We start from the raw sequence: 47775 nt of genomic DNA, 5'->3' as shown, positions 1-47775 counted from the left end.
ACTTCTGAGGACTTTGTCTTCAATCTGAGAGGTTGAAAGACATTCAACCTCTTTATATTAATTATAACTGTTGAAGATAGATTACTAACACGCAAGTGTTGATTATTGTCTAATCAAGTAATCAAAGGCTCCAATAGCAGCTGTAGCACCAGAACCCATGGAGATAATGATTTGCTTGTAGGCGCTATCTGTACAGTCACCTGCAGCAAAAATACCAGGGATATTTGTTGAACCAAATTTATCAACGATAATTTCTTGGCGCTCATTGAGTTCAATACCACTATCTTTGAGCCAAGCAGTACTTGGTACAAGACCAATTTGAACAAAGACACCTTCAAGATCAAGATGTTTTTCTGCGTTTGTATCACGCTCAACGTAATTCAAACCAGTTACATGATCTTGACCAACAATTTCTTTGGTTGCAACGTTCTTAAGAATGGTTAGATTATCAGTTTTAGCAGCTCGTTCTTGTAAGACTTGATCCGCCTTTAATTCAGGTAAGAACTCTAAGACCGTAACATGTTTAGTAATGCCGGCTAAATCTAAAGCCGCTTCCAAACCTGAGTTACCACCACCGATAACTGCAACATTCTTCCCTTCAAATAGTGGACCATCGCAGTGTGGGCAGTAAGTAACACCTTTATTGCGGAATTCTTCCTCGCCAGGAACGTTGATATTACGCCATTTGGCTCCGAGAGCTAGGATAGCAGTTTTGGATTTTAAAACGGCACCATTAGCCAGTGTCACTTCAATAAGTTCTTTCTTTTCGATGCCAGTAGCTAATTGACTTTTGATGATATCAACATCATAAGATTTCGTATGCTCTTCAACTTGAGCCATTAACTTAGGACCTTCTGTATATAGCGTACCAATCATGTTCTCAATGCCGACTGTCTCGATAACTTGTCCACCAAAGGTTTCTGCTAAAAGACCAGTTTTTAAACCTTTACGGGCAGCATAGATGGCCGCACTGTTTCCAGCAGGACCACCACCAATAACCAAAACATCATAGACACCTTTATCAGCGAAAGCATCAGCATCAAGTGGTCCGTCCAATTTTTCAACAAGCTGTTCAATGGTTGCACGACCAGATGTAAATTCTTCTTGGTCTTTGTAAACCGTAGGAACAGACATGATACCTTTGGCTTTGACCTCATCCTGATACATACCACCTTCAATCATGGTGTGAGTGATATTTGGGTTCAAAACAGCCATTATATTAAAGGCTTGAACAACGTCTGGACAATTGTGACAAGTTAATGAAACATAAGTCTCTAAGTCGATGGGTTTATCAATCTTCTTGATACGTTCGATAGTGTCCTCATCAACTTTTGGTGGACGACCAGAAACTTGCAAGAGAGCTAAAATGAAAGATGTGAATTCGTGGCCCATTGGTAAGCCTGAGAAAATAACACGACTTTTTTGCCCTTTTTGTGCAATACCAAAACTAGGTTGACGTTTTAAATGTGTTGATTCAAGACTAATGCGGTCAGACATAGCGGCAATCTCGTCAAGAAATTCCTTCACTTTTCGAGAATTATCATCATCCCCTAAATCTGTTTGTAATACAATATCAGATTCTAGTAAATTTAAATATTGTGCTAATTGCGTCTTGATTTCTTTATCTAAGACCATGGATACCCCCTGGTTGTTAAATTTTACCTACAAGATCTAAGCTAGGAGTAAGTGTTTCAGCTCCTTCTTTCCATTTGGCTGGACAAACTTCACCTGGATGTTGACGAATATATTGAGCAGCACGAACTTTATCAATAAGAGTGCTTGCATCACGTCCAATACCATCAGCGTTAATTTCCATCATTTGGATAACGCCATCTGGATCAATGATAAATGTACCACGTTGTGCGAGGCCATCTTCTCCAAGAACATCAAAGCCTTGTGAGATGTGGTGTGAAGGATCTCCAATCATAGGATAAGTAATAGTTCCAACAACATCTGAGTCATCATGCCAAGCTTTGTGAACAAAGTGAGTATCAGTAGAGACAGAGTAAACCTCTACACCAAGAGATTTAAGAGCTTCATATTGTTCTTGAAGGTCACCGAGTTCAGTTGGGCAGACAAATGAGAAATCTGCAGGGTAGAAGCAGAAAACAGCCCATTTTCCTTTAACATCTTCATCTGTAACAGTAATGAATTCCCCGTTGTGGTAAGCTTGTGCTGAAAATTCAATAATTTCTTTTCCGACTAATGACAAAATAATGTCCTCCTCTATTTTTGATAGCCTAATTATAAACAAAATACTTATCAACCTCAAAGAAAACGATTGCAATTTTAATACGGGTGAATTTTTTCTAATGGTCAGACTGATTTTAGAGCTTGTCAAATGTCACTTTTTTTGATAAACTACTATAGTTGCGTAAAGTGACAAATACTCATTCTAAGCCGATTGTGGTCTTGTTGCCGCAGGGTGGGACTGCAAGTCTAAAGCTTAGAAGAGGAAAAAACAATTTTTAAGGAGAAATACTCATGGCAGTAATTTCAATGAAACAACTTCTTGAGGCTGGTGTTCACTTCGGTCACCAAACTCGTCGCTGGAATCCTAAGATGGCTAAGTACATCTTCACAGAACGTAACGGAATCCACGTTATCGACTTGCAACAAACTGTAAAAATGGCTGATACAGCTTACGAATTCGTTCGTGAAGCAGCAGCTAACGATGCAGTAATCTTGTTCGTTGGTACTAAAAAACAAGCAGCTGAAGCAGTAGCTGAAGAAGCAACTCGTGCTGGTCAATACTACATCAACCACCGTTGGTTGGGTGGTACTCTTACAAACTGGGATACTATCCAAAAACGTATCGCTCGTTTGAAAGAAATCAAACAAATGGAAGCTGATGGAACTTTCGAAGTTCTTCCTAAGAAAGAAGTTGCACTTCTTAACAAACAACGTGCACGTCTTGAAAAATTCTTGGGTGGTATCGAAGATATGCCTCGCATTCCAGATGTAATCTACATCGTTGACCCACACAAAGAACAAATCGCTGTTAAAGAAGCTAAAAAACTTGGTATCCCAGTTGTAGCGATGGTTGATACAAACGCTGATCCAGATGAGATCGATGTAATCATCCCAGCTAACGATGACGCTATCCGTGCCGTTAAATTGATCACTTCAAAAATGGCTGATGCTATCATCGAAGGTAACCAAGGTGAAGATGCTTCTGCAGATTTCCAAGAAGCAGCTGCAGCTGATTCAATCGAAGAAATCGTTGAAGTTGTCGAAGGTGACAACAACTAATCTTTAAGATTGGTTTGGGCTCGATGCCCACTAAAGATACGACAAACACCTAAGGGGCGGGGCTCAGCCCTGCCCCTTAGTTTGATAAAATAAATTTGGAGAAAAACAAAATGGCAGAAATTACAGCTAAACTTGTTAAAGAATTGCGTGAAAAATCTGGTGCTGGTGTCATGGACGCTAAAAAAGCATTGGTTGAAGTTGAAGGTGATATCGAAAAAGCGATCGAATTGCTTCGCGAAAAAGGTATGGCTAAAGCAGCTAAGAAAGCTGACCGTGTTGCAGCTGAAGGTTTGACTGGTGTTTACGTTAACGGTAACGTTGCAGCAGTTGTTGAAGTTAATGCTGAAACTGACTTCGTTGCGAAGAACGCTCAATTCGTTGAGTTGGTAAACGAAACAGCTAAAGTAATTGCTGAAGGTAAACCAGCTAACAACGAAGAAGCACTTGCATTGACTATGCCTTCAGGTGAAACTCTTGAAGCTGCATACGTAACTGCTACAGCTACTATCGGTGAAAAGATTTCATTCCGTCGTTTTGCAGTTGTTGAGAAAACTGATGCGCAACACTTCGGAGCTTACCAACACAACGGTGGACGTATCGGTGTTGTTTCAGTTATCGAAGGTGGAGATGACGCTCTTGCAAAACAAATCTCAATGCACATTGCAGCGATGAAACCAACTGTTCTTTCATACACTGAATTGGACGAACAATTTGTTAAAGATGAATTGGCACAACTTAACCACGCTATCGATCAAGATAACGAAAGCCGCGCTATGGTTAACAAACCAGCTCTTCCACACCTTAAATATGGTTCTAAAGCTCAATTGACTGATGCTGTTCTTGCTCAAGCTGAAGAAGATATCAAAGCTGAGTTGGCTGCTGAAGGTAAACCAGAAAAAATCTGGGATAAAATCATCCCAGGTAAAATGGACCGCTTCTTGCTTGACAACACTAAAGTTGACCAAGCATACACACTTCTTGCTCAAGTTTACATCATGGACGACAGCAAAACAGTTGAAGCTTACCTTGAATCAGTAAACGCTTCAGTAGTAGAATTCGTTCGCTTTGAAGTTGGTGAAGGTATCGAAAAAGCATCTAACGACTTTGAATCAGAAGTTGCAGCTACAATGGCAGCAGCTCTTAACAACTAATTCTAGTTGCTAGATAAAAAGAAAAGAAGTTACGTGAATGAATCGTAGCTTCTTTTTTGTTGCTATTAAAAAAACGTCTGAGCATGCCCCAGACGTTGAAAAACTAATTAATGAGCGAAGGTATTTACACCAAGTAGAAGAGAGAGTGTTCCCATGATGATACCTGCAAGGATAACCCCAAGCATAACAGCAATAACACTACGTTTAAAGTCCCAATCTAGGATAGATGCTGCTAAGGTACCAGTCCAAGCTCCTGTTCCTGGAAGCGGAATTCCCACAAAAAGTAGAAGGGCCCAGAAGATTCCCTTATCTCCGGCAGCTTTTTCAAGTTTTTGGCCACCACTGTGACCTTTTTTAAGACACCAGGTAAAGAAGCCACCAATTAGAGGTTTGTCTGCCCCCCATTCGAGAACACGGCGGGCGAAGAAAAAGATAATTGGAACTGGAATCATGTTCCCAATGACACAAAGAATTAGGGCTTGCCACCAAGGAATACCTGAGGCGATAGCGACAGGTACGGCTCCACGGAGCTCAACTAAAGGAATCATAGAGATTAAGAGTGCAATGATGTATTTCATGAGTAACCTTTCATAGGGAAATAAAATAAGAGATAAGACTCAAAGTGAGATGAGCTTTATCAAGAGTGATAAGACTAGTACTACTGCGAAAGTGCTAAAAAGTACTTGTTGGATTAGGTGGGTTTCAGCCTGTTAAAGTGGATAGAAAATTTGAATCAAACACCTTAAGTTACCTAATATTCCAGTCTTATTTATTGTATCTTATATGGTCTCTAATGACAACTTTAAAAAGCTTTTTGAAGGTATAGTTTCCCATGAGCTGACATTTTTGGTATAATAATAGTCAGTTATAGTCAAATTAGACTGGAGGAATTAAGATGGCAAGAAATACATCAGATAGTATAGAAGAATATATTAAAGAATTGCTGGGCCAGTCTGGAATTGCTGAGATTCAACGCTCGAACTTAGCAGATACTTTTCAAGTTGTACCGAGTCAGATTAACTATGTTATTAAGACTCGTTTTACAGAAAGTCGTGGTTATATTGTTGAGAGTAAACGTGGAGGTGGCGGTTATATTCGTATCGTCAAGGTCAGATTCTCCGACAAGCACCACATGATTAATGATTTGCTTCAGAACTTGGCAGATCAGCTCAGCGAGCAGGTATTTACAGACTTGATTCAGTTGCTTTTTGATGAAAAAATCATTACTGAACGTGAGGGAAATTTGATTTTAGCAACTGCTAGTGATGATGTTTTAGGCGAAGATGCGGCTACTATTCGTTCGCGTATTCTACGCTCGCTATTACTTAGATTGGATAGAAAAGGAAATTAGATGACGACATATTCAAGAAAAATGCAGGCCATTTTCCATCGTGCTCAGCTTGAGGCAGAGCGTTTTGGAAGTCCTTTCTTGGAGACTTGGCATGTGCTTCTCGCTATGGTTGAGGTTCCAGGATCTGTAGCCTACCTAACATTTACTGATTTTGAGGACCGTATTCGTGCGGAAGAGATTGAGACCGCTGCTGTACTAGCGATGGAGAAAAGTCCAAAAGACTTGTCTGAATCAGATATTATCGATTTACGTGCACAGTCACATGCTTTAGAGGTTATGTTGCAAGAGGCAGAGGGAATTGCTAGTGTGACTGGTGCTGTAGAGGTAGGGTCTGAACATGTATTGATGGCCTTCCTTCTTCATAAGGATTTGATGGTTTGTCGTCTCCTTGAAGTTGCTGGTTTTCAATATAAGGATGACAGCGATAAGCCTCGTATTATCGATTTACGACGTTCTTTGGAGCGTTACGCAGGTCTTAGTAAGCAAGATTTGAAGGCCATTCATGACCTTCGTAAGCCTAAAAAATCAAAGGCATCAGGAAATTTTGCTAATATGATGCAGCCTCCTCAATCTTCTACTGGGGAACTGTCAGATTATACCAAAGACTTAACGGCAGTAGCCGAATTAGATGCTCTTGATCCTGTTATTGGACGTGAGAAAGAAATTTCACGCATGATTCAGGTTTTGAGTCGTAAAACGAAGAATAACCCAGTTCTTGTGGGTGAAGCAGGTGTTGGTAAGACGGCACTTGCGCTTGGCTTAGCACAGCGTATTGCTTCAGGCGAAGTACCTTTTGAGTTGGCTGATATGCGTATCTTAGAGCTTGATATGATGAGTGTGGTTGCAGGAACACGTTTCCGTGGCGATTTCGAAGAACGTATGAATCAGATCATTGATGAGATTGAAGCTGATGGAAAAATCATTCTTTTTATTGACGAATTGCATACGATTATTGGTTCTGGTTCAGGTATTGATAGCACCTTAGATGCGGCGAATATTTTGAAACCCGCTCTAGCACGTGGAACTCTTCATATGGTTGGAGCAACTACTCAAGCTGAGTACCAGAAGCATATTGAGAAAGATGCAGCTCTTTCTCGCCGTTTTGCTAAGATTACAATTGAGGAGCCAAGTGTACCTGAGGCGATTGATATTCTAAAAGGCCTACGTTCGTCTTATGAAGACTATCATCGTGTAACGATTACTGATGAGGCGGTTGAGACAGCAGTCAAGGCAGCCCACCGTTATTTGACGAGTAAAAACTTGCCTGACTCTGCCATTGATCTTTTAGATGAAGCGAGTGCAACTGTTCAAGGTCGTATCAAAAAAGAAGCCAAACGTGAGATAACGCCTTTGGATGAAGCGCTTCTATCTGGTGATATGAAGGCTGCTGTTAAACAATATAAAGCTAGCCAAAAAGCAAAATCACCAGAACCTGCCTTGGTAGATGCAGATCAGATTATGCAAACCCTTAGTCGTCTATCAGGTATTCCTGTTGAGAAGATGACTCAGGCAGATAGCAAGCGTTACTTGAATCTGGAAGCAGAGCTTCATAAACGTGTTATTGGTCAAGACGAAGCAGTTTCAGCGATTAGTCGTGCTATTCGTCGTAACCAGTCAGGTATTCGTACTGGCAAACGTCCGATTGGTTCCTTCATGTTCCTTGGACCTACTGGTGTTGGTAAGACAGAATTGGCCAAGGCTTTGGCGGAAGTTCTCTTTGATGATGAGTCAGCTTTGCTTCGCTTTGACATGTCAGAATACATGGAAAAATTTGCGGCTAGCCGACTTAACGGTGCTCCTCCAGGTTACGTTGGATATGATGAGGGCGGTGAATTAACAGAGAAAGTTCGCAATAAGCCTTACTCAGTTCTTCTCTTTGACGAGGTGGAAAAGGCTCACCCAGATATTTTCAACATCCTCTTACAGGTTTTGGATGATGGTGTCTTGACAGATAGTCGAGGTCGTAAAGTCGACTTCTCAAATACCATTATCATTATGACTTCGAACTTGGGAGCGACTGCTCTTCGTGATGATAAGACTATTGGATTTGGTGCTCAAGATATTTCTCATAATCACCAAGCAATGCAGTCACGTATCATGGAAGAACTTAAGAAGGCCTACCGTCCAGAGTTTATCAACCGTATTGATGAGAAGGTTGTCTTCCATAGTCTAGAGGAAGAGCAACTTCGTGAGATTGTCAAGATTATGATGAAACCGTTGGTATCAGCTTTGGCTGAAAAAGGGATTGACTTGAAATTCCAACCAGCTGCTCTCAAGCATTTAGCTAAAGATGGCTATGATGTTGAGATGGGTGCTCGTCCATTACGTCGCACGATTCAAACTCAAGTGGAGGACAAGTTATCTGAGCTCTTACTAGGTGGTCAAGTAGTTAGTGGACAAACTCTTAAAATCGGCTGCTCGAAAGATAAATTAACCTTTACAGTAGTGTAAAAATCAAACAAATAGACAGATTACAGGTGTAGTCTGTCTTTTTTTGTGTCAATAGGAGTCAAGATAGAGTCAATCTTTCTGTAAAGATGGGGTAAAAGAAAAAGCCGAGCAAAGCTCGACTGTAATAATTAGAGTTTTTCGTTGACAAAGTTGACAAAGTGATTCCACCAGACCTTGAGGAAGAAGCTTTTCTTAACTTCTTTACCAGCAACCAGTTCCATGCTAGGCATACCTTGGTTAGGCAAGTAACCTTCTCCTACAAGTGACTTATCTTCAAAGGTAGCAGTTCCAACCTTGTCACTTGAGTTGACAGGGGCTTGGACTTGATTTGTAGTAACTTTAATATGTTTACTATTGTTAGCATCTATTTTTTGGATGATATTAAAGTCAGACTTAGCAACAGCAGTGACTTGCTTAGATTTCCCATCAAGGACAGGGGCTTGGCTTTTACCGATGGCTTGTCCTTTTTTGGCAATGGTCTTGCTTTCCCAATGATAGACTACGTAATTAAGTAGGTCATTGGTTGCAGTGAAACGGGCGTAGTCATCAGTATCGGTATTATCAGCATTCAAAATGACTGTGATAATGCTCATGCCACTTTCATTTGAGTGGGCCACGAAGGAAGCACCGGCTAAATCAGTGGTCCCTGTTTTTAGGCCATCCACTCCTTTACGGTAACTAGGTTGTCCCTTGAGCATATAGTTGAAGGTTTTGAGTTTGTTGACACCATCAAAATCAGCTTCAGTTTTTTTAGTGATATCGAGAATTTCAGGATATTCTTTCACTACGTGTTGTGCAATGATAGCAACATCTTTAGCACTCATGGTATTTTCTTCGTCTGATTTAGAGCCTGGATAGATATTGTCACCTAAGTAAGAATTATTGAGACCAGAGGCATTGACAATCTTGGCATCAGTGATACCCCAATCTTTAAGTTGGGCTTTCATCATGTCGACAAACTTACTTTCGGTTCCTCCGATTTCCTCGGCTAGAGCAATAGATGCACTGTTGGCACTGGAAATAAGAGTTGCGTCAAGAAGTTGTTTGACAGTGTATTTGCGGGCGTCTAGTGGAATATTAGATACTCCGGTACTGACAGTTAGTTCAAAGGGGTAGTCAGAAATGTCAACTTTGCTGTTCCACTTGAGGTCTCCCTGATCTACCGCTTTATAAACCATATAGGCTGTTAGAAGCTTGGTAATAGAGCCAATCCCCGTAGAGGTGGTTGCATCTTTTTCGTATAAAATTTTGCCAGTATTAGCTTCGACAGCGATGGCATGTTTGGCTGCGGCATTATATCCTTTTTTCTTATCTGCTGCAAAAGCAGGGGCTACGCTTCCCAGACAGAGTAAGAAGGTCATCATAAGCGTAATCAGTTTTTTCATGGTTTGTTCCTTCATGTGTTTTGGATATTTATTATACCACATTTTGAGAGGAACTTAAGGTGTTGAGAAGGAGCTTTTACTTACAAGAATAATTTTTAAAGCAAGATAAAACTACCTTTTGATATCTAAAAGGTAGTTTTGTGTTTACTTGTTTCCTGTAAAGAAATTAACGATATGGTTCCACCAAACTTTTAAGAAGAAACTTTTCTTGATAGATTGGTTAGCTGTTACAGAAATTTGAGGTGGATCAGAGATGTAACCTGTTCCAACGAGATCCTTATCATCAAAGGTCGCTGTTCCAATAGTGTCATCTTTTTTGATAGGGGCTGTTATAGTTTTTGCTTTGATTTTAACAGCATCATTTTTGCTGTTTATTTTTTGAACGACTGTAAGGTCTGACTCGAGTTTAGCAGAGATGGTTTGACTGTCTCCATCGGCTACCTTAATATCATTTTTCTTGACGATTTGTCCCTTGGTGTTGAGGGTTTTGATTTTCCAGTTTTGAGTCACATAATCTAGCAACTCATTTGTGGCCGTGAATCTGGCTGCTTCATCTTCTCCGCCATTGTCCGCATTCATAACAACGGTAATTAAACTCATGCCATTTTCATTGGCGTGGGCTACAAAGGATGCCCCTGCAAGTTCAGTTGTTCCAGTCTTGAGTCCATCAACGCCTTCACGGTAGTTGTCTTGCCCCTCCAACATGTAGTTGTGCGTCGTTAATTTGTTGTTACCTTCGAAATCAGTTTCGGTTTGCTTGGTGATTTCAAGTACCTGAGGATAGTCTTTGATGAGGTGGTCTGCAATAATGGCAACATCTAGAGCGCTCATAGTATTTTCGTCATCTGCTTTAGAGCCAGGATAGCGGTTATCCCCAAGGTATTTATTGTTTAGGCCAGAAGCGTTAAATAATTTAGCATCTGTAATGCCCCATTCTTTAAGTTGGGCTGTCATAGTGTCAACAAAGGCACTCTCTGATCCTGAGATTTTTTCAGCTAGAGCAATAGCAGCACTGTTAGCGCTGGAAATGAGGGTGGCATCCAGGAGCTGTTTAACAGTGTATTTTCGGGAATCTAGTGGGACATTTGAAACTTCTGAATCAACGGTTAAGTTGAAAGGATAGTCTGAAATATCTACTTCAGTGTCCCAGGTAATTTTTCCTTGGTCAACTGCTTTATAGACCATGTAGGCTGTTAGGATTTTAGTCATTGAAGCCACACCATCAGGAGTAGTGGCGTCCTTTTCATAGAGGACTTTCCCAGTAGTTGCTTCGATAGCAATCGCATGTTTAGCAGAAACATTGAAGTTATCTGTCTGTTCTTGTGCTAGAGCAGGTGTTACTAGGCCTAGTAAGATTAAGGCAATCATAATGATGTGTTGTAATTTTTTCATAGTCATTCCTTTGTCTCTCATAAGTGTTTATTATATCACAAAACGACTTAAATATCTGAGAGAAAGGGAGACTTGGGCGCTAACTTATGCCGGAGCTCTGCCATTTTTGACTATATTATGGTAAAATGAAAGTTATATCAAATGAATGACATAAAGTTGACCGGTTCGTTTTTTTAAGGGCTGGTCATGGATAAAAAGAGGGATCAAACATGGCTAAACAAACTTTTGAGATGACCTTTGCAGGACGCCCGCTTGTCGTTGAAGTTGGGCAGGTAGCCAAGCAGGCTAATGGTGCTGTCGTCGTGCGTTATGGAGATACAACTGTATTATCAACAGCTGTTATGTCTAAAAAGATGGCAACTGCAGATTTCTTTCCTTTACAGGTTAATTATGAGGAAAAAATGTATGCAGCTGGTAAGTTCCCGGGTGGCTTTAATAAGCGTGAGGGTCGTCCTTCAACAGATGCCACTTTGACTGCTCGCCTCATCGACCGTCCTATTCGTCCTATGTTTGCGGAGGGCTTTCGTAACGAAGTTCAAGTCATTAACACCGTCCTCTCTTATGATGAGAATGCTAGTGCTCCGATGGCGGCTATGTTTGGGAGTTCTTTAGCTCTTTCTATCTCTGATATTCCTTTCAATGGTCCGATTGCTGGGGTTCAAGTGGCCTATGCTGCAGAAGATTTCATCATCAACCCAAGTGCAGCGGATAAGGAAGTTTCACTTTTAGATTTGACAGTGGCAGGTACCAAGGAAGCTATCAATATGGTAGAGTCAGGTGCCCAGGAATTGTCTGAGGATATTATGTTGCAAGCACTCTTGAAGGGACATGAGGCTATTCAAGAGTTGGTTGATTTCCAAAATTATATCGTTGCAGCTGTTGGCAAGGAAAAGGCTGAGGTTGAACTTCTACAAGTTGATGCTGATTTGAAAGTCGAAATCGAAACAGCTTATTATGATCAATTAGCTAAGGCTGTTCAGGTGGAAGAAAAACTGGCGCGTGAAGCAGCAACCCAGGCTGTAAAAGAAGAGGTCCTCGCTTCTTATCAAGAACGCTTTGCGGAAGATGAGGATAAGGAAACTATTCTGCGTGATGTAGCAGAAATCCTTGAGCAGATGGAACATGCTGAAGTGCGTCGTTTGATTACAGAAGACAAGGTTCGTCCAGATGGTCGTCGTGTGGATGAAATCCGTCCTTTGGACGCAGAGATTGACTTTCTTCCTAAGGTTCATGGTTCAGGTCTCTTTACACGTGGTCAAACTCAAGCCTTGTCAGTTTTGACTTTGGCACCTATGAGTGATACACAACTTGTTGATGGTTTGGATCCAGAGTATAAGAAACGTTTCCTTCACCACTATAATTTCCCTCAGTATTCAGTGGGTGAAACAGGGCGTTATGGTGCGCCAGGCCGACGTGAGATTGGTCACGGAGCCTTGGGTGAACGTGCCCTTGCTCAGGTTCTCCCAAGTGTTGAAGAGTTCCCTTATGCTATCCGTTTGGTAGCAGAAGTCTTGGAGTCAAATGGTTCTTCATCACAAGCTTCTATTTGTGCAGGAACCTTGGCTCTTATGGCTGGTGGTGTACCTATTAAGGCACCTGTTGCAGGGATAGCCATGGGACTTATCTCAGATGGTACTAACTACACTGTCCTAACTGATATTCAAGGTTTGGAAGATCATTTTGGAGATATGGACTTTAAGGTGGCTGGTACACGTCAAGGAATTACAGCTCTTCAGATGGATATTAAGATTTCGGGTATTACACCGGCCATTCTCGAAGAGGCTTTGGCTCAAGCAAAGGTAGCTCGTTTTGAAATTCTTGATGTTATTGAGTCAGCAATCGCTGAGCCACGTCCAGAATTGGCACCAACAGCACCTAAGATTGACAGTATTCAGATTCCTGTTGACAAGATCAAGGTTGTCATCGGTAAAGGTGGCGAAACTATTGACAAGATTATCGCTGAGACTGGTGTCACTATTGATATTGATGAAGAAGGTCTTGTTCAGATTTTCTCTAGTGATCAGGATGCTATTAACCGTGCTAAAACTATCATCTCCGATCTTGTACGTGAAGCTAAGGTTGGAGAGGTTTACACTGTACCCGTTGTGCGTATTGAAAAGTTCGGTGCCTTCGTCCACCTTTTCAATAAGACAGATGCTCTCATCCACATCTCAGAACTAGCTTGGGAACGTACTGAGCATGTCGAAGATGTGGTTAAAGTTGGGGGTACGGTAACTGTTAAAATTATCAAAATCGATGAAAAAGGACGTATTGATGCCTCAATCAAGGCCTTGCTTCCTAAGCCTGAAAAACTTGATGATGGGGAAAATGGAGGAGAGCATCGTCACCGCCGTCGTTCTCATCATAAACCACGCCACCATGATGAAAGTGGTGAAGCACCGAAAAATCCTGATAAATCAGAAACGAAAGAACAGACAGAAGAATGACAGAAAATCAAGAATTGCAAGCTTTTGATGAAACTCTAAAAGAATTTTTAAAGGAACCAGACCACTTTTTAACCAGTCTGGCTTTGGTTAATTACCTACAACGTACTCCCGTCTTGGCTGCTCAAGACCTCTACGCAGTTGAAGTGGAAGGAAAGAAGGTTGTTCCTGTCTTCACCAATGAACAGGACCTACAATCTTTCAAAGCTACTCAGGAGAGTGCTCGAGAACAAATTTGGATAGAACGTTCGAGCTTAGATGTTTTAACACAACTTGTTCAGGCAGAGCTTTTTGGTCTTGCTTTCAATTTAAAAGAGGATGGTGACTTCTCAAATACCACTCTTTTTGCAAGCAGTGAACTCATCCAGTTTATCAACTATTTCACTCAGACCCTTAATAATCTTTTGGGTGAGGAAAATCAAAAGGCAGCTCCTAAAGATAAGATTTATCTTGTTCCAGCCTTCGTTCACAAACGCGAGGAAGATGGCCAGGATGACCGTCTCTTTGCGACCATGTCGAATGCAGAGGGACAGAGTTATGTGCCTGTGTTTACGAACTTAACGAGCTTTGCAAAATGGTACGGTAACGAGACTTTTGGCCTACCTTTCCGTAAGGCTAAAGGGACGATTTTGCAATGGCCACTGTCAGAAATTTACCAGCCTTCAACAGGTGAAAATGAGTTGGATAAGGTTCAAGGTGTTGTCATCAATCCGTTTGATGAGCAGCCTGAGTTAGTCGACTGGTCTTATTTTAAAGGGGATGGCGAGTAGACCTAGTGTTAGTAGCTTTCCACTTTAAAGAATAATAGGCCACAGCAAACAATAATAACAATAATGATGTAAGGAGTGACCTAAATGGGTTGGTGGAAAGAAAGTATTGATATAGTAAAGAAAAATGACCCGGCAGCTCGGACGAGTTTGGAGGTTCTTTTAACCTACCCTGGCTTAAAAGCCTTGGCTGCTCATCGTATCTCACATTTTCTCTGGCGCCACCATTGTCGACTCTTAGCGCGTATGCATAGTCAGTTTTGGCGCTTTTGGACTCAGATTGAGATTCACCCAGGGGCTCAGATCGCTGAAGGAGTCTTTATTGACCATGGCTCTGGCCTTGTTATTGGTGAAACAGCTGTTGTGGAGAAGGGCGCTATGCTTTACCACGGTGTCACTTTAGGTGGTACTGGTAAAGATGTGGGAAAACGTCACCCAACCGTTCGTGAGGGTGCCTTGGTTTCAGCCCATGCTCAGGTCATAGGCCCTATTGAGATTGGAAAGAATGCTAAGGTCGGTGCGGCAGCTGTGGTTGTTGCGGATGTCCCAGAAGATGTTACAGTCGTTGGTGTTCCTGCTAAGGTTGTGCGTGTTCATGGTCAAAAGGATGAAGAAGTTATCCACGATATTGAAGAAGGTCGTGAATACTATAGCGAAAAGCTAGAAGACCTTCTAAAAGCAGCTAGCTTTCATTCATCACGTCTATAAGGAAAGGAAACGATGAAACTCTTTAGTTCAAAGGTGACTCGATTGACGGTTGTGGGTCCTCTTGCTCTTGTTTACATTGCTTTACATAGAGCAGACTATAGTATGGCCGCCTTATGGTTTTGCATTGCTCTGTTATGGGCCGGTCTTGTTTTTAAGCAACGACACAAGTGAGATTTGAGTAATGAAAAAATTCTTCAAGGACAATCCTTTTTTGGTCTTCTATATAGTTGGGAGTTTTCTTTCAGCTATGTCTCTCTTAGCTCAAGGTCAGCTAGATGCGGCTATTTGGATTATCATTCTCGTTATACTCTTGTGTTTGTACCTAAACCATATCAAAGATAAAAAATAGTTTCCAGTTAATTGAAAGGAATCTCTAGTGATTAAAATTTATGATACGATGACGCGTTCGCTCCGTGATTTTGTACCTTTGACAGAAAATGTTGTCAATATGTATGTCTGCGGACCAACAGTTTACAATTACATTCATATCGGAAATGCCCGTTCAGCAGTAGCTTTTGATACTATTCGTCGTTATTTTGAGTATTGTGGCTACACAGTCAACTATATTTCCAACTTTACGGATGTAGATGATAAGATCATCAAGGCAGCCAATGAAGCTGGTATTTCAACTAAGGAATTGTCGGACAAGTTTATCGCGGCCTTTATGGAAGATACCGGACAACTTGGCATCAAACCAGCGACACAAAATCCACGTGTTATTAACTACATGGATGAAATCATTGCATTCGTGTCAACCTTGGTTGACAAAGGATTTGCCTATGTCTCTGAAGGTGATGTTTACTTCCGAGTAGCTAAGTCAAACAACTATGCTAAATTGGCTAACAAGACCTTGGAAGATCTTGAAATTGGTGCAAGCGGACGTACGGATGCTGAAACAGAACGTAAGGAAAATCCTCTAGATTTTGCCCTTTGGAAAGCTGCTAAAGAGGGAGAAGTTTCTTGGGATAGCCCATGGGGACCTGGTCGTCCTGGTTGGCACATCGAATGTTCTGTTATGGCGACTGAAATCCTTGGAGATACTATCGATATTCATGGTGGAGGGGCAGACCTTGAGTTTCCACACCATACCAATGAAATTGCCCAATCCGAAGCCAAAACTGGCAAGACCTTTGCTAACTACTGGATGCATAATGGTTTTGTCAATGTGGATAATGAAAAAATGTCAAAATCCTTGGGTAACTTCGTGACCGTTCATGATATGCTTCAAACGGTTGATGGTCAAGTGCTTCGCTTCTTCCTAGCAACACAACAGTATCGTAAACCAATTAACTTTACAGAAAAAGCTATCCATGATGCTGAAGTCAATCTTAAGTATTTGAAAAATACCCACAGTCTTCCGTTGACAGAACAGGTGAATCAAGCTGAGTTGCAAACTTATCTTGACGCCTTCCAAGAAGCTATGGATGATGATTTTAATACGGCAAACGGAGTGACTGTTCTGTTTGACATGGCTAAATGGATTAATTCAGGCAATTATGATCAAACCGTTAAGGATGCTTTTGAAAAAATGCTCCAAGTCTTCGGTATTGTTTTCGAAGAAGAAGTCCTTGATGAAGATATCGAAAAACTCATTGAAGAGCGTCAAGCGGCGCGTGCCAACAAGGACTTTGCGACAGCAGACCGCATTCGTGATGAGTTAGCTGCTCAAGGTATCAAACTTCTTGATACCAAGGAGGGCGTGAGGTGGACACGTGACTAAACATCTTGATGTCAACCTTATTAATGGTATTGCTCTCGCTTTTGAGGGAGATGCTGTTTATTCCTTGTACATTCGCCGTCACCTGATTTTTCAAGGTCAGACCAAGCCAAACCAACTGCACCGTCTAGCTACACGCTATGTTTCAGCTAAGGCCCAGGCTAGTCTCATTGAAAAAATGCTGGAGCAAGAGCTTTTGACTGAAAAAGAGCTAGACATCTATAAACGAGGTCGTAATGCGAATAGCCATACCAAGGCTAAAAATACAGATGTTATTACTTATAAAATGTCAACAGGCTTCGAAGCAGTCATGGGCTATCTTCATATGACAGAGGATATCGCTCGCTTAGAGGAACTGATTGCTTGGTGTATTGACGAAGTTGAAAAAGAAATCTAAAAATTCTGCCGAGAGCAGGATTTTTTGTTTAAAGGCTATAAAAATTGTAACAGTTAGCCAGAGTTTCAAAATTTAGATTATTTGATAATCAAAGTAATTCGGCGTCTTGACAATAAAAAATAAGATGAAACTAATATTTAGCACCTTGAAAATGAGAAAGTTAAGGGATGTCTGACACGTGTAAAACCCCGATATAATAGCGTTTTTTAATAAAACTAATTTGACAGAAAGTAAAAAAAAAGTCTATAATATTAGTAAATGAGGCCATCTAAAAAATGAGGAGGTGAATGGAAATAGCTAAGAAAAAAGTTTTCTATACAACTTTTGCTGCTTTGATTTTATCTAGCTTTACGCTTCAAACAGGTAAAGCAGATGAAGTTCAGGTAAAACCTGATGAAGCTAAAATAGATTATGTTAATAGTGAGGCACCGGCTCCAGTTGCTCCTCAGGCTGATTTTTCTTCAGTAGGAGCTAAGGCAGAGTCAGCGAGTCAAGTAAGTTCAGTAGTGACCTCAACGTCACTGATGGTTGTCTCCTCAAGTGAGACAGATGAGGGGCTTCTTGAGGTACATTCTCAAGTTGATATCGTGGAGACTAGTGTTTCTACGACGACACCTCATTCAGAAGAGGCTCGTGCCCAGGCTTTTGGTGAGGATCGATCAGTAGCGGCATCTGAACGAGGAGATGCAAACCCAACATCTGATTCTGAACAAGCAAAACCAAATATTGTGCTTACTTATGATAAGTCTCATGAGGCTACAGCGACTGCAGAGTCTCAAGCTGTGACTTCAATGTATAAGAGTGAAAGCACACTATACACATCTGAACTTGCTGGAAATACACATGCAGTTATAGAAAAATCAGAGTATTCTTCACTGGATTCTCATACGACATCTGTAAGTGCGACTCCTACTAGCCAAGCTATTGCAACTTCTGAAGTCGCTTCTGAGTCTGCAAGCACTGCAAGCTCTCTTGCATCTACGGCTCCAGAAACGAGTCAGTTAAATAATAATTCAGAAGATAGCTTAACTGTCCTTACGGTTGGCTGGAAAGATTCATCATCAACTTCTGAGGTCTTTGAAACTTCTGTAGTGGTTTCTATGTTGCAAAGTGAGAGTTTGACCTATTCGTCAGAGGTAACCTTTACGGATGGACTTACTTCAGAAATCTTAGCAACTCCAATCACTTCTGAAGTTTATACCGTTGTTCCAAAACGAGACAGTACTGGAGCGCTTCTTGAAGATCAACCTGCTGTTACAGGGAATACAGATATTCTTTATTTAGCACGTGGTGAAATCTTTAACGTCAACTTTGATGTTAACAAGATGGAAGGTAAGAAGATTAAGGGCCTTAATCTAGTCCTTGATGGCAAACAAATTCATCACAGTTACTTTGTTGAAGGAACTCTGGATGAGGTCAATGCTGGTTTGAGTGCCTACCATTTGGCAGAGCAAACAACTGGTATTCATAAAATGACCTTTGAGTTGATTGATACGAATAACAATATTCATTACCTGACACAAACCTTCAGTGTCTTCAATGAAGGTGAGCGTCCAGTGACACCTGATAGTTACCGTAGGAATCAGTATTCATCAACAACGACTGTACCGGTTACTTATAATACCAGTGCAAATAGCTACACTGAAACAGCCAATCATATACAAGCTACGGCTGTTAATGAGTTGGCTGAGACAACTAGAGCGCTAACACAGCAATTGGCAGAACAAATTGCTGAGGTTTTGAGTGGTTGGTCTTCAGCGATTTCTGGAAATAGTTCAACAAGCACAGGTTCAATTGATATCTTCCAAGCAGCAGGTAAAACCATTACTCAAGCTGCGAGAAAGATTGCAGAATCAATCTCAGATCCAGATACAATTGGTAAGCAAGCTTTGGCTGCTGCAACTGTTGTTCTCGTTCTTCTAGTGCTTTACCTAGCAGCAATTACATTTATTTAACATGCTTTGCCCTCGTAAGAGGGCTTTTTTTATGATAGAATTAGCTTATGAAAACAACTAAAGAATCAAGTCTAGACATTGTTTATGGTGTGCATGCCGTAACAGAGAGTCTGGAAGCAAATACTGGTAATAAACTCTATATTCAAGATGATCTTCGAGGGAAAAATGTTGATGCTATTAAGGCTTTGGCAGCTGAAAAGAAGGTTTCCATCTCTTGGACACCTAAGAAAACCCTGTCTGATATGACAGGTGGAGCTGTGCATCAAGGTTTTGTTCTTCGTGTGTCAGAGTTCGCTTATTCTGAACTCTCAGTTATTATGGATAAGGCTGAACAAGAGGAGAATCCTCTAGTCCTCATTTTAGATGGACTCAACGATCCTCATAACTTTGGTTCTATCCTACGTACAGCTGATGCTACTCAGGTGACAGGAGTTATTATTCCTAAGCATCGTGCTGTGGGGGTAACACCTGTCGTTGCCAAGACATCAACAGGGGCAGTGGAACATATTCCCATTGCTCGAGTGACCAATCTTAGCCAAACTCTTGATAAACTTAAAGAAGCAGGCTTCTGGGTATTTGGGACAGATATGGATGGCACACCATCTCATAAATGGAACACAGCTGGGAAGGTTGCCCTTATCATTGGTAATGAAGGCAAGGGAATCTCTGCTAACATCAAGAAGCAAGTGGATGAGATGATTACTATTCCTATGAGTGGTCATGTGCAGAGCCTTAATGCTAGTGTGGCAGCTGCAGTTCTCATGTATGAAGTTTATCGAAACCGATTGTAACTATGAAAAAAAGAATACTTCTAGTTGATGGTTATAATATGATTGCCTTTTGGCAAGAAACCCGTCAACTTTTTAAGACCAATCAGCTTGATCAAGCTCGTGAAACATTGCTTCGTAAGCTTAATCATTATGCTAACTTTGAACATATTGATATTATCTGTGTATTTGATGCTCAGTTTGTTCCAGGGAGCCGTCAGCGTTATGATCAGTATCGTATCAGTGTTATTTTTACTGAGGAAGATGAGACAGCAGATAGCTATATTGAGCGCGCAGCGGCTGAGATGAATACTGTTCAAAATCTAGTTGAAGTGGCAACTAGTGACTTAAATGAACAGTGGGCTATCTTTTCGCAAGGGGCTTTACGTGTTTCGGCGCGTGAGTTGGAAGAGCGTGTCAATACCGTTAAGTCTGACCTAGACAAGATGTCGGCACATATTGACTTAAAGACACCAAAACTACGTCCTTGGGACGATGCACAATTAGGGAAATTACAGGACCTTTTAAATGAAATAGAATAGAGGGATATATGACATTTAATATTTTGACAGATTCCACAGCAGATCTAGATGAAAAATGGGCTCAGGAGAATAAGGTAGAGCTCGTTGGTTTGACCATCACGCTTGATGATATTGCCTATGAGACCGTTGGCCCTAACCGTTTAACGAGTGACCGTCTCTTAGAACGTATGCAAGAAGGCAGTCAGCCAACCACAAGCCAGGTGAATGTTGGTCAATTTGAAGAGGTTTTTCGTCGTCATGCTAAAAATGGTGATGCTCTTCTCTATATTGCCTTCTCATCAGTGCTTTCAGGTACTTATCAAAGTGCTGTTATGGCGCGTGACATGATTTTGGATGAATACCCAGAAGCTATCATTGAGATTGTAGATACCCTGGCGGCAGCAGGTGGGGAAGGTTATCTTTCTATTTTGGCGGCAGAAGCTCGTGACCAAGGTAAGAGCTTATCTGAAACAAAAGCCATGATTGAGGACATTCTGCCACGTTTACGGACCTATTTCTTAGTTGATGATCTCTACCATCTCATGCGTGGGGGTCGCCTTTCTAAAAGCTCAGCTATTATTGGTAGTTTGATTAATATCAAACCCCTTCTTTGGTTGGACGCTTCAGGCAAGTTGGTTCCTCTGGCCAAAATCCGTGGACGTAAAAAAGCCATTAAAGAAATGGTCCTACAAGCTACCCAGGATATTGGACATAGCACAGCAATTGTCGCTTATGCCAATGATATTGAAGCGGCGGAGAATCTAAAAGAACAATTGTTAGCAGTTGACGGCATTGAGCAAGTTCTCATTATGCCACTTGGGCCAGTCATCTCTACTCACGTCGGACCGGATACTTTAGCCGTCTTTACGATTGGTAAAGAAGCTAGATAGAAAAAGTGTCAGATAGGCTTTCCTATCTGATTTTTTTGTTTTCTGAAATGATAGATTAATAGAATATAAAAAGATAATCTATACAAAATAAATGATATATTTGACATAGTGTAAAATAATGCTATAATTAATCTAGAAAATGGAGGAAACAAAATGAAAAAGTCACAGAAAAAAGTAGCTAGCACGATGGATGAGCGTGCTCAGTTGATCAGCGGAGAATCTTCTGCTAGAGGTTATTGGATAGCCATGCTTGGTATATTTGTAACGATTATGGTTGCTAGTAAGACCCACTCCATCGAATTAGTGCAGTCACTATTAATCATCACTTTCTTTGGTTCTATGTGCCTAGTATTAGTTCACAGCGTATCACGTAATGGGCATCCATGGTTGCTAGACAAAAAACTTGATAAGAAGATGCTCATATTATCCTGGGTAATGTGTCTTTTGGGAATTCTTATATCGCTAATGGGCCTTTTAAGTCTATTTCAGTCGTTTAAGATAGGGAAGAATCTTATGAGTAGTGTAGCATTTTTGACATTGGGTTTGACTCTTATTTGTGACTGCTGGGTTATCATTAAAAGAATCAAGAAGAACCGTTTGGAAGAACTAGAAAACGAAGAATAGGATTTTTGAATGAAAAATTTAAAAATGAAGTCAGCTCGTGTAGCAAAGGATCTCACTCAACAAGGCTTGGCAGATGCTATAGGAGTTTCTCGGCAGACCATCTCAGCTATTGAAAAAGGTGATTATAACCCTACTATAAATCTGTGTATTGCTATCTGCAAAACTCTGGACAAAACTTTAGACCAGCTTTTTTGGGAATCTGAGGATTAGTTTGTACTCACTTAGAGGTTATTTAGGCATGATTTCTAGTCTTACACCTTATAAAATGAGAGACTAAAAAAATACAAAAAATAAAAGAAAAACACCTCCAAATGACTTGCCTTGGACGTGTTTTTTTGATATTATGTTAAACGGTATTGTTTACCCCATTTGAAAGGCCCCGGAACCTTCCAAATACTTTTCGATGGGAAGGAACACCCATCACTCGTAAACAAAAATCGAACTATATATAGGAGAAATCATGAACAAAACAACATTTATGGCTAAACCAGGCCAAGTTGAACGTAAATGGTATGTCGTTGACGCAACTGATGTGCCACTTGGACGTCTTTCTGCAGTAGTTGCTAGCGTACTTCGCGGAAAAAACAAACCAACTTTCACACCACACACTGATACAGGTGACTTCGTAATTGTTATCAATGCTGAAAAAGTTAAATTGACTGGTAAAAAAGCAACTGATAAGATCTACTACACTCACTCAATGTACCCAGGTGGATTGAAACAAATCTCAGCAGGTGAACTTCGTTCTAAAAATGCTGTTCGTTTGATCGAAAAATCAGTTAAAGGTATGCTTCCACACAACACTCTTGGACGCGCACAAGGTATGAAATTGAAAGTCTTCGTTGGCGGTGAGCACACTCACGCTGCACAACAACCAGAAGTACTTGATATCTCAGGACTTATCTAATTCTAAGAGGAAAGGAGCACTAATATAATGGCACAAGCACAATATACAGGTACAGGACGCCGTAAAAACGCCGTTGCACGCGTACGTTTGGTTCCAGGTACTGGTAAAATCACTGTTAACAAAAAAGATGTAGAAGAATACATCCCACACGCAGACCTTCGTCTCGTTATCAACCAACCTTTTGCAGTTACTTCAACTGAAGGTTCATACGACGTACACGTTAACGTTGTAGGTGGTGGATACGCTGGTCAATCAGGTGCGATCCGTCACGGTATCGCTCGTGCACTTCTTCAAGTAGATCCAGACTTCCGCGATTCATTGAAACGCGCTGGACTTCTTACTCGTGATGCACGTATGGTTGAACGTAAGAAACCAGGTCTTAAGAAAGCTCGTAAAGCTAGCCAGTTCTCAAAACGTTAAGAAACGGCTACAATACAGCATTTATCAACACTTCATGGTTCACACCATGGGGTGTTTTTTGATGTTTTTTTGGCAAAATTCACACCACTTTTCACACCAAATTCACACCATTACTTTTTAAGGTTACGGTAGGCAATTTCACCAACAGCCATTGGTATGACATTTGAAGTGTTGACATAGGTCTTAGTTGTGAGAGTATCGCTATGCGTTAGAGCTTCTGAAATGTCCTCTAGTGATGTGCCAAATTGTTTGGCAAGAGTTGCACCCGTATGACGTAATTTATGAGGTGTGGCGTGTGTTAGTTCCTTATGACGGCGTTCGACAGACTTCATCTTATTATTAAGATAATCAGCGTGTAAGGGACTATTAACATTCCCTTTTGTATCAATATAAGTAAAAACATACTGTTCATCAGATTGGATAATATTGAATTTTGCCAATTCCAATTTTTGTTGTTTTTTCCAAGCACAGAGTAAATCAGTTAGTTCAATAGGAATATGGAAAGTTGTCCTTTTATTTCCCTTAGTTGATTTTGGATTTTTATACTTGTCCAAGGCTTTCACTAACTGAATTTCTTGTTTCTTTAGGTTAATGTGTTTCCATTGCAAAGCGTAACTTTCGGATTTCCTATCTCCTAAGAAAAAAGTTGTATAGAATAACACATAATCTTTGAATAGGAGCTTGTCGTTTTCTAAATCTTCTTCAAAAGCGGTGAACCATGCTTGAAGTTCTGATTGTGACAGATATAAATCTTCATCATTTTTACTCTCTTGTAGTTTAATTTTTTTAGTTGCCTTAATACGGCTAATTGTTTTAGAGAGACGATTAGTTTCGATATATTCCAATTCCTCAGCCCAATCAAAAATAGAATTAACGTAACTTCTAATCACTTTAAAGTTTGCATATTCTTCTGCCTTTTGTGTTAAAAGGTTCAAGATAACCTGTTTATTTTGATTGAGAAAATCAATGGAATAATTACCAAGCAAGGGTAGGATATGTTTTCTAAAGACAATTTCGGTACCGTCAATAGTAGCTTGTGAAGGTGGTTTTGTGGTAGATGTTGTTTGACCTGCTTTATAGGACTCCCACCAAACATTGTGATAAAAATCGGAAAAGAGGATTGAGCCATTTGTTTCCAATGAGGTTGATTCTCCGCTTAAAATTTTATCAATCTTGTTTTGTAATTCAAGTTCGTATTTTTTAGCCTCACTCCTTAGTTTGAAACGTTTTTCAATCACTTTTTTATTAATTCCCAATGAGGATTTGACTTCTTCTGGGACATAGATACGTAAGCGATAAGTTCCGTTTTTAGTTTTTGTAATTGACATAGTATTCTCCTTTTTTGAATTGAGCTAGAAAAATACCGTGGCTTCATTATATCAGACCACGGTTAGAATGCTACTGATTTTGTAACCAGTAATTAAGTTCGGTTTTATCAAAGCGGACAGTTTTTCCAACTCGAATAACTGGTAATCCCTTTTTTATCCAAGAATCAAGCGTATTATTGGCAATTCCTAGATACTTACAAGCTTGTTGCTTGTTCAAGAATGGACTTTCAATGTTGTTACTATCCAATTTATTTTTTATTTCATTTTCTATAAGTCGGCTAATTAAAAGTTGTAGCTGATGAATTTGTTCGTCTGGTAAAATCACTTGCATAGCCTCTTTTGTCCTTTCATGATATAATGTTAGTAGTTATTATTTCTAAGGCGATTTGTTTACGGCAAGTCGTCTTTTTGTATGCCCCAAGTCCCGGAACTCTGGTGTTCACGGACATATTGGTCAATCTCCTTTTCATCGCTGTTAGTAAATTTCGATAGTCCCAATTTTAAGAGGTCTTGGAGAAATTGGTTAGCTTCTTCAAGTGTGGTTGCCTCGTACTTAGCCACATAGAGCTTGGCTAAGGTCTTTGAGACTTGTTTTTCCGTCCATTGTTCCGATTGTCTAAGTGTTGGCTTGGTGCGTTCAATACTCAATCGTGTTTTAGTTTCCGTCTGGAGGTAGTCCAGCCACCATTTAACAGGTTGACGTCTGCGTTTGTTGGTATCCCTGTCATTAGGTCTGACAAAGCGGTAGTGTCCGTTGATTGCCTCAAAGTAAATGGCTGTCAGAGGTCTTTTAAGAACTATTTGCTGGGCGATAATATTGGCTTTGCCTTGCCAACAACGGAGCTCCGCCCTGACCCAATCACTTATCTTATCAACAATCTTACCTTTGCCTGTTTGTTCCATGAGTTTGTTGTAAACACACCATTGCTGGCTTCCTCGTGCGCCTATGGTGACGGTCTCGCCAATCCGTTCCCCTGTTTCAAGGACTGACCGCTCGTGATAGTCCATGTGTTGGGCTCTGGTGATACACAAGCCCCGTTTACAGTAAGCATAGAGAGTTTGAACCGATAAGGCATTATCGTAGATGTCATTAGCAATATCAATTCGGGTAAAGTTAACCTGATAGCGGTAAAGGCGTGTGACTAGAGCTACCCAGTTGTTAGCGTTACCCGCCATAAATTCCTCATATTGGCGACAGCCTTGTCCTTTTAGTTCCAGATAGACCCCCATATTATCTAAGGCTTGGTTAAAGTAAACTTTGATGTCTGAACAGGCATAGTGGCGTTGATACTTATTTATTCCCCAAGCATTCAGTGCAAACTGGTCTTGGGGAATAAGGAGTATCTCTTCTAATACCTCCTCTGGTGAAACATCTTTAACGGTTACAGCGAAGTAGTCAATCCTTACGCTGTTGTCCATGCTTAGTCACCAGTCATTTTAAGGTCATTTGCCACTAGTTTTACACCAGACCAGTTGCTACGAGTCATGTTCCACATGAGACGGACTTGAGGATTGACGAGTTCAACGGTCTTATCAAGTAAACCGTCGTTTTCTGCCAGTTTAGTGATTTTGTCGAGGTTGTCATGAATTTCAAGCGTTATCGCTTTGAGTTCTTCAATGGCAATGTTCATTTCTTTTAACACTTTGATTTTATCCGCATCTTGAACGCTACAAACTAGTTTGGATGGTTCGTCTGTTCGGACTTGTTCGCCGTTTACCTCTTGATACTTATAACTCATACGAGCAGAAAGTACCACTACTTTTTTAGGAAGCATGAATTGACTTTTATCAAGGTTCAATTCGCCAAGTTTAAGTGTTGTGTCAGTTAGTGTTAAGTTTGTCATCATATTCTCCTTTGTGTTTTTTAAAGTAGTTATCTTTTCTAAACGTACGCAGAATTAGCTTTGAACCTTACTCTCCCAAGGGATTTCAGCGAAAACTTCAACTGATTGGCTTTAACCCCAGACGTATCAAGGGGTTAGCCCTACTTTCGTGTACGTTCGTACCCCCTATTAGTAGTGGGGCACTTATTTTAGTGGCAAGTCTCGCCCGTTTCAAGCCCCGACCGCCTTGTGGGCTACCGTGTTGACCACTCGCCCACAGCGTTGGTGCTGTACCGTGCTCACTTGCCAAAGAGTGTTCGCTTCTTAGGGTGTTCTAAGACCTCTATGCGCTTTTCCAGTGAGGTTTGGCGCAAGGTTAGAACTTGATTATCTCTGGTTAGTCCCTCAACCTGATTGTTCAGTTGAGACACTTGAACAGATAGTCCCTGTACTTGTTTAGTCAAGGGAACAGGTGAGGCACGGGTTGGCGGATAGACTTTGAGAATGGCTTTCTCTAGTCCCAGATTGCCTTTTAAATAGGCAATCTGTTGCAACTGCTCAATGTCACTATCAGTAAAGAGAGTAACCTTACTGTAAGAACGTTTGCCTGTTCGTACTCGGCTTTCTTCAAAGGTATGTCCTGTTAAGCGTTCAATCTTTAAGCGCCATTTCTTTAAAGTTGAGACAGAGTTCAAACCATTAACCAATTCAACCGTTTGGGGATAATCGTAAAAGCGTGTCATTTTAGCCTCCTTCCATTTACTCTCAAGGTAAAATATTATATAATCAAGAGGTAAACAATTATTTTACCTATCGATTGTTTTCATTATACAAAACATATTTTTACTCGTCAACTAAAAAGTAAAAAATAATTTTACCTAAATAGAAAGTGTGAAATCCAATGTCAGCTTTATATAACTATGCCAATGTCTTACGAGCGGGGGAGCTTGATATTAAATCTGCCCGTTTAAAAGCAGGAATGACCCAAAAGGAATTGGGAAAAATTCTAGGTGTAACTAAACAAACAATTATTAACTATGAAAAAGGCACTACCGAACCAAGTTGGGAGCGCCTAGAAGATATTGCGAAAGCTCTAAAAATAGATGTGGATGAACTCTTTCCTTATAGTGAGTTTGGAGAAAAAAAGGGGGATTTAAAGTGGGCAGAGCATTTGGAACGTTTGGCAAATGATTTTCAGTATGCTCGAATGGCAGAAGAAGAATTGCTGTTACAAAGTCTTTTTAATTACTCAAAATTTCAGCGAGAGGTAGAACAAAAAACTTATATGAAAGAGCAACTCAATCAAGCATTGGAATTGGAAAGTAACAATACTATGTCTGACGAGGATAAAATAGACCTCATTACTCTAAAATATGAAAAAGATATTCAGAAGAAAATCGACAATCTGATTGCGTTATATAAAGATCAATCAGACAAAGAACTTGATGCTATTCGATTTGAAAAGATAAATTTATAAAGAAATTACCTTGAAGCTGTTTTTTTGAGTTTTTTGAAACTCTTAGTAAGCAAGCTATAGGGCAGAGAGCAAAGAAATGTTTAGCTACTTATGGTAATTTTCAGAAATACAGCTAATAAAATCCATTAATTATATATCAAATACAATCTATACTACTTATCAGTTAGTAAAAGATTTAAAAGACTTGACTAGTGAAACGATTGCTAGCGAGGTTTAGGATATGAGTGAAGAGCTACTCAAAAGAGATATTGCAATTGATAGTAGCCTAGTTCATTATGATGACGGTTTTCTTTTGGGAAGTTTAATCAATATTGAGGATAGCCAAGGAACACGACGAGTGTTATCTAATTTATCATATGAACTAACGCTTATGCATTTTTCATAGTTTCATCAAGGTTATAAGGTAGTTGGTATTTTACAATCTTTGCGACAAAAGTAATTGAGTTATTTATCAAGCAAATTATGATGATTGGAGTAATTGTGCTGAGAAATAATATAAAACGCAATCAACTTTTAAATTGATTGCGTTCTGTTTAGTTTTATTCTTTTCCATAAAGGTAACGACTAGCAATTAACCAAGTAGCAATATACATTATCACGTTAAACAAAAATGCGACAACGATGACTATATTCCAATCATGGGATAAATTAGTAGTTACAATCCCCATAATTGTTGTACCAAAAAGTCCACCAATCTGTTTGTTAGCGTTTAGAGTTGCACCAGCAATTCCAGATAATTCTTGACCAGCAGCTTCCATAAGAATGGTTGTAGTTGCTGGAGTTAACACTCCGATACCTAGACTCATTAAAGAAAATAAAGGAATTAGGATGTATAGTTGAATTTCATGAAAAAGAACTCCAATTCCAAAAATTCCTGCTGCTCCTACAATGGCAAAAATAATTGAGACAGTAGCGAGGCTTCCCACGGAAAATCGTTTTACAGCACGTGCGTAAAATAAATTACCAATAATTAAGACAATCATTCCTGGTAGAATGAGGAGTCCAGAAACCATTGAGGAAAGGTTTAAATAAGTTTGAAAATAGAGTCCTAGCACCAAAACAATGCCATATAGTGAAATGTTAACTACTAAACCTAATAGATTAGAGACAATAAACTTAGCATTTTTTAATAGTTGGTGGGGAACAATAGGTGCTTTACTTTTTTTATCGTGGACTACTAAACCAATAGCAAATAATATAAATAGGAGAAGAAACAATAAAAGATTTGAGTTACTATAACCATATTGATTCCCTTCAACAAGGTAAATAACTAGACTTCCGATAGTTGTAACCAGAAATATATTACTAAAGATGTCAATTCTAGTCTTTAGATTGGCAATATTATTTTTCACGAGAAGTAATATTGAAATTACTGTCAAAATTCCAAATGGAATATTGACTAAGAAAATACCCCTCCATCCGAAGTAGTTAATAATTAGTCCACCAATAAAAGAACCAGTACCGGTTGCAACAGAAATAATTGCTGTCCAGATTCCTAACATACGTGCTCTTTTAGTAGAATCGGGGTATGAAATGAATAAAAGTGCTAATGAACTTGGCATGAACAACGAAGCACCGAAACCTTGAATGAATCTAAGTATAATTAATGTTTCAATATTTGGTGAAAAAGAGCATCCTAACGAGGCAAGTGTAAAAATTGTCATTCCAATTAATAAAATTCGTTTAGCACCATATTTTGTTGTTAAATTTCCTGAAAGTAGGAGCAAAGACCCTAAAGCTAGTGTATAGGCGTTAATAATCCAAATGGATTGCTCTAATGAGACGCTCATAGCTTTTTCAATATGAGGAACTGCAAGAACCACTCCGGTTGTATCTAGGACTGCCATAATGTATCCTAGCGAAAGAATAAAAAGTAGATAAGCTGGCGCTTTTGTATTTGTTTTTTTCATCAAGCTTCCTCCGTTATTTCATCAAACTAATTTTTATTTATCAATCAAAAGTAATATGTTTAACTTTCTGAAAATATTTTACTTGAGTATATCCATTACCAAAGTATCTTCCATCAGGACTGCTGAGAATATCTTCAATACGGTCAAACTTAGTTATAATATCCATAGTGATTTTTCCCTTCAAGTGATATAATAAACTTATCATGTAATTATTTATGAAACAAGAAGGGAAAAAAAGTATAGTAACTATCAAAAAAGGAGGAAATGAATGGAGACTTGCGAGATGCAACCTTTGAAAAAATCAATTTGTCCAGCAAGAAGGGTCTTGAATTTACTAAAGGGTAAATTTACTCTTGAGATTTTATCTGAAATTATTGATGGTAATATACATTATGGTAGTCTTTTGCGTAGTGTAGAAGGTATTAATCCTAGAATATTAGCTCAACGGTTACATGATTTCGAGCAAGAAGGCATTTTATCAAGAAAAGTTTTACCGACATCGCCTCCACAGGTTGAATATAAAATGACAAAGAAAGGTATTGCTCTAAGAAGTATCGTTGAAGAAATGAAAAAATGGGAGCAAACTTATAGTAATTAGGTTGAATTTACATAATTTATTACTAATATTCTTCCTATAAATAGAAATTGTAATTCTGAAAGATTTGGTAACCTTGTTAATCAAGGCAATGTAAAACACTAGTTCAAATGTGTGACTAGTGTTTTTTGGCTCTATAATTTTTGTTGTGGGTAAGACCATAGGTAAAAACAGGCAAAATAAAAAATCATCAAAATAGTGGTGTGAACTTTTTGGTAAAATCTAGCTCAATTCGTGTATTTTTAGGGCAAAATTCACACCATTCAATTGAAAGTTACTCAAATTAGACGAAATATTTCTTTCTGAAAACGTGGGTAAACATTGATATTAAGCATACATTGAAATTCATTCAAATACGAGATGTTCCAACCAGGTCTTAAGAAAGCTCGTAAAGCTAGCCAGTTCTCAAAACGTTAATTCGTTGCTGGAAAGCAGAATACAAACGAAAACACTTTGCAGTTTGCAAGGTGTTTTTTGTATAGATTTCTGAAAAGTGTTCAAAATCTTACTAGAGTTTTGTCTTCATCTTGAAATTCTTATAACAATGTGATATATTTATAACAGATAAGGTGTGATATATTTATAACATACTAAAAAGAGGTGACTAAAATGAAAATATCGAAGAACTTAAAGATAATTCTTTATATCTCTAGCGTGCTTATTGTTGTATGTTTAGTTTTATTGCTGGGGAATCACCTACCGATTCTAGCGAAAGGTGCTATTATGACGACGGCTTGGCTTCCTTCGTATTTGGTTTGTACGATGCTATCGGTCCTCTCAAAATCAACCTATCAAAAGAAAGAGAAAAAAATGTTTGGGATTACTGCAAAATTATATACAGTGCTTGTATTTCTCTCGTCCTCAATCTATACTATTGGAGTTTGGCTTCTAACTCCTGGTTCTTTGATTAAGAATATAATGTTAGGAATTGGATTAAGTGTTCAATTGTTATTAATGTTTTACTTCTTATTCAAGAGAATTAATGAAGAACCCGATGAACGATTTTATAGAAATATTGCAAAGTCCTCTTCCATTTTGTTTACAATAGCAATCTTTATATTATTGGGAATGGCAACCTTGATAGCTGTCTGTAAAGTTTTCGTTTTGAATGCTGGATTCCTTTATATTTTGGTGGCTTTTTTACTCTTATTATTTGCCATTACTTACTTTATCACTGAAAAAAGGGGATGAAATATGGCGAAAGAAAGTAAAATAAAGACTAACTTGAAAGAAGTAAGGGAAGCTTATGGTATGACTCAACAAGATTTAGCAGATCAAGTAGGAATACGGAGAGAAACGATTGTTCACTTGGAAAATAACCGCTACAACCCTTCGTTGGAAATGGCTTTAAAAATAGCGCAAGTCTTTAATAAACAAGTGGAAGAACTATTTCGTCTGAAATAAGAGAAGTAAAACAATCGAATTGATTTGTGTATCAGTTTTTGGAAACTTGTTATTCTATGGCGAGGTAGTGGTAAAAGGGAGTATTTTCAAAGGAGTTTTTCGTAATAACATTTTAGTTGAAACGCTTTCAAAAAAATAAGATAATAGTTTATTTTTCAAGAATTTTAACCAATAATAGAACTTTTTAGGTGGAAATACTCTCAAAAATGCTAATATTTCTCTAATCTATTCAATTGTGAGGTCTTGCATATTATGTAGTTATCATACAAAAATGATAAAAGTGAATGAATACATTCATTTGGAGGATGATATTGTTCTGCACTTCAAATTTATTGAAATCAAGAGTTTTTTATCTTCAACAAAGATTATTTGAGGTTTTGAAATAAAAGTTATCATAATAAAGAATGTATATTTTACAAATTATGCTTTTATATATGGATGTTCTTTTGTATTTTAACTTAAGGTAAGCCATAACAAAATGCTCAAAATAACACTAAAATTAAAAATAGTTAATCATAACTATTGGTTAGTATGTTCTAAAAACCCATTATTTGTGCGAATTGTAGGATATATTAAAATTCAAAAAAATTTTTTAAAAAATGTTGACATATCTCTAAATAGTGTTATAATCAATGGGTATCGGGAATACCTGATAAAAAAATAAGTTGTTTATAGAGGAGAATTAATTATGAAAAAAGTATTGCTTACTTCAGCAGCAGTTCTTGCGCTTTTTGCGGCTGCAGCGCCAGCAGTTGCGGATATCAATGGTGGAGCTAACACTCCAGGAGCATATGACCAACCAACAACAGGTGGTGGTGTGAATGATGCCTACAACGCTCAAACAGAATTTGAAAATGCTCGTAAAGTAAATGAATACTTGGCAGGGCATCAAGAAGATATCGATGCTGAAGCAGCTCAAGATCCAGCAGTAGTTGCAGCTAAATCTGAATTTGATGCGGTTGAAGGCGGATCACACCTTTACACTGAAAAGAAAGAAGCTTATGAATCAGCTTTGAATACTGCTCGTAACAACGTTCGTAACCGTTACACTGAAGAACTTCAAAAGAAATGGAATACTGCTTCTAAAAAAGAAGGTAATTACTACATTTTGAATGAAACTCCAGAACAAAAGAACGCTCGTTATGAAGCGGAACATGGAGCTCAAGCAGAAGATAAAACTGCTCCATCACAAGAAGATGTGAAAAAAGCTCAAACTTCAGCAGAAAAAGCTAAAAAAGCAGAAGAAAAATCTAAAGCAGTTAAAGAAAACAAATCAGGTTCTAAAGCAGAAGCAAAAGCTCTTCCAAATACTGCGGCAGTAAAATAATTAGTGATTACTAGTTATTACCAAGAATATCACTGAAGTTAGGCTTCAGTGATATTTTATTATTAATAATAAAATGAAGAGAGAGTAGAGATTTATGAGTAAACGCAATAGTAGCACGAAGATCTTAAATAAAAAATCCTTAAGTATTTTGGCATCCATTCTTGTATTAGGATTAGTGATTATTGGTGGAGTCAAACTTTTTACAGGAAACAATGCTCATTCACTTGGGAATAAGGTTACTCAAGTCAGTGACTATAAACCTACCGATGATGAAAAGAAGTATCTCAAGTCGAAGTTTGATGGTCTTTCTGCAACTAATTCAGATACGATTGCTTATATCTATGCACCAGGCACTCAATTAGATGAGCCTGTTGTACAAACTAAAGATAATTCTACATATCTAGATAAAACTTTCGAAGGAGGTAATAAGCCTCTGTTTGGTACTGTATTCATGGATACAGACAATAAGAAAGATTTTAGTGACCGTTTGACTTGGCTTTTTGGTCACGCTAGAGGAAGTCAGGTAGAAGACCATCGTATGTTTAATGATGTTAACTACTACAGTGATCAGTCGTTTTTTGACAAACACAAGTATGTTGTTGTAGAAACCCCTCAAAGAAAGTATTATTATGAAGCTTTTGCGATGGTTATTGTTCCTGAGGATACAGCTTTCTACCGTACATCATTCAAAGATGATAAGGATTTTAAGGAACAATTAGATATTATCTATGATACGGCTGATGTTAAAAACAAGGATTTGAAGGTTAGTGCTTCAGATAAATACCTCGTTCTTTCGACTTGTCGTGAGGAAGATCCAACGATTCGTGCCAATCTCTACTTGCGTCAAATTCCAGACTCTGAGATGTCTGACTTTGTAGCTAAACATGGAAAAGATTTGGAATACACACCAACACGATAATCATTAACAGAACTCTACTTCTCGTGAAGTAGGGTTTTTATTTTATTTGAACAGAGCTACTGTATTTTTAAAGTTGTTATAAGGGTGAGATGTAACTGTTTGTTAATCTTTTTTATCATTAATGGATCAGTTTTTTTGGTACACTAGTAGTATGAAAAAGGAGAGTGTTATGAAACAGAGCCAAGCTAAAAAGCGTGATAATGCGATGACTAATAAGATTTTGATGGGGTTGATTGCTCTCGTCTTAGGTTTGCTTTTTCTTGAGATTTTAATTGTTCATAGTAAGAACGAACAGCAAAAGAATGCCTCGAACCAGGTACAGACAGCACGTATCATGGCTAATGGGGACTTGCTCTATCATGACGCTCTCTATATGAGTGCCTTGCAGGCGGATGGCAGCTATGATTTCACGGAGAATTTTACTTATGTGAAGCCGTGGTTAAAGCAGGCTGATTTGGTCTTGGGTGATTTCGAGGGAACGGTTAATCCTGATTATCCTTTGTCAGGCTATCCTCTGTTTAATGCTCCTCAATCAGTGACAGCAGCTATTAAGGATGCTGGTTATGATGTTATGGATTTGGCCCATAATCATATCTTGGATTCTGGTTTAGAGGGAGCTTTTACAACTGCTGATGCTTTTAAAAAAGTGGGAATTGATCCTATTGGTGTTTACGAAAAGCCGGTGCGAGACAAGGCGCCACTTCTCATCAAGAATGTTAATGGTATCAAAGTTGCAATACTTTCCTATGCTTATGGTTACAATGGCCTAGAGTCGAACTTGACGGATAAAGAGGTTGCAGACCACTTATCGAATTTGGATGAAAAACGTATGAAATCCGAGATTCAGCGTGCCGAAAAAGAAGCGGATATCACGGTTATCATGCCTCAGATGGGTGTTGAATATCGTTTGGAACCGACAGATGAACAGGTTAAACTCTATCATAAGATGATTGATTGGGGTGCTGATATTATCTTTGGAGGTCATCCTCATGTGGTAGAACCTTCTGAGGTGGTTAAAAAGGATGGACAGCAAAAACTTATTATTTACTCAATGGGGAATTTCATCTCAAACCAGCGCATAGAGACCATGGATGGTGTGGATAGCGCAGAGTGGACAGAGAGGGGTGTCTTAATGGATGTCACCTTTGAGAAAAAGAATGGTCAAACCACGATTAAGACTGCTCAAGCACATCCGACTTGGGTTAACCGTACACCTAAAGGAACAACTTCGCCAGAGGGATATCCTTTGTATACTTACCAAACTTATATTTTAGAGGATTTCATTAAAGGTGGTAAATATAGAAATAAACTAGATGAAGAGACCAAAGAGCGTATAGATACTGCTTATAAAGAAATGAATGCCCATGTTAATTTAAAATGGAAATAAAGCTAAGATATCGCCTGGATTTGGCGATATTTTTTGTTTATCGACAAGTTACCCACAGACTTATCCACAGGTGTGGAAAAGTCTGTTGATAGTGTTGAATCTTGATTTTTCAGGGTTTTATAAGAGAGATATTATTTAGGTTGTGAACAAGTTTATCCACAAGTAGTTGAGTCAAAGAGAGGATGTTCTCATAAACGATATTGGTTAAATTTCTCGGAAATATTCGTTTTTTCAAGAAAAAAGATGCAAATTTCATAAAAAATAGCATTTTTAATCAAAATATGCTAAAATTATACAAAATAAAATGATGGAGGCTTCTCATGAAAGCGATTATTACAGTTGTAGGTAAGGACAAATCAGGTATTGTTGCGGGTGTTGCGACTAAGGTGGCAGAACTTGGCTTGAATATTGATGATATTTCTCAAACAGTTCTTGATGAATTCTTTACCATGATGGCGGTTGTATCATCGGAAGACAAACAAGATTTTACACACCTACGTGCTGAATTGGAAGCCTTTGGTGAGTCATTGAACGTTAAAATCAACATCCAAAGTTCAGCAATTTTTGATGCTATGCACAACTTGTAAGATAGGAGTAGCTTAAAATGGATATTAAACAGGTCACAGAAACCATTGCCATGATTGAGGAGCAGAACTTTGATGTTCGTACCATTACCATGGGGATTTCACTCCTAGACTGTATCGATTCAGATATCGATAAGGCGGCGGAAAAAGTCTATAACAAGATTGTATCTAAGGCTAAGAATTTGGTAGCTGTTGGTGACGAGATTGCGGCTGAACTTGGTATTCCGATTGTTAATAAACGTGTGTCTGTTACTCCGATCTCAATCATCGGTGCGGCAACAGATGCAACAGACTATGTACCTTTTGCGAAGGCGTTAGACCGAGCAGCTAAGGAAATCGGTGTTAACTTTATTGGTGGTTTCTCTGCACTCGTTCAAAAGGGCTACCAAAAAGGTGATGAGATTCTTATTAATTCTATTCCACGTGCGCTTGCAGAGACTGATTTTGTCTGCTCATCTGTCAACATTGGTTCAACAAAGACTGGTATTAACATGACAGCGGTACGTGACATGGGACGTATCATCAAAGAGGCTTCTGAGGCAGATCCAATGGGCCCAGGTAAATTGGTGGTCTTTGCTAATGCGGTTGAAGATAATCCATTTATGGCAGGTGCCTTCCACGGTGTTGGTGAGGCTGATGTTGTAATCAATGTTGGGGTTTCAGGTCCTGGTGTTGTGCAACGTGCAGTTGAGAAAGTTCCAGGCGAAAGTTTCGATGTTCTAGCTGAAACAGTTAAGAAGACCGCCTTCAAAATCACACGTGTTGGTCAGTTGGTTGGTCAAATGGCCAGCGAACGCCTTGGTGTCGAGTTCGGTATTGTAGATTTGTCTCTTGCGCCAACACCAGCAGTTGGTGATTCAGTAGCCCGTGTACTTGAAGCGATGGGTCTTGAAGTTGTTGGTACGCATGGTACTACTGCAGCTCTAGCCCTTCTTAACGACCAAGTTAAAAAAGGTGGTATCATGGCATGTAACCAAGTTGGTGGTTTGTCAGGTGCCTTTATTCCAGTTTCTGAAGATGAAGGTATGATTGCGGCGGTTCAATCTGGTCATATCAACCTTGAAAAATTGGAAGCCATGACAGCTATCTGTTCTGTTGGTCTAGACATGATTGCTATTCCTGCTGATACGCCAGATACAACAATCGCGGCCATGATTGCTGATGAAGCGGCAATCGGTGTCATTAACCAGAAAACAACAGCTGTTCGTATCATTCCTTATGGTAAGGAAGGTGATATGTTGGAACTTGGAGGTCTTCTTGGTTATGCACCAGTAATGAAGGTAAACAAAGCTTCATCGGCTGACTTCATTGCGCGTGGTGGTCAAATCCCAGCTCCTGTTCACAGCTTTAAAAACTAAGCGGATGATAAATGCTTTGCCAATTGGTAAGGCATTTTCTGATGGTCTCGCTGGCTAGATAGTCGAGGGGATTTGTGCTATAATGAATTCAAAAATGACGGAAAGAAGGGGCGCTATGAGTAAGGTTAAGTTGTATATTGCGAGACACGGCAAAACGATGTTTAACACCATTGGTCGTGCACAAGGTTGGTCTGATAGCCCTTTGACCCCGTTCGGTGAGGAAGGTATTCGTGAATTGGGAGTAGGTCTGAAAGCAGCAGGTATTCCTTTCAAGGCCGCATATTCTAGTGATTCAGGTCGAACGATTCAAACCATGGATATCATTTTACGTGAGACGGGTTTGGAAACTATTCCTTATAAACGTGACAAACGTATTCGTGAGTGGTGTTTTGGTAGTTTAGATGGTGGCTATGACGGTGAACTTTTCTACGGTGTGCTACCGAGAACAGATGCTTTTCAAGGTAAGGATTTGCATGAGGTAACTTATCCTGAGCTTGCACAAGGTATTCTTGATGTGGATACGGCTGGTTGGGCAGAGCCTTGGGAAGTGCTCAGAAAACGTATTTTAGAGGGGTTCACAGCTATTGCAGAAGATCTTGAGAGGTCTGGTGGAGGTAATGCTATCGTCGTTAGTCACGGTATGACCATTGCAACCTTTGCTTGGTTAATTGATCCTTCTGTCGAGCATCCTTCATTGGACAACGGTTCGGTTACTGTTGTTGCTTATGAAAATGGTAAATTTACATTAGAAGCACTTGGCGATATGACCTATCGTCAGGTTGGGCGAGAGATAATAGAAAAAGAAAATGGTAAAAAATAACTATCCAAGTCGCCGTCAGGCGAAAAAGCAAACCAACTGGTTTTTGGTTATCAGTAGTGTCTTGATTGCGATGCTTTTGATTGCAGCAGGACTTTATTCAGTATTTGGTGTCAGTCGTACAGTCCAACAAGCCAATGGATCGTCAGTAACAAAAAGTAGTAAACAAGCCACCGATGCGACTCGAAGCAAGGATACAAAGGGACTACCTGATGTATCGCCTAAAGACTGGGAATTGCTTTTGGTAAATCGAGATAATAAGTCTAAAGAACTTAACCCTGAGATTGCTGATGTCGATGGTGTTTCTGTAGATGCAAGAATTGCTAAGAACGTTAAGGAGTTTTTAGCAGCTGCTCAAGAAATTGATCCAAGTTATCACTTGATATCAGGTTATCGTAGTGTTGCTTATCAGACAGAACTTTATAACAGTTATGTTCAGCAGGAAATGGCTGCTGACCCAAGTTTGACGGAGTCTCAGGCGGAGAAAAAGGTTCAAACCTATTCACAACCACCAGGAGCGAGTGAACACCAAACAGGTCTTGCGATTGATATGAGTACTGTAGATAGCTTAAATGAAGCAGATCCAGATACAGTAGCTAAAGTCAAAGAATTGGCGCCGAAATATGGCTTTGTTCTTCGTTTTCCAGATGGTAAAACATCGTCAACGGGTGTAGGCTACGAGGATTGGCATTTCCGCTATGTTGGTAAAGAGTCAGCAGAGTATATGACTGAACATAATCTTACTTTGGAGGAATATTTGGCATTATTAAAGGAGAAAACTAAGTGAGACGACGTTTTAAACTAAAAGCCTTTATTACCTTAGTTGTTGTTTTTGCTTTAGGTATTCTCTTACCTTTGATTCTTCATGCCTCTACAGCTGATAATGCTCGTGCGGTAAAGGTTGCTTACACACAGCAAGAATTTATTGAGACCTTAGCTCCAACAGCTCAAAAGATGTCTAAAAACTATGGTGTACCTGCGTCTATTCTCCTTAGTCAAGCTGCATATGAGTCGAATTATGGTAGCAGTCTTTTATCTGTTAAATATCATAACATCTACAGTCTTCCTGCTCAGCCAGGTCAAGAACGTATTCGTTTAAAGGATAGTATCTACAGTAAAGGGAAATGGCAATATCAAAAGGTGGATTTTGCAGTTTTTAAGGATTGGTCAAGTTCTATGATGACTTATTTAGAAGAACTTCGCCAAGGAACATGGGGCGAGTCGACCTATAAAGAGGTGGCAGGAACGACTAGTTATAAAGTTGCGGCAGAAAAACTACAAGCTGCGGGTTTTAGCAGTGATCCAGATTATGCCAAACACCTCATATCTATTATTGAGACCTATCATTTGTCAAAATATGATTGATAAGATTAGAGTGCCTCTGAGGTGCTCTTTTTTTGCTTTTCTAGGTCTTAAGATGTATTTTTAGCACTCTTACAAAAAGAGTGCTAATTTTTTGGTTTTTTGGGTTGACATGTTCAAGTTTAGGTGTATAATAGAATCATAAGTTAGCAGTCGATGTATTAGAGTGCTAATAAATAGAAATGAGGTGACATCGTGATTACGCAAAGGCAAAACACTATTTTGAATTTGATAGTTGAGATGTTCACTCGTACACATGAACCGGTTGGTTCTAAAGCATTACAAGAATCAATTGATTCGAGTTCAGCGACCATTCGTAATGACATGGCCAAGCTTGAAAAGATGGGCTATCTTGAAAAAGCTCATACTTCTAGTGGGCGTATGCCAAGCCGAGCAGGTTTCCAGTATTTCGTCGCTAATTCTTTGAATCTTGATACGATTGATGAACAAGATGTTTATCAAGTGGTCAAGGCCTTTGATTTTGAAGCCTTTAAACTTGAAGATATCTTGGATGCAGCGGCGAAGCTGCTGGCAGAAATGACAGGATGTACAGCAGTGATTCAAGATGTGGAACCGACACGACAACGTCTGACTGGATTTGACATTGTTCATCTATCCAATCACGACGCTTTAGCGGTTCTTACTCTAGATGAATCTAAGCCTGTGACAGTTCAATTTGCTATTCCAAAAAATTTCTTGTCTAGTGATTTGGAAATTCTTCATAAGCTTGTTCAAGAACGTTTTTTAGGAAACACTGTCTTAGAGATCCATTACCGATTGAGAACTGAGATTCCTCAGATTGTGCAAAAGTATTTCAAGATAACAGATAATGTTCTTGATTTGTTTGATTATATCTTTTCACAACTTTTTAAGGAATTGATTTTCATCGAAGGTAAGGTTGCATCACTGACTTATGCCGACTTAAAAACCTATCAATTTTTGGACAATCCACAACATGTGGCACTTGAGCTTCGATCAGCTATCTCCGATGATGAAGTGACCAAGATTTCGGTTGCAGAATCAACTGAAGAAGCGCTTAAAAATGTCACAGTTATGAGTCATAAATTCCTGATTCCTTATCGTGGGATGGCACTCATGCATGTGATTGGCCCAGTTGAAATGGATTATCGTCGCATGGTTAGTTTGGTCAATGTTATTAGTAGAGTTTTGGTTATGAAGTTGACGGATTATTACCGTTACCTCAATAGTAACCATTATGAAGTTAGCTAAGATATAACATTTAAAAAGTATAGAAAGAGGTGTATGCCTTGACTGAAGATATTAAAAAAGAAGAAGTGAAAGAAGAGGAAGCTACGGAGACAACTGAAGAAGTTGTAGAGGAAGTAAGCGAACCTTCTGAACTTGAAGAAGCCCAAGCGCGTGCCGAAGAATTTGAAAACAAATACCTTCGTGCCCATGCAGAAATGCAAAACATTCAGCGACGTGCAAATGAAGAACGTCAACAATTGCAAAAGTATCGTAGCCAAGATTTGGCAAAAGCGATTTTGCCATCACTTGATAACCTTGAACGTGCTCTTGCCGTTGAGGGCTTGACTGATGATGTCAAAAAAGGTTTGGAAATGGTGCAAGAAAGTTTAGTGCATGCTCTTAAAGAGGAAGGAATTGAAGAAATTCCAGCTGATGGTGATTTCGATCATAACTTCCACATGGCAATTCAAACAATGCCTGCAGATGATGAACATCCAGCAGACACGATTGCACAAGTTTTCCAAAAAGGGTATAAACTCCACGAACGCGTCTTACGCCCAGCTATGGTAGTTGTATATAATTAATTGAAAACTTGTCCGAAATGACAGAAAACTATGAATGAAAGATAAAAAAAGCAAAATAGAAATTAAAGTAAAAAGGGGAAAACATATGTCTAAAATCATTGGTATTGACTTAGGTACAACAAACTCAGCAGTAGCAGTTCTTGAAGGAACTGAATCAAAAATTATCGCAAACCCAGAAGGTAACCGCACAACTCCATCTGTTGTGTCATTCAAAAACGGTGAAATCATCGTTGGTGACGCTGCAAAACGTCAAGCAGTAACAAACCCAGATACAATCATCTCTATCAAATCTAAGATGGGTACTTCTGAAAAAGTTTCTGCAAACGGTAAAGAATACACACCACAAGAGATTTCAGCTATGATTCTTCAATACTTGAAAGGTTATGCTGAAGATTACCTTGGTGAAAAAGTAACTAAAGCAGTTATCACAGTTCCAGCTTACTTCAATGATGCACAACGTCAAGCAACAAAAGACGCTGGTAAAATCGCTGGTCTTGAAGTAGAACGTATCGTCAACGAACCAACAGCAGCAGCTCTTGCTTACGGTTTGGATAAGACTGATAAAGAAGAAAAAATCTTGGTATTCGACCTTGGTGGGGGTACATTCGACGTATCTATCCTTGAACTTGGTGACGGTGTCTTTGACGTGTTGGCAACTGCAGGGGATAACAAACTCGGTGGTGATGACTTTGACCAAAAAATCATCGACCACATGGTTGAAGAATTCAAGAAAGAAAATGGAATCGACTTGTCAACAGACAAGATGGCTCTTCAACGCTTGAAAGATGCAGCTGAAAAAGCTAAGAAAGACCTTTCTGGTGTTACTTCAACACAAATCAGCTTGCCATTCATCACTGCTGGTGAGGCTGGACCTCTTCACTTGGAAATGACATTGACTCGTGCGAAATTCGATGATTTGACTCGTGACCTTGTAGAACGTACGAAAACTCCAGTTCGTCAAGCCCTTTCAGATGCAGGTTTGAGCTTGTCAGATATTGACGAAGTTATCCTTGTCGGTGGTTCAACTCGTATCCCTGCCGTTGTAGAAGCTGTTAAAGCTGAAACTGGTAAAGAACCAAACAAATCAGTTAACCCTGATGAAGTAGTTGCCATGGGTGCTGCTATCCAAGGTGGTGTTATTACTGGTGATGTCAAAGACGTTGTCCTTCTTGACGTAACTCCATTGTCACTTGGTATCGAAACAATGGGTGGAGTGTTCACAAAACTTATTGACCGCAACACTACTATTCCAACATCTAAATCACAAGTCTTCTCAACTGCAGCAGATAACCAACCAGCCGTTGATATCCACGTTCTTCAAGGGGAACGTCCAATGGCAGCGGATAACAAGACTCTTGGACGCTTCCAATTGACTGATATCCCAGCTGCACCTCGTGGTATCCCACAAATCGAAGTTACTTTCGATATTGATAAGAACGGTATCGTATCTGTTAAAGCTAAAGACCTTGGAACTCAAAAAGAACAAACAATTGTCATCCAATCTAACTCTGGTTTGACAGACGAAGAAATTGAAAAGATGATGAAAGATGCTGAAGCAAATGCTGAAGCAGATGCAAAACGTAAAGAAGAAGTAGATCTTCGTAACGAAGTTGACCAAGCTATCTTTGCGACTGAAAAAACAATCAAAGAAACAGAAGGTAAAGGCTTCGACACAGAACGTGATGCTGCTCAATCAGCTCTTGATGACCTTAAGAAAGCTCAAGAATCAGGCAATCTTGATGACATGAAGGCTAAATTGGAAGCTCTTAACGAAAAAGCTCAAGCTCTTGCAGTTAAACTTTACGAACAAGCTGCAGCAGCACAACAAGCTCAAGCAGGAGCAGAAGGTGCACAAACAGCAGACAACTCAGGCGACGATGTTGTAGACGGAGAGTTTACTGAAAAGTAAGATGCAAAGTCCGTTAAAGCCTCACAGTGAAAATAGGAAATCTGACGCAGAAACTCTAGTTTCTAGGAAGATTTGTCTTTTTCACCAAGAGGTTAGGGCGTGCTCAATTTAGTCAGATGTTGAGGCGTTAAGAAAACGAAAGAAAAATAGAAAGCCATCGCCTTGTGCGATGCACAAAAGATGGCTTATCTTTTTTCCGAAGTTTTTAGCCGAAACTCAATTGAGCCTTACTAGTTCTAAAATAAAGTATAATCTACTTTATTATAAAACGTCATAAGTATAGTAAGAAATCCAGAGGTTGCAACCCAGCCTCTGTTTTTGGATGAAGCATAGATTATTAATAAAGAAAAGGCCAAGTTTAATGAAAATAGTGGTAGAGAGCTTGAAAGAATTTATACAAAGATATTGGGGGCTTATTATATGTGAAATTCTCATAGTAATTATTTATGTCTGCTTTTATACTTGTAGTAGGGATAGCAACTTTGAAATAATCATATCTCCAGAAATTTTGGCTACGTTACTTGTCGGTATAGCTGCTATATATTCTTGGTTTGTAAATCGATATGATAGGGAGTACGAAAAGAATCTTCAAATGTTGAAAGATATTGATGAAATCAATGCTTACTATGATGGGAAGGGAGTTTATTCAGTTAAAGAAGCGTGTTTCGAACATATTAATAAGCTAGAAAAAAATACAGCTTATGAAGATACTTTTTTAAAAACATACTTGAATTATATTAGTGAGAAAATAGAGAATGTTGATGTAAAGTTACCTGGAGTAGAAGAGTTGAAGCGAAAATATGCAATACATAATCAAATAGACTCTAAATATGTAAAGTATAGTAAGAATTATGTAGAAATTGCTGAAAACAATGGAGTTAGCTGGGCGACATGGTATTCTCTAAGTGAAACTTTTTTTAAAGAAATTAAGGATGAACAAAGAGTGATTTTCCTAACGATAGTTGATCAAAAAGAAGTAGCTTTTGAAACTACTGGAAAAAAACTTTGCGAATTAAAAGAGAAAGTCAAGACAAGAAATAGTAAGCGTTACAACAAAGTATATGATTTTTATATCGCTAAAAACGAAAAAGGTTGTTACTTTGAAATTGAGAAAAAATTAGAATTAGAAAAGTATAATTTTAAGGACATTAATTAATCAAAAGAACTGAACCTGTCTAAAATTAAGGGTTCATTTCATAACAATAACAGAAAGGAACAAGGGTGTTCGCTCTTGGTATCTTGTATGAACAATACTGAATTTTATGATCGTCTTGGGGTATCTAAGGATGCCTCTCAAGACGAAATTAAACGTGCCTATCGTAAGATGTCTAAGAAATACCACCCAGACATTAATAAAGAACCAGGTGCGGAAGAAAAATATAAAGAGGTCCAAGAGGCCTACGAAACTTTAAGTGACGACCAAAAACGTGCAGCCTATGACCAATACGGACCAGATGGTGCGAATGGTTTTGGTGGTCAAGGAGGCTTTGGTGGCTTCGATGGTGGTGCAGGTTTTGGTGGCTTTGAGGATATCTTCTCTAGCTTCTTTGGTGGTGGTGCTACTCGTAACCCAAATGCTCCACGTCAAGGTGATGATCTTCAGTACCGTGTCAACCTAAGCTTCGAAGAGGCGATTTTTGGTGCCGAAAAAGAAGTTCACTACAATCGTGAAGCAACATGTAAGACATGTTCAGGATCTGGTGCAAAACCTGGAACTAGCCCTGTAACTTGTGGTCGCTGTCATGGTCAAGGGGTTATCAATGTCGATACGCAAACGCCACTTGGTATGATGCGTCGTCAAGTAACCTGTGATGTCTGTCATGGAACAGGTCAAGAAATTAAAGAGCCATGTCAAACTTGTCACGGAACAGGACATGAAAAACAAAGCCACAAAGTATCTGTCAAGATTCCAGCAGGTGTTGAAACAGGTCAACAAATCCGTCTTGCAGGTCAAGGTGAAGCTGGTTTCAATGGTGGTCCTTATGGAGACCTCTTTGTAATCATCAATGTTAATCCAAGCGATAAGTTTACTCGTGATGGATCAACAATTTACTATACACTTAACATTTCTTTTGTCCAAGCCGCTCTTGGTGATACTGTCGAAGTACCAACAGTTCACGGAAACGTTGAGATGACTATTCCAGCAGGAACTCAAACAGGCAAAACTTTCCGTCTAAAAGGAAAGGGTGCTCCACGTCTTCGTGGAGGTTCACAAGGAGACCAACACGTTACAGTTAAGATTGTAACTCCTACGAAGCTAAACGATGCTCAAAAAGAAGCTCTCCTTGCATTCGCCAAGGCAAGTGGAGATGAAAAAATCGCACCACAGAAAAAAGGTTTCTTCAATAAAGTAAAGGATGCCTTAGAAGATTTATAAAGGAAGGACGCTGAAAGCGTCTTTTTCTTTATGTCAAAGCTGTATGGGGTCAGTTGACAATCGACCTACTTTTTATCCTTGAAAAAATCTGATATGATAATTTTATGGTTAGATACAAAGCGACAATTTCCTATGATGGTACACTTTTCTCAGGTTTTCAAAGACAACCAAATGCACGTTCTATTCAAGAAGAACTTGAAAAGACTCTCTTACGGTTAAATAGCGGAACACCTGTCACCGTTCATGGAGCGGGTCGTACAGATGCAGGTGTTCATGCCTATGGACAAGTTATACACTTCGATTTGCCCCAGGAGCGGGATCCAGAGAAGTTACGTTTTGGTTTGGATACGCAATGTCCAGATGATATTGATGTTGTTAGTATCGAACTTGTATCGGAGGAATTCCATGCGCGATACAACAAGCACAGTAAAACTTATGAGTTCCTAGTAGATGCAGGGCGACCTAAGAACCCCATGATGCGTAATTATGCGACCCACTATCCTTATCCTTTGAGTTTAGCTCCTATGCAGGAGGCTGCTAAGGATTTGGTCGGTACACATGATTTTACAGGCTTCACAGCTTCAGGAACTTCTGTAGAAAATAAAGAACGTACAATTACACAGGCTAGTGTATCTATCGATGAGAAAACTGGATTTTATATCTTTACTTTTTCTGGTAATGGTTTTCTCTATAAGCAAGTTAGAAATATGGTGGGTACCTTGTTAAAGATTGGCAATGGCCGCATGCCTGTTTCACAAGTGAAGACAGTGTTGGAAAGTCGTGACCGTAATCTTGCAGGACCAACGGCAGCAGGAAATGGGCTATATTTAAAGGAGATAAGGTATGAGTGATGAATTGATTTTAGCGATTTCAGGGAATGATATTTTTAGTGGTGGCGGACTTCATGCAGATTTAGCGACATTCACCACAAATAAACAGCATGGATTTGTGGCTCTTACCTGTCTAACAGCTATGACTGAGAACGGTTTTGAGGTCATTCCGGTTGATACTAATGTTTTTAAACAACAACTTGATTCACTAAAAGATGTCCCCTTCTCAGCAATTAAAATTGGCTTGTTGCCTAACGTTGAGATTGCAGAATTAACGTTGGATTTTGTTAAAAATCATTCTGATATTCCAATTGTCTTGGATCCCGTTTTAGTATGTAAGGAGACTCATGACGTTGAAGTTTCCCAACTACGTGATGAATTGGTTAAATTTTTCCCTTATATCACGGTTATCACTCCGAACTTACCTGAAGTCGAACTGCTTATAGATAGAAAGGTCAAGACTCTGGATGATATGAAGCATGCGGCTAGCTATCTCAATGAATTAGGAGCTAAGACTGTCGTTGTCAAAGGTGGAAACCGCTTGGATGGAAATAAAGCGATAGATGTCTTTTATGATGGAGCAGACTACAAATTATTTGAGGAAGTTGTGTTGGATAAAAACAATACCGGTGCAGGATGTACATTTGCTTCAAGTATAGCTAGTGAATTAGTTAAAGGATGTTCAGAAACAGAAGCTGTGACAAATGCTAAAGCCTTTGTTTATGAATCAATTAAACAATCAAATGAATTTGGAGTAGTTCAATATGCAAAATAAGAAAACAAAAGAGCTAACATTATTGGCTATCTTAACAGCTTTATCAGTGACCTTTGGATTCGTAGCTAAAATTCCAACTCCGACAGGGCTCTTAACCTTGGTAGATGGGGGAATCTACTTCACAGCCTTCTATCTTGGGAAGAAAGAGGGGGCAATTGTGGGCGGATTGTCTGCTTTTCTGATAGATTTGCTATCATCTGCTCCGCAATGGATGTTTATCAGTTTGTTAATCCATGGTGCACAAGGTTATTTTGCTGGCTTTAAAGGGAACTATCGTATCCTAGGTCTTCTGATTGCAGCAGTTGTGATGGTGGGTGGTTATGCACTTGCTTCAGTATTTATGTATGGAACAGGAGCTTCAATCGCAGAAGTGATTCCTAATTTCTGCCAGAATGCTTTTGGTGTAGTTGTTGGATGGGTATTGTATCAAGGATTCAAAAAAGTTCAGTCTAAAAAAGGTTAATAACATTACTAAACCCTATTGACAATAACTAAATTGGGTGTTAAGATATAAAAGTTGTCTTAACAGACTTGCCACAAACTTGAAAAGGTTCCAAAACTTTAAAAAAGTTATTGACAAGACAAGTGAGAGATGATATTATAAATAAGCTGTTTCGGAAGGGGCGGCGAACACGAGAAGTAAAAAAACTTCGAAAAAAGTGTTGACAAGTCATTCTAGATTTGCTAGAATATAGAAGTTG

Annotated in this window: 48 protein-coding genes; 37 read left to right on the top strand and 11 right to left on the bottom strand. The window is 39.2% G+C overall.

The window, feature by feature from the left end; all coding sequences use genetic code 11:
- Positions 1-102 precede the first annotated feature (102 nt).
- The gene (ahpF, locus tag HMPREF2571_RS03640; RefSeq protein ID WP_004182171.1) at positions 103-1635 is read right to left on the bottom strand and encodes an alkyl hydroperoxide reductase subunit F; all 1533 of its coding nucleotides are present in this window, start codon (positions 1633-1635) and stop codon (positions 103-105) included.
- Between the two features lie 16 nt (positions 1636-1651).
- Positions 1652-2212: an alkyl hydroperoxide reductase subunit C gene (ahpC, locus tag HMPREF2571_RS03635; protein ID WP_002886340.1), complete on the bottom strand. Its 561-nt coding sequence runs from the start codon at positions 2210-2212 to the stop codon at positions 1652-1654.
- 272 nt (positions 2213-2484) lie between these two features.
- On the opposite strand from ahpC, the gene rpsB reads away from it, so the two are divergent.
- Together rpsB and tsf are read left to right on the top strand one after the other, a co-directional pair.
- Positions 2485-3252: a 30S ribosomal protein S2 gene (gene rpsB / locus HMPREF2571_RS03630; RefSeq protein ID WP_002886342.1), complete on the top strand. Its 768-nt coding sequence runs from the start codon at positions 2485-2487 to the stop codon at positions 3250-3252.
- Between the two features lie 110 nt (positions 3253-3362).
- A complete protein-coding gene (tsf, locus tag HMPREF2571_RS03625; protein WP_002886343.1) occupies positions 3363-4403 on the top strand; it encodes a translation elongation factor Ts in 1041 nt (346 codons plus the stop codon).
- Positions 4404-4510: 107 nt separating this feature from the next.
- On the opposite strand, the gene HMPREF2571_RS03620 is transcribed toward tsf, so the two are convergent.
- Complete coding sequence (locus HMPREF2571_RS03620; protein ID WP_002886344.1) at positions 4511-4981, bottom strand: COG2426 family protein; 471 nt, start codon at positions 4979-4981, stop codon at positions 4511-4513.
- A gap of 317 nt (positions 4982-5298) precedes the next feature.
- Between HMPREF2571_RS03620 and HMPREF2571_RS03615 the strand changes: the two genes are divergently transcribed.
- On the top strand, positions 5299-5754 hold the full coding sequence (locus HMPREF2571_RS03615) for a CtsR family transcriptional regulator (protein WP_002886345.1): 456 nt from the start codon (positions 5299-5301) through the stop codon (positions 5752-5754).
- On the top strand, positions 5755-8205 hold the full coding sequence (locus HMPREF2571_RS03610) for an ATP-dependent Clp protease ATP-binding subunit (protein ID WP_070847213.1): 2451 nt from the start codon (positions 5755-5757) through the stop codon (positions 8203-8205).
- A 128-nt stretch (positions 8206-8333) separates the two neighbouring features.
- Here the strand turns inward: HMPREF2571_RS03610 and pbp3 (HMPREF2571_RS03605) are convergent, their stop codons facing one another.
- Positions 8334-9590 carry a D-alanyl-D-alanine carboxypeptidase PBP3 gene (pbp3, locus tag HMPREF2571_RS03605; RefSeq protein ID WP_002886347.1) on the bottom strand — a complete coding sequence of 419 codons (1257 nt, stop codon included), beginning with the start codon at positions 9588-9590 and terminating at the stop codon, positions 8334-8336.
- 144 nt (positions 9591-9734) lie between these two features.
- Positions 9735-10982: a D-alanyl-D-alanine carboxypeptidase PBP3 gene (gene pbp3 / locus HMPREF2571_RS03600; protein WP_045002006.1), complete on the bottom strand. Its 1248-nt coding sequence runs from the start codon at positions 10980-10982 to the stop codon at positions 9735-9737.
- 209 nt (positions 10983-11191) lie between these two features.
- Here pbp3 (HMPREF2571_RS03600) and pnp point away from each other — a divergent pair, with 209 nt between their 5' ends.
- The 13 genes from pnp (at position 11192) to rpsI (ending at position 23099) form a co-directional block, all read left to right on the top strand.
- Complete coding sequence (gene pnp / locus HMPREF2571_RS03595; protein ID WP_049529354.1) at positions 11192-13429, top strand: polyribonucleotide nucleotidyltransferase; 2238 nt, start codon at positions 11192-11194, stop codon at positions 13427-13429.
- On the top strand, positions 13426-14196 hold the full coding sequence (locus HMPREF2571_RS03590) for an SseB family protein (protein ID WP_049529355.1): 771 nt from the start codon (positions 13426-13428) through the stop codon (positions 14194-14196). The genes pnp and HMPREF2571_RS03590 overlap by 4 nt, the downstream gene beginning before the upstream one ends.
- An 84-nt stretch (positions 14197-14280) precedes the next feature.
- Positions 14281-14901 carry a serine O-acetyltransferase gene (cysE, locus tag HMPREF2571_RS03585; protein WP_002886354.1) on the top strand — a complete coding sequence of 207 codons (621 nt, stop codon included), beginning with the start codon at positions 14281-14283 and terminating at the stop codon, positions 14899-14901.
- Between the two features lie 376 nt (positions 14902-15277).
- Positions 15278-16621 carry a cysteine--tRNA ligase gene (cysS, locus tag HMPREF2571_RS03580; RefSeq protein WP_013989932.1) on the top strand — a complete coding sequence of 448 codons (1344 nt, stop codon included), beginning with the start codon at positions 15278-15280 and terminating at the stop codon, positions 16619-16621.
- On the top strand, positions 16614-17015 hold the full coding sequence (locus HMPREF2571_RS03575; protein WP_002886359.1) for a Mini-ribonuclease 3: 402 nt from the start codon (positions 16614-16616) through the stop codon (positions 17013-17015). Before cysS ends, HMPREF2571_RS03575 begins: the two co-directional genes overlap by 8 nt.
- Before the next feature lie 287 nt (positions 17016-17302).
- Entirely contained in the window at positions 17303-18970 is a 1668-nt protein-coding gene (locus HMPREF2571_RS03570; RefSeq protein WP_002886368.1) for a hypothetical protein, read from the top strand.
- Positions 18971-19017: 47 nt separating this feature from the next.
- On the top strand, positions 19018-19761 hold the full coding sequence (gene rlmB, locus HMPREF2571_RS03565) for a 23S rRNA (guanosine(2251)-2'-O)-methyltransferase RlmB (RefSeq protein ID WP_002886369.1): 744 nt from the start codon (positions 19018-19020) through the stop codon (positions 19759-19761).
- A gap of 2 nt (positions 19762-19763) precedes the next feature.
- Positions 19764-20279 carry an NYN domain-containing protein gene (locus HMPREF2571_RS03560; protein ID WP_002886370.1) on the top strand — a complete coding sequence of 172 codons (516 nt, stop codon included), beginning with the start codon at positions 19764-19766 and terminating at the stop codon, positions 20277-20279.
- An 8-nt stretch (positions 20280-20287) separates the two neighbouring features.
- On the top strand, positions 20288-21148 hold the full coding sequence (locus HMPREF2571_RS03555; protein WP_013989934.1) for a DegV family protein: 861 nt from the start codon (positions 20288-20290) through the stop codon (positions 21146-21148).
- A gap of 153 nt (positions 21149-21301) precedes the next feature.
- Positions 21302-21772 carry a hypothetical protein gene (locus tag HMPREF2571_RS03550; RefSeq protein ID WP_002886372.1) on the top strand — a complete coding sequence of 157 codons (471 nt, stop codon included), beginning with the start codon at positions 21302-21304 and terminating at the stop codon, positions 21770-21772.
- A 9-nt stretch (positions 21773-21781) separates the two neighbouring features.
- On the top strand, positions 21782-21982 hold the full coding sequence (locus tag HMPREF2571_RS03545; protein WP_002886373.1) for a helix-turn-helix transcriptional regulator: 201 nt from the start codon (positions 21782-21784) through the stop codon (positions 21980-21982).
- Positions 21983-22232: 250 nt separating this feature from the next.
- Positions 22233-22679, top strand: a complete 447-nt coding sequence (gene rplM, locus HMPREF2571_RS03540) for a 50S ribosomal protein L13 (protein WP_002886374.1) — start codon at positions 22233-22235, stop codon at positions 22677-22679.
- A 27-nt stretch (positions 22680-22706) separates the two neighbouring features.
- Positions 22707-23099 (top strand): 30S ribosomal protein S9, encoded by a 393-nt coding sequence (rpsI, locus tag HMPREF2571_RS03535; protein WP_002886375.1) that lies wholly within the window; start codon positions 22707-22709, stop codon positions 23097-23099.
- 110 nt (positions 23100-23209) lie between these two features.
- On the opposite strand, the gene HMPREF2571_RS03530 is transcribed toward rpsI, so the two are convergent.
- The 5 genes from HMPREF2571_RS03530 to HMPREF2571_RS03510 form a co-directional block, all read right to left on the bottom strand.
- Entirely contained in the window at positions 23210-24427 is a 1218-nt protein-coding gene (locus HMPREF2571_RS03530; protein ID WP_045768738.1) for a tyrosine-type recombinase/integrase, read from the bottom strand.
- Between the two features lie 70 nt (positions 24428-24497).
- Positions 24498-24758, bottom strand: coding sequence for a helix-turn-helix domain-containing protein (locus tag HMPREF2571_RS03525; protein ID WP_045768737.1), 261 nt, complete (start codon positions 24756-24758; stop codon positions 24498-24500).
- A 59-nt stretch (positions 24759-24817) separates the two neighbouring features.
- Positions 24818-25846 carry a replication initiation factor domain-containing protein gene (locus tag HMPREF2571_RS03520; protein WP_045768736.1) on the bottom strand — a complete coding sequence of 343 codons (1029 nt, stop codon included), beginning with the start codon at positions 25844-25846 and terminating at the stop codon, positions 24818-24820.
- Positions 25847-25848: 2 nt separating this feature from the next.
- Positions 25849-26271 carry a hypothetical protein gene (locus HMPREF2571_RS03515; protein ID WP_045768735.1) on the bottom strand — a complete coding sequence of 141 codons (423 nt, stop codon included), beginning with the start codon at positions 26269-26271 and terminating at the stop codon, positions 25849-25851.
- Between the two features lie 278 nt (positions 26272-26549).
- Entirely contained in the window at positions 26550-26993 is a 444-nt protein-coding gene (locus HMPREF2571_RS03510) for a hypothetical protein (RefSeq protein ID WP_021144847.1), read from the bottom strand.
- Positions 26994-27151: 158 nt separating this feature from the next.
- Here HMPREF2571_RS03510 and HMPREF2571_RS03505 point away from each other — a divergent pair, with 158 nt between their 5' ends.
- Positions 27152-27727: a helix-turn-helix domain-containing protein gene (locus tag HMPREF2571_RS03505; protein WP_052699104.1), complete on the top strand. Its 576-nt coding sequence runs from the start codon at positions 27152-27154 to the stop codon at positions 27725-27727.
- Between the two features lie 539 nt (positions 27728-28266).
- Here the strand turns inward: HMPREF2571_RS03505 and HMPREF2571_RS03500 are convergent.
- Entirely contained in the window at positions 28267-29637 is a 1371-nt protein-coding gene (locus HMPREF2571_RS03500) for an MFS transporter (RefSeq protein WP_070847211.1), read from the bottom strand.
- A gap of 268 nt (positions 29638-29905) precedes the next feature.
- On the opposite strand from HMPREF2571_RS03500, the gene HMPREF2571_RS03490 reads away from it, so the two are divergent.
- The 19 genes from HMPREF2571_RS03490 to HMPREF2571_RS03400 all read left to right on the top strand — a co-directional run bounded on the left by HMPREF2571_RS03490 (position 29906) and on the right by HMPREF2571_RS03400 (position 47537).
- Positions 29906-30235, top strand: coding sequence for a winged helix-turn-helix transcriptional regulator (locus HMPREF2571_RS03490; RefSeq protein ID WP_070847207.1), 330 nt, complete (start codon positions 29906-29908; stop codon positions 30233-30235).
- A gap of 606 nt (positions 30236-30841) precedes the next feature.
- The gene (locus HMPREF2571_RS03485) at positions 30842-31423 is read left to right on the top strand and encodes a hypothetical protein (protein WP_002886383.1); all 582 of its coding nucleotides are present in this window, start codon (positions 30842-30844) and stop codon (positions 31421-31423) included.
- A gap of 3 nt (positions 31424-31426) precedes the next feature.
- Positions 31427-31636: a helix-turn-helix transcriptional regulator gene (locus tag HMPREF2571_RS03480; RefSeq protein ID WP_002886384.1), complete on the top strand. Its 210-nt coding sequence runs from the start codon at positions 31427-31429 to the stop codon at positions 31634-31636.
- A 688-nt stretch (positions 31637-32324) separates the two neighbouring features.
- Positions 32325-32963, top strand: coding sequence for an amylase-binding adhesin AbpA (gene abpA, locus HMPREF2571_RS03475; protein ID WP_002886387.1), 639 nt, complete (start codon positions 32325-32327; stop codon positions 32961-32963).
- A 94-nt stretch (positions 32964-33057) separates the two neighbouring features.
- Positions 33058-33882, top strand: a complete 825-nt coding sequence (gene srtB, locus HMPREF2571_RS03470; protein WP_002886388.1) for a class B sortase, LPKTxAVK-specific — start codon at positions 33058-33060, stop codon at positions 33880-33882.
- 169 nt (positions 33883-34051) lie between these two features.
- Positions 34052-35269 carry a CapA family protein gene (locus tag HMPREF2571_RS03465; RefSeq protein WP_037605462.1) on the top strand — a complete coding sequence of 406 codons (1218 nt, stop codon included), beginning with the start codon at positions 34052-34054 and terminating at the stop codon, positions 35267-35269.
- Between the two features lie 320 nt (positions 35270-35589).
- Positions 35590-35856: an ACT domain-containing protein gene (locus tag HMPREF2571_RS03460; RefSeq protein ID WP_002886390.1), complete on the top strand. Its 267-nt coding sequence runs from the start codon at positions 35590-35592 to the stop codon at positions 35854-35856.
- 17 nt (positions 35857-35873) lie between these two features.
- On the top strand, positions 35874-37211 hold the full coding sequence (locus HMPREF2571_RS03455; RefSeq protein WP_002886391.1) for a PFL family protein: 1338 nt from the start codon (positions 35874-35876) through the stop codon (positions 37209-37211).
- A gap of 115 nt (positions 37212-37326) precedes the next feature.
- The gene (locus HMPREF2571_RS03450; RefSeq protein WP_002886392.1) at positions 37327-38031 is read left to right on the top strand and encodes a histidine phosphatase family protein; all 705 of its coding nucleotides are present in this window, start codon (positions 37327-37329) and stop codon (positions 38029-38031) included.
- Entirely contained in the window at positions 38018-38815 is a 798-nt protein-coding gene (locus HMPREF2571_RS03445; RefSeq protein ID WP_070847206.1) for a M15 family metallopeptidase, read from the top strand. The genes HMPREF2571_RS03450 and HMPREF2571_RS03445 overlap by 14 nt, the downstream gene beginning before the upstream one ends.
- Positions 38812-39393 carry a glycoside hydrolase family 73 protein gene (locus HMPREF2571_RS03440; RefSeq protein WP_014633693.1) on the top strand — a complete coding sequence of 194 codons (582 nt, stop codon included), beginning with the start codon at positions 38812-38814 and terminating at the stop codon, positions 39391-39393. Before HMPREF2571_RS03445 ends, HMPREF2571_RS03440 begins: the two co-directional genes overlap by 4 nt.
- A gap of 192 nt (positions 39394-39585) precedes the next feature.
- Positions 39586-40620 (top strand): heat-inducible transcriptional repressor HrcA, encoded by a 1035-nt coding sequence (hrcA, locus tag HMPREF2571_RS03435; RefSeq protein WP_013989946.1) that lies wholly within the window; start codon positions 39586-39588, stop codon positions 40618-40620.
- A gap of 38 nt (positions 40621-40658) precedes the next feature.
- On the top strand, positions 40659-41183 hold the full coding sequence (gene grpE / locus HMPREF2571_RS03430) for a nucleotide exchange factor GrpE (protein ID WP_002886396.1): 525 nt from the start codon (positions 40659-40661) through the stop codon (positions 41181-41183).
- An 85-nt stretch (positions 41184-41268) separates the two neighbouring features.
- Positions 41269-43092: a molecular chaperone DnaK gene (gene dnaK, locus HMPREF2571_RS03425; RefSeq protein ID WP_002886397.1), complete on the top strand. Its 1824-nt coding sequence runs from the start codon at positions 41269-41271 to the stop codon at positions 43090-43092.
- 361 nt (positions 43093-43453) lie between these two features.
- Entirely contained in the window at positions 43454-44248 is a 795-nt protein-coding gene (locus HMPREF2571_RS03420) for a hypothetical protein (protein WP_041817180.1), read from the top strand.
- An 87-nt stretch (positions 44249-44335) separates the two neighbouring features.
- Complete coding sequence (dnaJ, locus tag HMPREF2571_RS03415; protein WP_013989948.1) at positions 44336-45469, top strand: molecular chaperone DnaJ; 1134 nt, start codon at positions 44336-44338, stop codon at positions 45467-45469.
- A gap of 104 nt (positions 45470-45573) precedes the next feature.
- Positions 45574-46320 (top strand): tRNA pseudouridine(38-40) synthase TruA, encoded by a 747-nt coding sequence (gene truA, locus HMPREF2571_RS03410; RefSeq protein WP_013989949.1) that lies wholly within the window; start codon positions 45574-45576, stop codon positions 46318-46320.
- Positions 46313-47074 carry a bifunctional hydroxymethylpyrimidine kinase/phosphomethylpyrimidine kinase gene (locus HMPREF2571_RS03405; RefSeq protein ID WP_013989950.1) on the top strand — a complete coding sequence of 254 codons (762 nt, stop codon included), beginning with the start codon at positions 46313-46315 and terminating at the stop codon, positions 47072-47074. Before truA ends, HMPREF2571_RS03405 begins: the two co-directional genes overlap by 8 nt.
- The gene (locus HMPREF2571_RS03400; RefSeq protein ID WP_013989951.1) at positions 47064-47537 is read left to right on the top strand and encodes an ECF transporter S component; all 474 of its coding nucleotides are present in this window, start codon (positions 47064-47066) and stop codon (positions 47535-47537) included. The genes HMPREF2571_RS03405 and HMPREF2571_RS03400 overlap by 11 nt, the downstream gene beginning before the upstream one ends.
- Positions 47538-47775 lie beyond the last annotated feature (238 nt).

This window comes from Streptococcus sp. HMSC068F04 (assembly GCF_001837455.1).
In the GTDB taxonomy this organism is placed as follows: Bacteria; Bacillota; Bacilli; order Lactobacillales; family Streptococcaceae; genus Streptococcus; species Streptococcus salivarius_D.
Note: the sequence above shows the minus strand (reverse complement) of the source record. Positions and strands in the feature narration are given on the sequence as shown.

Bases quoted from the DNA above. Each gene is read 5' to 3' on its own strand.
- HMPREF2571_RS03570 (WP_002886368.1), top strand. From the start codon at position 17,303: ATGGAAATAGCTAAGAAAAAAGTTTTCTATACAACTTTTGCTGCTTTG.
- ahpF (WP_004182171.1), bottom strand. From the start codon at position 1,635: ATGGTCTTAGATAAAGAAATCAAGACGCAATTAGCACAATATTTAAAT.
- HMPREF2571_RS03500 (WP_070847211.1), bottom strand. From the start codon at position 29,637: ATGAAAAAAACAAATACAAAAGCGCCAGCTTATCTACTTTTTATTCTT.
- HMPREF2571_RS03555 (WP_013989934.1), top strand. From the start codon at position 20,288: ATGACATTTAATATTTTGACAGATTCCACAGCAGATCTAGATGAAAAA.
- HMPREF2571_RS03550 (WP_002886372.1), top strand. From the start codon at position 21,302: ATGAAAAAGTCACAGAAAAAAGTAGCTAGCACGATGGATGAGCGTGCT.
- truA (WP_013989949.1), top strand. From the start codon at position 45,574: ATGGTTAGATACAAAGCGACAATTTCCTATGATGGTACACTTTTCTCA.
- dnaK (WP_002886397.1), top strand. From the start codon at position 41,269: ATGTCTAAAATCATTGGTATTGACTTAGGTACAACAAACTCAGCAGTA.
- HMPREF2571_RS03520 (WP_045768736.1), bottom strand. From the start codon at position 25,846: ATGGACAACAGCGTAAGGATTGACTACTTCGCTGTAACCGTTAAAGAT.
- HMPREF2571_RS03560 (WP_002886370.1), top strand. From the start codon at position 19,764: ATGAAAAAAAGAATACTTCTAGTTGATGGTTATAATATGATTGCCTTT.
- HMPREF2571_RS03590 (WP_049529355.1), top strand. From the start codon at position 13,426: ATGACAGAAAATCAAGAATTGCAAGCTTTTGATGAAACTCTAAAAGAA.
- HMPREF2571_RS03545 (WP_002886373.1), top strand. From the start codon at position 21,782: ATGAAAAATTTAAAAATGAAGTCAGCTCGTGTAGCAAAGGATCTCACT.
- HMPREF2571_RS03445 (WP_070847206.1), top strand. From the start codon at position 38,018: ATGGTAAAAAATAACTATCCAAGTCGCCGTCAGGCGAAAAAGCAAACC.
- cysE (WP_002886354.1), top strand. From the start codon at position 14,281: ATGGGTTGGTGGAAAGAAAGTATTGATATAGTAAAGAAAAATGACCCG.
- HMPREF2571_RS03525 (WP_045768737.1), bottom strand. From the start codon at position 24,758: ATGCAAGTGATTTTACCAGACGAACAAATTCATCAGCTACAACTTTTA.
- pbp3 (WP_002886347.1), bottom strand. From the start codon at position 9,590: ATGAAAAAACTGATTACGCTTATGATGACCTTCTTACTCTGTCTGGGA.
- HMPREF2571_RS03480 (WP_002886384.1), top strand. From the start codon at position 31,427: ATGGCGAAAGAAAGTAAAATAAAGACTAACTTGAAAGAAGTAAGGGAA.
- HMPREF2571_RS03505 (WP_052699104.1), top strand. From the start codon at position 27,152: ATGTCAGCTTTATATAACTATGCCAATGTCTTACGAGCGGGGGAGCTT.
- HMPREF2571_RS03620 (WP_002886344.1), bottom strand. From the start codon at position 4,981: ATGAAATACATCATTGCACTCTTAATCTCTATGATTCCTTTAGTTGAG.
- HMPREF2571_RS03450 (WP_002886392.1), top strand. From the start codon at position 37,327: ATGAGTAAGGTTAAGTTGTATATTGCGAGACACGGCAAAACGATGTTT.
- HMPREF2571_RS03460 (WP_002886390.1), top strand. From the start codon at position 35,590: ATGAAAGCGATTATTACAGTTGTAGGTAAGGACAAATCAGGTATTGTT.
- HMPREF2571_RS03405 (WP_013989950.1), top strand. From the start codon at position 46,313: ATGAGTGATGAATTGATTTTAGCGATTTCAGGGAATGATATTTTTAGT.
- rpsB (WP_002886342.1), top strand. From the start codon at position 2,485: ATGGCAGTAATTTCAATGAAACAACTTCTTGAGGCTGGTGTTCACTTC.
- HMPREF2571_RS03400 (WP_013989951.1), top strand. From the start codon at position 47,064: ATGCAAAATAAGAAAACAAAAGAGCTAACATTATTGGCTATCTTAACA.
- pnp (WP_049529354.1), top strand. From the start codon at position 11,192: ATGGCTAAACAAACTTTTGAGATGACCTTTGCAGGACGCCCGCTTGTC.
- tsf (WP_002886343.1), top strand. From the start codon at position 3,363: ATGGCAGAAATTACAGCTAAACTTGTTAAAGAATTGCGTGAAAAATCT.
- HMPREF2571_RS03510 (WP_021144847.1), bottom strand. From the start codon at position 26,993: ATGACACGCTTTTACGATTATCCCCAAACGGTTGAATTGGTTAATGGT.
- HMPREF2571_RS03515 (WP_045768735.1), bottom strand. From the start codon at position 26,271: ATGACAAACTTAACACTAACTGACACAACACTTAAACTTGGCGAATTG.
- srtB (WP_002886388.1), top strand. From the start codon at position 33,058: ATGAGTAAACGCAATAGTAGCACGAAGATCTTAAATAAAAAATCCTTA.
- HMPREF2571_RS03485 (WP_002886383.1), top strand. From the start codon at position 30,842: ATGAAAATATCGAAGAACTTAAAGATAATTCTTTATATCTCTAGCGTG.
- HMPREF2571_RS03530 (WP_045768738.1), bottom strand. From the start codon at position 24,427: ATGTCAATTACAAAAACTAAAAACGGAACTTATCGCTTACGTATCTAT.
- rlmB (WP_002886369.1), top strand. From the start codon at position 19,018: ATGAAAACAACTAAAGAATCAAGTCTAGACATTGTTTATGGTGTGCAT.
- abpA (WP_002886387.1), top strand. From the start codon at position 32,325: ATGAAAAAAGTATTGCTTACTTCAGCAGCAGTTCTTGCGCTTTTTGCG.
- HMPREF2571_RS03615 (WP_002886345.1), top strand. From the start codon at position 5,299: ATGGCAAGAAATACATCAGATAGTATAGAAGAATATATTAAAGAATTG.
- rpsI (WP_002886375.1), top strand. From the start codon at position 22,707: ATGGCACAAGCACAATATACAGGTACAGGACGCCGTAAAAACGCCGTT.
- HMPREF2571_RS03465 (WP_037605462.1), top strand. From the start codon at position 34,052: ATGAAACAGAGCCAAGCTAAAAAGCGTGATAATGCGATGACTAATAAG.
- HMPREF2571_RS03610 (WP_070847213.1), top strand. From the start codon at position 5,755: ATGACGACATATTCAAGAAAAATGCAGGCCATTTTCCATCGTGCTCAG.
- HMPREF2571_RS03490 (WP_070847207.1), top strand. From the start codon at position 29,906: ATGGAGACTTGCGAGATGCAACCTTTGAAAAAATCAATTTGTCCAGCA.
- HMPREF2571_RS03455 (WP_002886391.1), top strand. From the start codon at position 35,874: ATGGATATTAAACAGGTCACAGAAACCATTGCCATGATTGAGGAGCAG.
- HMPREF2571_RS03420 (WP_041817180.1), top strand. From the start codon at position 43,454: ATGAAAATAGTGGTAGAGAGCTTGAAAGAATTTATACAAAGATATTGG.
- dnaJ (WP_013989948.1), top strand. From the start codon at position 44,336: ATGAACAATACTGAATTTTATGATCGTCTTGGGGTATCTAAGGATGCC.
- rplM (WP_002886374.1), top strand. From the start codon at position 22,233: ATGAACAAAACAACATTTATGGCTAAACCAGGCCAAGTTGAACGTAAA.
- pbp3 (WP_045002006.1), bottom strand. From the start codon at position 10,982: ATGAAAAAATTACAACACATCATTATGATTGCCTTAATCTTACTAGGC.